Origin of the sequence: Pararhodonellum marinum, assembly GCF_015354735.1 — a bacterium.
In the GTDB taxonomy this organism is placed as follows: domain Bacteria; phylum Bacteroidota; class Bacteroidia; order Cytophagales; family Cyclobacteriaceae; genus Pararhodonellum; species Pararhodonellum marinum.
Window position 1 is genome coordinate 57,672 of record NZ_JACEFJ010000016.1, and the last position, 45,912, is coordinate 103,583.

Genomic DNA, 45,912 nt, shown 5'->3' on the forward strand with positions numbered 1-45,912 from the left:
ATAGGTCCGAACGGTAACCTTCTGGATTTCCACATTTTGGAGATCTTGTTTTATACTCAGATCAATAGCGGCTTCAATGGCTGGATGGCAATACCTACAAGCAGCATAGGGTTTGATATAAATATCATGTATGGCATAATTACCATGTGAAGGTATTAATTTTTCAAGATCGTAACTGCCAGCTTTCATTTCAAAAAATCCTCTGGATCCACCCAAGGCATTGTCCGGACCTTCGATGCCTGCTTCTGCGATCAAAAATGCAGTTAGACCTGCTCTTGCAGCGTTCCCAACGTTATATGGTTTCAACTGGGAAGCATCTTCAATTGCTTTTAAGGAGCCGCCTGCACTGATAATAGAAGCAGAAATGGAATTTTTGAGTATTTCTTTCGATGAACCAGTCATGACCGCAAGTCCCACCGCAGCCCCAACTGCACCAATTGTCCCAGTTGCATGATACCCTTTTTTCTTATGAAAGGGCTGGACAGAGTTTGCCAAGCAAATCGTTGCTTCATATCCCGCAATGATTCCTTTCAATACATGCTCTCCCGAGATGTTTCTACTTTTTGCGATTGCCAACAAAGAGGATATAACAGGTGTTCCAGGATGTACAATGCCAGAGTTGATGCCGTCATCAAGTTCTGCAACATGCGAAACAAACCCATTTAGGAAAGCCGCTGAATCTGGGCTTTTGTTCATGCCAAAACCGATGATCGGTGATCCTGAATCGACATTTGGAAACTGAGAAATTAATTTGATCGCTTTATTTCCTAGTAACCCTTTTCCGGCATAAACCACACTCAAATAATCCAATAAACATCTTTTTGCTTGATGCGCTGTTTTTAGATCAGGAATAGCATAGCTTTTTTCATAAAGATAGTCAACAAATTGATCTGTGATATTCTCCATTAAATTGAGGTTACTTGGAATTATGGTAATAAAAATACTCAGGGCTTTCTAACATTGCGTTTTCCCATGCTAGGTTGAAAGCCTCCACTATATTTTCTGGTAAATCATCTGATTTTGCGGCCTCTAAATTGAATTTAAACTGTTCCATTGAGGATGCACCTATCAATATGGCATCATCAAATTCCTCATTCAAAAATGAATGGTGAACTAACCATCGATAAGCAGCTTCTGCAGGCTTAATACCTGATTCGTTGCATTCCTTGCTGATATGCATAATGGCATCAAAATAAGATTTTTTCCAATATCGCTTTCTATAGCTTTCCAGCCTCGAAAACCTTCCTTTTTCAGGATCGGCATCATAATTAAGTTGCTTGCCTGTCAACAATCCACCCGCCAAAGGATTGAAAGCATAGAATTTAATTTTGAATTCATGAAGACAAGAAAATAATTCATTTTCTACTTTGCGGCTGATTCCATTATAAAGCCCTTGGTAGACTATGGGTTTTGGCCAACCGTTTTCATCACAAACATGCCAACAATGTGCAACAAGCCATGCGGGGAAATTACTTAAACCCACCGATCCAATGCTATTTTCTTCGTGAAGTAATGCACAGGCTTCAAGACTTTCTTCAATGGGTGTATTGGCATCCGGCATATGAAGGTATAGAATATCCACTTTATCAAGCTTCATTCGTTCAAGTGATTCATGGCACTGCATCCGAATTGCTGCTTTGTCAAGTCTTCCTGTGATCCTTGGGTTGGCTTTGGTCGCGATAGAAAAAGTGTTTCGGTTTAAATTGGGAAGTATTTTACCCAACATGCTCTCTGTGTCCCCATGATTATACACATATGCTGTATCAATTTCAGCATTGCCTTGATCCAAAAAGTATCGAACCATATCTGTGGCTTCAAATAAATCAACCTGTGGTCCAAAATTCATTGTGCCTAATACAACTTTCATACATCAATCATTTAATTCTGAAAATTTATTTTATGGAACCTTTTGGCGATGATGTAGCCTCAGCGTAATAAGTATCAATCATTCTCTTTACCAAACTGACCTGTTTGGCCCTTTGTCTAGCATCAGCTTCGGTGGTTTCCCAACTGTGATTTTTAGCCACTGATCCACCTGTCTTTAAATATATTGGGGAGGCCACTCTTATCATTTCAGGTACCTCATAATGCCTGATAAAACCACCGGTAGAAGCAGGATTTTCTGTATGAATATCAATGGGTAAATCAATGGCCTGACGTAGAGATGCTAACATCGGTAACTGTATATCGCGAACAGGATTGATTGAATTTGCCCCTATTTGCTCTAAAAGTTTGCCTGAGCAGGGATTACCATGCCCTGTGTGTGCTGAAACTTTGAATTTACATTCTGACGGTATCTCACCAGCTTTTCGCATTTCATTGAACACCCATAAACTACCCTCATCATAAACTAAAAAGGAAAAGCATCCCAATTGAACCGCTCTTCTAATTTCCTCCATAGCACGGACAATCTGCTCCTGCCCACGCAGTCTATATCCCATACGCTGGCCTTCAGGGGTATTTACCGAAGCGCTGGTATCAGTCGTGGCTCTTGGTCCCACTGCCAATACCAATTCAACCTGATGGTCCTTTGCCAATTGTACCATTTTTGAGATTTCTGCATCAGTCAACATCATGATACCCTTTGTTTGGGTAACTCGGTGGATCACCAAGTCAAGTTTGTTCACCTCTTCCAGAAGCGCCTTCATGGCTACTGGGCCCTGAATTCCTGGAACTTCAAACCTATATTGCGCTCCGTCAGGAAACCGCTTATCAGACGATGGTAGGTTGAAAGCATCCCCATCTGGCATACCTATTTTTCGTAAAAATGCTCTACTCTCTTTCATTTTTAGGTTAATGTGTTAAATTGAAATGGTTGTATTAAAAAACTATGATTCTGAATTGAAATTGAAAAATTTAGTAAGGCTATTTTCTTTCTCTAACTTTTGGAATAGATTTAGTCCTGCTCATTTTTTAAACCAGCAGTTTTATAAAGGATTTTTCATCTTCAATTACCCCATAAACTTTTGCCCGGTTGAGGACTTTATTTGCCCAATTTTTATGAGGGTTGATTTCATTCATCTTATTGGACTTTGCACTCTTAATGACTCCTCCCTCGGTATTTACAATTTGTTCAGCATCTTCAAACTCTTCCCTTGTTACCGCTTGCAAAGCATTGACAAATTTGATGTGCGAAGGGTGAATAATGGTTTTACCCACAAAACCGTTGGCTTTATCAATTAATACTTCTCTTAAGAGTCCATCTACAGCTTCGTTAATTATTGGAGTTCTGCTAAGTATGGAATGATTTAAATCTTTTTCAATCAATTTTTCTATGTTATCTTGTTTGTAAGCAAGAAAGTATTCCCAAACTGGAGCTGAAACCGTATAATCACCGGTATCCCTGTTAAAAAAGTTTAAAATATCTGATAGACAATCCCTTACTGTCAAAATATCATAAATAGAGGAGTTCATGCTTCTTCTCACTCCAAAAATGGAAGAAAAGTCTGTCCCCCCTACCCGAATATTAAGCAAATGTTTTTTTGAAGGTTCTACTATTTCGTGAAGTTGTTGAAGCTCGGCCGTTCGGCTTTCCTTATATGCAATCGCTCTGCCTTCCAAAATGGGCATACCATAAAGGTTGACACCTAACTCAGCATTGATTTGCTCCAATTGATTCAAATAAGCGAAAGCGTTGTAACTGTAAAATTTTGGGAAAACAAACCCAGTGAGCACTTCTGCTTGGTGTTTTTTGATTTTTTTTGCGAAAGAAGTAAATTGATGGGTATCCCTTACTCTCAAGAAAATCAATGGTAAATCGTCTGTTACAATTTGGTTTCGTTGTAAGGCATCATCAATTTTGTCCAGGTGATCTAAAACATTCAGTTCGGCATGGTGAAGCGCTGATGCCTCTATGGCGTCTTCAAAATCCATAACCAATGAGGTTGGCAAGTTGTGGCTTTTGCTCAAAATTTTGCCCAATATATTTTTGGTGCCAGGCATGTACAAAGTTGCACCTAAACAAAATTGGAGAATAGACTTGTCAGTATACTTGTTAAATGAAATCGGCTCTTTTAAAAAGACAAATTTATTGTTGTAAGAATTATGTTTCAATGTGAATAAATTAAAATGTTAATGCTCTAGGCTGTCATTGGTATTTTAAAGCTCTCAAAATTCTCCTTACAATCATGTGTTGTTCCACCTCAGACAGCTCAAAAAACATGGGCAAACACAAGATGCGGGAGGCAATGTCATCGGAAATAGGAGTAGCTATTTGACCCACATAATTTAAACTACTAAGGCTTGGAAAAAAGTACCTTCTAGGGAACACTTCTATTTTTTCCAGGTTTTTTTTGATATTTAAAGCCATTGCCTCATTTTCTAATACAATAGGAAAATAAGCATGGTTATAAACTGACCCCTCTTGTATTTTTTGCATCTTAATTTCTGGCTTGGAAAGGTATTGCTGGTAATAGGCAGCCTGATTTTTTCTGGATTGCAAAATATCATCTATGTATTTGAGGTTACAAAGTCCCATGGCAGCATGGAATTCAGAATTTTTACCATTTATCCCCAGGCCTTGAAAAGTCTCCGGACCGGCATGGCCGAAGTTACGCATATAGGCCATTTTCCTCAAGGTCTCCGGATTTTCTGTAAACACCGCTCCCCCTTCTATAGTATGAAACAATTTGGTCGCATGCAGTGAAGTGGTGCTGATATCCCCATAATGAAAGATGCTTTTTCCCTCGAAATTGGTTCCAAAACAATGTGCTGCGTCATAAATGACTTTAAGGTCATGCCGCTGGGCAATTTCAGCAATGGCTTTGATGTCACAAGGATTTCCAAAACAATGGGTAGCTAGGATCCCTGTGGTTTTGTCCGTAATGGATGCTTCAATTTTTTTGGGATCAATGTTAAATGTTTCGGGATCGATGTCTACAAAAACCGGTCTCATCCCTTCCCAAACGATGCTGCTTGTCGTGGCCACATAAGAAAATGGGGTGGTAATGATTTCTCCTTCAAGTTCCAAGGCCTTAAGGGCAATCTGTATGGCAATGGTCCCATTTCCCAGATAAAGCAGGTGCTTGATTTTCAGGTACTGTTTTAACTGCAATTCCAATTCATTGACCAAAGGGCCATTGTTGGTGTACCAGTTTCGCTGCCAGATGCCTTTGAGGTATTCCTGGTATTCTGCAATGGGTGGGGAAAAAGGTCTGGTAACGGGTATCATTGGGTTATCAATTTTTTAGTTCTTGGATATTCATTTTGTTATCCGCTATTAATATTATTTTACAGGTTCTCACTTTGAGAAATCATTGATCAATCAAACTTTTGCTAAAAAGGTTTCTTTAAATTTTAAGTACATTTTGTCATTTTGGACACTTTCCCACCATTTTTCTATATTTAATTCTGATAAATGAAGTGCCAAAGATTGTGGGGTTTTGTGAAGAATTCCAATTTCTAAAAAATGATCATAAAAAGGCTGAATGATATCAGATGGTTCAGCATTTTTCAACATGCCAACTGTAGGGTGATTCACATAAAGACATTCCAGAAAATTCGTTGAAGGAACTCGAGATTGAATTGTTAATTTTGATTTTTTTAAATCTTGGACTATCGGATTTTTCCCAGTTCCAATAACCACATTGGGTTGATTGATGAAATCAAATTGTTTTGAATGATCAAATATTTTGTTGAATGGCCTTGGTCTGCACAAAAATTTTAAATTTTCAACTCCATTCATGTTTTCAAACAAATATTCTATTACTTGTTTATCTACAACTTTATAACCAGTTCCAATAATTAAATAATCAAATTCTATATTACTCTCAAATTGATAATAATCGAAGGCAAATTTTTCACACCGATAAGCTTTCCAAGGTACATCATTTTCATAAATTTTCCAGCCCCAAGTTCTGAATTCATCTACAATACTCCCATGAGTGAGGTGTCCTCCATGGTATTTCAATTCGCCGTAAAAGGCTCCATGCTGGTACCAGATTAGTTTTGCACCTGCATCAACATATTTTGCAACAGCTATTTTAGATTGAATAGAATGCAAATTGTGGATATGGATTTTCTTTTGCTCAGGATTTGAAACACTGATTTTCCGGTACATTTTACCAAAATATTCAACATAAATTTTCGGAAGGTTTCCCAAAATATTTTTTATGTAAATAGAGTTTGATTTTGATATCAATTCCTGTATTTTTTTTCTTTTCCTATTATCTCCAGGTGTGTAAAAAAAAGGATAGAACTCATTGACTTCAACACCAAAATCAAGTAAAGTAGGGTCTATTTTAGGAAAAGAAAAGAGGACCTCATCATGTGAATTAAGGTTGCTGGCAAAGTTTTTTTGATTTGGAATGGTTTTTACATACTTTGCAAAATACATCAAACGCAAACGAAATTTTTGAATATTGGTCATGGGCTTAAAACTGTTTCTGGGATAAATTTCTGGTTTAAATTTTAATAATTTTTGATCGATGTATTTCTTTAAAGTGATAGATGCACTGATATAATCGTGTACAATCAATTTCCAAAATCTCCTTGAATGATTGGTTCCATGGATTTCATTTAATACCGGAATTAAATTATCCAAAATCTCTTCAGATAATTGATACCTTAAAAACGAATTTGCTGATTTTAACTGGTCATAATCTTCTGTATTCAAAACTTCCATATTTTATTATTTTTAAAAATAAGTAATCACTTTCACTTTTTAATCCCTGTTATTTCACCAATGACTTTGGAGAAGTCTGCTTCTTTGTCAAGGATCCATTCCACAAATTCCCTGAAGGCCCCTTCACCTCCCTTTTTTTCGGTTATATACTGTACCAATTCCTTGACATAGGAGGAGGCATTGGCAGGAGCGGCTGACCAACCTACCGCCTGCAAGAGTGCCATATCCCCCAAATCGTCTCCGATATAGGCCACCTCTTTAAGCCCTATGCCTTTGTCCTTGCAAAGGGAAGCAACCAATTCCAATTTGTTGGCCACCCCCTGTTTCACCAGTTCAATTTTTAGCTTTTTGGCCCTTCTTGCCACAATTGCTGTGTCTTCCCCGGTAATGATCCCTACTTCTATGTCCAAATGCCTGCAAAATATCACCCCGGCACTGTCGGAAGTATTGAATTTCTTCCACTCATTGCCGGTCTGGTCATAATACATGCCGGCATCTGTCCATACTCCGTCTATATCCGTCAGGACCAATTTTGGTAAAGCCATAATTTAGGATAACATGGATGGATAGATGACTTCATTTTCAGTAATGTCCTGGTTCAGGGACTTTCCTACCACCAGGTGTTTTTCTATCCACTTGAAACCATCTCCCGGACTTAGCAAATGAATGTCTTCTTCATGAACAACCTCTCCTTTTTTCAATTCACGCAAAGTAGCAATCGATCGCTCCAGTTTAACCCTGGCAGTTTCCACTGCTTGGCTCACTTCCATTTTCTCTTCCCCAAAAGAATCCTCCAGGTTCCTAATATCCCTTACCATTCTCCACATCCCATTGGGAGCCAAAGAGCCTGCTTGGTCTGTCCCTTTCATGGTTCGGTCCAAAGTGATGTGTTTCTCGATGATGGATGCACCCATGGCCACTGCAGCCAAGGGAATGGCAATTCCAATCGAATGGTCAGAATAGCCTATTTCGAACTGGGGATATTTTTTCTTTAAAAAATGGATGGTATTCAGGTTAAGGTTTTCGTACTCTGAGGGGTATTGGGACAAACAATGCAAAATGCTGATGTTTTCATGGTGTTTTGTGATGGTTTCCAAAGCATGGTCCAATTCCTTTTCCCCTCCCATCCCTGTGGATAGAATCATCGGGATTTTGGTTTCTGCCATGGCTTCCAACAAAGGCAAATTGGTCAGATCCCTGCTGGCCACCTTCAATTTATCAGGTTGGAACAACCTAAGCATGGACAAACAACCCACTGCGCAAAGGGTTTCAACAAAGTCCAGCCCCTGCGCTTTGGCATACTGATACAGTTCAAAATGCTGTTCATCATTGAGTTCCAATGCTTCCCTGTGTTCTCCATAGGTTTTGCCGAAGGCATGGGGACTGTCGTAGGGCTTTATCATGGCAGAATGTGTCAATTCTTCATTTAAGTCCCTCTTGGTCAGCTTGACGGCATCCCAGGCTTTTAAAGTTTTTCCAAACAAAGGGTCATACACACTTTGGGAGGCCTTATCAATCAAAAGTTTGGCAATATCGACAGATCCATTGTGGTTTTGTCCGATCTCACCAATTAAATAGGTACTTTTTTTCATTTTGTGTATTTATTAATATTATCAATCATGGTTTGTTGTATCAAGGAATTTTTATCCACTTCTGAGATCAACCGATCTAGGGAAAAGCTGTTTCCAACTAACTTAAGAAGGGCTTGGGCATTGTCAAAATCCGATGGGTTGTCCACTGTAAACCGGAGGTCGTCCCTGGCAAGGATTTGCTCCGGAGCCTGGATCAGTTTCACTGAAAATTCCTGGGGATGACCGTAAATAAAATTGGTGACATGTTCCAAATAAAAAGGATCTTCTGTTTTTGAATGGGCCAATCTCAGGGATTTTTTACTGACAATTTCGCCAAAAAGGCCCCAATGTTTTTTGATGGCGGGGATTCCCTTTTGATCACAGAAACTGAGGTAATCCAACCCGGGATTTTGAAAGAGTTGATGGATTAGAACATGCAGAGAATCCACCAAAAAAAAGGGATTGTCCGCGCAAATCCTGATGAAATGACTGGTATCCAATTGTTCTCCTGCACACAAAAATCGATGCAATACGTTCCATTCCTCTCCTCGATAGCAACATAAGCCATGATCTGAGGCAAATTGTTCAATTTGATCGTCTTCTTCCTTTATGGTGGTCGCAACAATCAGGGGCATATCCATGCTTTCCAGCTGCTGACAAAGTCTTCCCAAAATGGTAGTCCCATCTTCAAAGGGCTTCAGTACCTTGCCTGGAAGTCTGCTGGAACTCATCCTGGCTTGAATGACTATCCCTAAATCAACTGATCTGTTTGGTTCCATTGAAAAATTTTCAAACTTCCTGTAAGGAGACCATTCTTTTGAAGCTTGGGACATTTTCCAACATCTCTTCAAAACTCCCCGATCCAAGGATTTTTCCCTTGCTCATCAACACAATGATGTCCGCATTCTTGATGGTGGACAGCCTGTGGGCTACCATCAGAATGGTACAGGTCCCATTCAAGGCATCCATGTTTTGTTGAATGCTCAATTCGGTTTCTGAGTCCAAAGCAGAGGTAGCCTCGTCCAAAATCAATATATCTATGTTTTTAAACAACTCCCTGGCAATGGAAATTCTTTGTCTTTGGCCTCCACTGAGATTGACCCCATTGTTTCCCAATAGGGTTTCTTCTTTCGAAGGCAAATCCTTCAGGAAATCCGTGATGGATGCCTCTTTGATGACTTGCCAGAATTTCTGCACATTTTCTTCTGTCTTTTCTTTCCAAAGGGTCACGTTGTTAAAAATCGTGTCATTGAAAATGACTGGTTCCTGGGTGATGTAGCCTATTTTCTTTTGATATCCTTTGTTGTTTAAAGACACATTCATTTGCTGATCCATGTGAATGCTGCCAGCACTTGGAGGAATCAACCCTGCCAACATATTGACCAAGGTCGTTTTTCCGCTGCCACTCTCTCCTACAAAGGCAATGGTTTTGTTTTTAGGGAGTTGTAGGTTGATGTTGTTTAATATTTGGGTTTCTCCGTAGTTTAAAGAGATATCCCTCAATTGAATCTTTTCCTTAAACACCAGGCTTTCTTTGGACCTTTTTATTTCCTTATTGCTTTTTAAGGATTTGGTGAAACTGGTGAGGTTATCCAAAGATCCTGAATTCCCCAGAAAATAATTCCAAGCGGTCTGACCCCCCATCACTGCAACCAATGCCCTGTAGAAAAAGAGCAAACTGATCATGATAGGGCCTAAGGGAGAGCCTAGAATACTTGTTTGGATCAAGATCACAGATGAAACCACCAAAATCAAAAGGGGTTCTCTCATCCCTTTCAAAAACGAGGTCAAAATTCCAATTTTTTTTCCTTGGGCTTGGATTTCATCAATTTTTTGGATCAGGCGGTCTCCATACGTATCCAAGAAAGCCGTGGCCTTTAAGTATTTGAAATTGCTCACATGTTGAATGATCAACCCCTGAAATTTATTGCTTTCTTTGGTCAAAGCAGTCGATGCCTGCTTTGTTTTTTTGTAAACCGATCGGAAAACAAAATTTGTCAATACACCCCCCAAGCAAACCAAAACAGCAAATTGGGCATCAATCATAAAGGCAAATACCATGTACACTACTACCAAAATAGCTTGTTGAAAAGCCAAAAAATAGGAGGCAAAAGCTTTTGAAACCCGGTCCACTTCTCCAGTAAGGGTATTTTGAATCCTACCCACATCCGCTTGGATAAAATATCGGTAACTCAAAGCATTCAGTCCTTTGATATTTTCCACCCTGATTTTCCTGGTAAAATATTGTTGGACGATGACCTGATAGACCCCCTGAAAGAACACCGCTGCTCCTTTAAGGATAAAAAACAAAGTCATAAACAACAAGACCGAAAACAAGGTCAGATTAATCCCTAAGCCTTGAAGAAACTCAACCACAAAGGCCAAATTTCCCAGTGCATCCGGATCCACCTGTTTTGAGTCCCCAACCAATTGAAGCAAGGGCAAAAACATCGTAAGGCCCAAACCATCCAAAAAACCTACCGCTATGCTGAAAATTACGACAAAAAACACCCTGTACCTTAGGTGGCCATAGAAGAAAGCGAAATTCTCAAAATATTTCTTGATGAAAAGTTTTAGCTGGTCCATTTTATTTTGATTTGATCAATAGGTTCTCCAGAAAACAAGTAAAACCTATAATCTTGCATCTACCGTTTGTTTATCCAATACCCCTTTGACATCAAAGACCACACAATCGCTGGATTTTTCGATTTTCATTCCCTTAAACTGATCATGGGCTACGGCTAAAATGATTCCTGAATACTGACTCAAATCCAAAGTATGGTCACCATTTAATATTTCAAGGCCATATTCGTGCTTTACCTCTTGGGGTGCTGCCCAAGGATCATAAATGTCCACTTCCATATCAAAGGATTTCAATTCCTGGTAAATGTCAATGACCCGGGTATTGCGGATATCGGGGCAGTTTTCTTTAAAGGTAAAGCCCAGGATCAGTACTTTGGAATCGATGACCTTGAGGTCTTTGCGCATCATGTGTTTGATCACTTCCGTGGCCACATGCCGGCCCATGGAATCATTGAGTCTGCGGCCTGCCAAAATGATTTCCGGATGATAGCCCACTTCCTGTGCTTTTTGGGCGAGGTAATAAGGATCCACGCCGATGCAGTGTCCGCCTACCAGTCCAGGTTTGAAGGGAAGAAAATTCCATTTGGTACCTGCTGCTTCCAGTACTTCTTGGGTATCGATGCCCAGAAGGTTGAAGATCTTGGCCAGTTCATTGACAAAGGCAATGTTGATGTCCCTTTGGGAATTTTCTATGACCTTGGCTGCCTCTGCCACTTTGATGCTTGATGCCTTGAAGGTCCCTGCCGTGATCACAGACCGATAGAGCTCATCCACATAGTCCGCCACCTCTGGGGTGCTTCCTGCGGTCACTTTTTTGATTTTGGTGACCGTATGTTCCTTATCTCCCGGATTGATCCGCTCGGGCGAGTATCCGGCATAAAAATCTACATTGAATTTCAACCCGGAAATTTTCTCCAAAACCGGTACACATTCCTCTTCCGTCACCCCGGGGTACACCGTGGATTCATAAATGACCACATCCCCGCCTTTGAGCACATGGGCAATGGTTTCGCTCGCCTTCAGCATGGGCGTCAGGTCCGGTTTGTGGTGCTTGTCCGTAGGGGTCGGAACAGTCACGATAAAGATGTTACAGGAAGAAATGGCCGTAATGGCCGTGGTATTTAATAAGCCTTTCTTCTTCTCTCCAAGCTCTACTGGATTTTGGACCAATACCGCTTTAAGTGCCGCATCTTCCACTTCCAAGGTACTGTCTATTCCCTTTTGCAATTCATCTACCCTAGGCGCATTGATGTCATAGCCTACCACAGGATACTTTTCCGCCAATGCCACCGCCAATGGCAGTCCCACATAGCCCAAGCCGATGATGGCGATTTTACTTTCGGTTAATGGAGTTAGGTTTGTGCTCATATTTTCTTTTCAAAAAAAGGTTTGATTTACAAGTTAAATAGGATATCAGATAAACAGTTGATCAGAGAACAGTTAAACAGAGGATCAGATAAACGGAGAACTGGGTATCAGTTAATCAGAGGATCAGAGATTAGTTAAACAGAATATCAGTTGATCAGAGATAGTTAATCGGAGAACAGTTAAACGGGTTATCAGATAAACGGAGAACTGGGTATCAGTTAATCAGAGGATCAGAGAACAGTTAAATTGGATATCAAAGGATCAGTTTTCAGTTCTTCAGTTTATCCGTTTTTCAGATTATCTGTTTATCTATTTATCTATTTTTCTGTTTATGTATTCTGACTTTCGTTTTTGGTTCGGAGGAAACGGATGAAGCCGTTGATTAATTTGATACATTCAGTAGTTCTTTTTCGGATTTCTTTTACTGCATCTTGATCGATGTAATTGCATTGATGGGCTTCCAAGGCATGGTCCAAAATTTCAGCCACAGATCCTCGGGCATTGAGGAGGAATTTAATGTTTTCCTTGTAATGATATCTTCCCCAACCCTCTGCAATGTTTGCTGTGGCCGATCTTGATGCCCTCAAAACCTGCATGTACAAATCATATTTTTCGAATCCAGGAAATTTTGGCAATACCTCTTTTCTTAAATACTCCTTCAATTCATTGCACGACTGCCAACATTTAAGCTCCTCGAAAGTTTTAAAGCTATCCATTTCCCTTTCTCCGGTTTTCAATTTTCAGTTTTCCACTTTTCTGTTCTCGGTTTATCAACTCCCTGTTCTCTGTTATCCTATTTATCCGTTCTCCGCTTATCCGTTCTCCGTTTATCAAACCCACAGCTCCGCCCCGTCAGCCACATTTCGTGCTTATCCAGGAGCAAAATAAGAAGATGGCCTTTCTACAAAAAAACCAGAATAAGGGCTCTAAACTTTATGGTATAAAATCAACCCCTGTTCCAGGGAACAATCAGGATTGATGTCAAATTTTACTTTACGGTCGATCAGGGCTTCCGCCCTTTTGGTCAATTTGGACAGGTATTGGAGATCCAGGTCATTCCCCAACAACACCACCTCTATGGTCCCGGAATCCAGACCCCGAGCATAGTCGCCTATCAAAACCACCGAATCCAAGTCCCCTACTTTTTGGATGACATGATCCATCAGGGCATCCAAGCCGAGATGCTTTTTGATGATGGCCTGCAATTGGGAAAAGAGGGGATGCTGGGTATTGGCCTGGTAGTTGACCTTGTTTTTGCTGTCGGATTTGATCAGGAAGCCTGCTTCGGTGAGGCTGTTGAGTTCCTTGCGGATGCCATTGGTGGATTCGCCAAACTCCTCAGCCAGTCCACGCAAGTGGGATTGGTTGTTGGTATTGAGGAAAAATTTAACCAAGAGTTTAAGTCTGGTTTTGGACGTAATCAAGGAATCCAGCATGCGGCAATAAAAACCCTTTCAAATGAGCAACAAAGGTACTCGATTGAATCAGTTTCCCCAAACATTTATTGTCATTATTTTAAGAATTAATTGATCTATAGAAGACCTCGTATTTCACATCCAAAAAAATGTCCTTCGGAAAAAAATAAGAGTTGTAGCCACCAAAAATCTATCCTCTTTTAAACCCCTTCAGGGTTTTATTTACATCTTATATCCCTTTCAACCCGGGTTGCCACCCGGGGCTATTAACCTTTCGGTATTAAATTACTCCGGAATTTCTAACTAGTTGGCAAACATTCCTTTGCGATTTTGAAATAACGGATTCTTCCATAATTGACACAAAGCTGCTACCCTAGGCTATTAACCTGTCGATATTAAATTCCTCCGGAATTTCTAACCAGCTGGCAAACATTCCTCTGGGATTATATACCAATGTCTTGTGTTTTCCCTATCTCTAACCTATAACCTCTTACCACTTACAATTTTTACCGTTTAAAGAATCTCCGATATCCCATTTTTCCGTTTAACTGTTTTCTGGTTTATCCACTTTCAGCTTCCAGCTTTGAGCTTTGAGCTTTTACCTCTTACCTTCCACCTTTAACCTCTCACCGCCCCCCCCTACTTTCAGCTTTCAGCTTCGAGCTTTGACCTCTCACCTTCAACCTCTCACCCTGGGATAGTGACTTCAGACCCAATATCCATAAATATCCAATATCAACAAATTTCAAAATTCTACCCTGAATTTATATTTGTGATCATTATAATTAGGGTTAAACGGTAGCATTAAATTTATCGATTTAAAACTTTCCTCCACCACGGTTTCTTAACCTCATCATCACTATAATATCCATACCCATAGCTATACCCATACGCATAGCCATAATTCATTTCCTTTTCATCTACGCTGTTGAAGATGACGAAGGCATTTTTTATCAGTTGATTGTTCTTTAAATGATTGATGTGGTCAATGGCAGGCCTGGTGGTGTAATTGTAGCGGACTACAAAGAAAGTCACATCTGCCATGGCAATCAATTCCAAGGTTTCACTGACAAGACCCACGGGAGGCGTATCCAATACAATCACATCATAATATCCCCTTAACTCCGTCAACAAAAGCTCCATTCTTTCATTGGACAGCAATTCAGCAGGATTGGGGGGAATAGGTCCAGCCAACAATACATCCAAATTTTCAAAGGTGGTTGGCTTGATTAATTTTTGAAAATCTTCTTCTTGTCCACTGAGGTAATTGGAGAGCCCCATGTCGTTTTTCATTTCAAAATCCTGGTAGATTTTGGGCCTTCTTAAATCTGTTCCGACTAAAAGGGTTTTCTTACCTGACAGAGAATAAACAGATGCCAAGTTGATCGAGCAAAAGGTTTTCCCTTCCCCAGAGGAATTTGAAGTAATCAAAATGACAGAAGTTTTATCTTTGGGTAAGACAAAATTCATATTCGACCGCAAAGACCGAAAAGCCTCTGCAACACCGGATTGTTTTTCTAAAAAAACCGCAAGGTTACTGTTAATTTTTTTAAAGGCAATGCTCGCCATGATCGGGATCAAAAGCCTTTTCTCTAAATCCTTGACATCTTTTATTTTATCACTTAGGTAAACCTTGCTCAGGACAAAGAGCAAAGGCAATAGCATCCCTAAGGATAATGCAATAGAGTAGTTGAAATTGGGTTTGGGAGAAATAGGTCCTCCACTGGATCTGGCATATTCAATGATCTTGTTGGAGGGGCTGTTGGAAGCCTTCATGATGGCCGATTCCGCTCTTTTTTGAAGCAAAAAGGTATAAATGTTTTCACTGAAAGCATAATCCCTTTGAATTCTTAGTAAATTTTGTTCTTTGGCAGGCAGTCGGCTAAACTCCAAATCAATTTGTCCAATGCGCATTTCAAGATCCCGAATCAAAAAGGCGGCATTTTCATCTACGTTAACCAAAAGCTCTCGGATGGAATTGTTCAAATCCTGCAATTCCCGGTTGACTTCCCTAACAGCCGGGGATGCCTCTTTTTGCGTAACCATCAAACTTGATTTTTTATTTTGCAATTCAAGCAAGTTTTGGATTAGTCCATTCAATATTGGATCATCAATGCCCAATCCGGAAGGAATAATGATTTCATTGTAGTCCTCTTTTACCAAATAATTACTGAGGTTCCGGTAATACTCTCTTTTCAATTCTTCCTGTGCCAATTCCCGATCCAGTCCAGAAAGTCTTTGAAAAACTTCGGAACCCTCTGAACTGATGTCGTATATTCGGTTTGTACTTCGAAAAGCTTCCAGGCGGTTTTCAATAAAATTCAAGGTATCTGACAAGCCCTCCAACTGATCATCAATAAACTTTACTGTGTTGGTAGCAGTTTGGTTTTTTTGTTCCAGTTCATTTTCTATATAAGCCTGCATCAGGGCATTCAAATAATCCCTTCCTTTGGAAGCCAAGTTGGTATTGATGCCAAGTTCTAAAATGGTGGACATTTTATCGACGGGTCTTACCTGTAAGGATGAGGCATATTGAGAAATCAAGCTGGATTTATCCCTTAATTTCACCAAAATTTTACCAGAAACATCACTGGAGGTATGGTTGACTTTGATTCTCATAAAAGGCAGGGAAACCCATTGCCCAAAAGAAAAAACATTTTGATCCAAAATGGGCTTTTCTATGTTTCTTGCCCCTTCATCCCCCAGTTGGGTCATTCTATACCTTTCTTCGGGAAAGGCTAAGGAAAATTGGCTTTTATTGTCCCATTTGATTTCAAACTCCCCTGAAACCAATTGGGGATGTTCCCAATCCACCTGCACCAAAATTGGAGCAGTGGGATATCTTTCTATTTTGGTAAAAATACCTTCGATGTGGTATTCCACCTCAAAATTCAACTTGTTGATGGCCAATTCTGCCACCGGTCGGGATTTTAAAATGATGATTTGGTTGGTCAGTTCCATTTCGGAATTGGAAAACCAGCGCTGATCAAACAAATTCATGCCGGATTCATATTCCTTGATAAAAAACTGGGAATAAGAGCGATAGACAGGTTGAGTGTACCGGGTAATCAAATAGGCCCCAGTCATAAAAAGGAATATGGAAAGCAAAATCCAAGGCCAATTCCTCAGGTATTTGATGACAATTTCTTTGACCCAGTAAAGTTCGTCTTCTCCAACTCTCCCTGATGTTTGTGTTTGTATAGGTTGTTTTTGATCCATGTCAATTGATCGCATTGAGTACTAAGAGTACCGCGGATAAAGTAGTAACAGCCAACTGGAAGGTTTGTACAAAATTCACACCAGTTCCCAATTCCCTGATTTTCATGGGCTCAGCATACAACATGTCGTTGGGTTGAATAAAGTAGAATTCTGAAGTAAGTAGTTTTTGGTTGTTCAGATTGATTCGGAACATGCGGGAACCTTCAGGATATTGCCTTACCAAGACTAATTCATCCCTTTTGGCTACAACGGTCAAATCTCCCGCATTTGCTATGGCCTCAAAGATGGTCACCCTGTTCTGTAGGATGCTGTGCTTACCTGCTGCATTAAATTCCCCCAAAGCCGAATAGCGAATCCCACCAAGTCTTACCCTGACAAACAAATCCTCTTCATTGACAAATTCAACCATTCTTGATTCGATCAGCAATTTGGCCTCTTTCGCGGTGAGACCGGCGAATTTAAGTTCACCTATCAAAGGCAACTCCACCATCCCATTTTCGTCGATGCTGTATCCGTTCATAAAAAAAATATCTCCACCTCCTCTTGCCCCTTGCATCATCATTCCTCCACCACGTGAATCCTCCTGAAATATCTCAATCAATTCATTCAACTCTTTGCTGCTTGTTTTGATATTGATGTCCACAATATCATTTGCCTGTAATTTGTAATCCTCTATTACATAAGGTTTCATTTCACCGGAAAAAACCAAGGGACTTTCCTCCCCTTGATCCTGCATGTAAATGATTCTTTTATTGGAAACGCAGGAGGCACTCAGACCGATGAGCAGCACATACACCATCCATCTCCCGCTCAGTAACGCAAATTTTTTCTTCATTGATATAAAAATATACAATCGGATGCAAAGATATTTAAATAATGGGAAGGAAAAAAGATTTGGGGATTTACGAGTTATGATTTACGAGTGTCGAGTTACGATTTACGATTTGGGAGTTGATAATTATGAATTTAAAATAATGAATGAAAAATTGGGAATTAGGGAATAAAATCCTTTTGGGACATGACCATCATCTTTACCGTCACCCTGCCTGCCTACCTGTGGTAGGAGCCTGCCGAAGGGTCTTCGAGCTTTCGGAGCGGAAGACTTAAAGGTTGTCAGAGTTGTCAAGTTATCGAGATTCCAGATGCCCAGGGCAGTGGCGAGCATAATCCTTTTGGGACATGATCCTCACTGCGAAGAGTCTTCGGACTTTCGGAGACAGCTTATTACCTTACCGTCACCCTGCCGGCCTACCTGAGGTAGGAGCGGAGCGAAGAGTCTTCGGACTTTCGGAGACAGCTTATTACCTTACCGTCACCCTGAGCCTGCCGAAGGGTCTACGAAATTTCGGAGCTAAAATCTTGATTGCCGTCGAGCTTGCCTGCCAGAGGCAGGGTTGTCAAAGTTGTCAGGTTATCGGGATTCCAGATGCCCAGGGCAGTGGGGTGCCTTCTCCGGAGGTCCTCCCCCCGCCCCCCCCATTTGGGGGGGTGATATAAAAAGATGGTTCAAGACTTGGTCTTGGACCTATCAATTTGCAGTCTTCAGACTGCTGTGAAGGTAAATGATTGAAGGTGAAAGTCAAAGTGCCAGAGGCACGGCCGATATAATAACCACCGGTTTCAACCGGTGGTACAGGAACACCCCCCATTTCCAAAAGTCCCGTAGGGACGACCGATCTCGACGGAAGATCGGCCGTCCCTACGGGACTTTTCTAACATAAGTTGGTCACAGGTCCATGGGTTGAAACCCATGGTTACTAGATCGGTCGCTCCTACGGAGCTGCTACTAAGAACTATACTAACTGTGGTCCAAACCGCCCATCAGACCGCGCGGTGGGTCGCAGGAAAACCGAAGAATAAAAGCTGGAAGCTCCAAGCTCAAAGCTGAAAGTAGTGAGAACAGAAAACAGATAAACAGATAAACAGAATATCAGAGGATGAGAAGAAAAGCTGAAAGCTTGAAGTGAAAAAACTGAAATCACAAAGTGATTATCAAACCGCCCATCAGACCGCGCGGTGGGTCGCCGGAAAACCGAAGAATAAAAGCTCTAAGCTCAAAGCTGAAAGTAGGGAGAACAGAAAACAGATAAACAGAATATCAGAGGATCAGAAGAAAAGCTGAAAACTGGAAGTGAAAAAACGGATATTCCCCGAAGTGTCAATAAAGAATTAATTGGTACAAACTCCCGGCCTTAAAGCGGCTGGTTTTTGGTAGGGGATGGGGAGCGTAAAGAAAATGAGTTAGCTTCTGAGGTTCCGAAGGAGATCAACTCATTTTTAGCTTTCCATTCCCGGACAAAAATTAAATTGGACACGTCATTTGAACTTAGTTGAGCACGAAACCAATTTAAAAGCCGATTTACAGCCTTGATTTTTTCCAGCCAGCTGAGCGGCCGACAGGCCTGCCTGCTGCAGGCAGGGGTTCTTTTTTATCAAGAAAAAAGAACGGAGGAAATAAGGCATCAAAACCCAATTTATGCAAGCAAAAAGGATAACCAAAAAACGGCTAAAAACCAAAAAACCTTCCTAAATGGAAGGTTTTTTGATTAGTTACCGATACCATAATGGGTATACCCCATCTCGGCAAGGTACTTTTTATCATAAATATTTCTCCCATCAAAAACCACCTTATCAGTCAACAACTTTGCGATGGCTTTCCAGCTCGGGAGCCGAAACTCAGACCACTCGGTCAAGAGCAGCAAGGCATCTGCATCCACGCAGGCGTCATAGGCATCATTGGCGTAAGCAATCTTATCTCCCAAATGATGGGACTTGGCTTCCTCCATGGCAATGGGATCATAGGCCTTTACCTTGGCTCCGGCTGCCAGCAATTCCTCAATGATCACCAAAGCAGGGGCTTCCCGCATGTCATCGGTATTGGGCTTGAAACTTAGGCCCCAAATCGCAAAAGTCTTGCCTTTCAGGTCCCCGTTGTAATGGGCTTTTACTTTTTCGAACAGGACATGCTTCTGAGCGTCGTTTACATCCTCCACGGCCTGAAGTACTTTCAATTCATAGCCGTATTGACGGGCGGTTCGGATGATGGCTTTTACGTCTTTGGGGAAACAGGATCCACCATAGCCTATGCCCGGATAGATGAATTTATTGCCTATCCTGGGATCGGTACCGATTCCTTTGCGAACCATATTGGCATTTGCCCCTACCTTTTCACAGAGGTTGGCAATGTCGTTCATAAAGCTGATTTTGGTAGCCAACATGGCGTTGGCGGCATACTTGGTCATCTCTGCGGAAGGGATGTCCATAAAGATGATGCGCTCTCCGCTCAATTGGAAAGGCTTGTACAGCCTGCGCATGATTTTTTCTGCCCGCTCATCCTCTACGCCGATGATGATTCTATCAGGTTTGAGAAAATCTTCGACGGCAGCACCTTCTTTCAGAAACTCCGGGTTGGAAGCTACAGCAAAAGGCAGGTCCTCCCCTCTTTTGTCCAAAGCAGCTTTTATGGCCGCTTCCACTTTTTTACCGGTGGTTACTGGAACAGTGCTCTTGGTGGCGACCACGAGGTAATCGCTCATGTGCTGTCCGATTTCGTCAGCTACTGCCAGAACATATTTCAAATCAGCAGAACCGTCTTCACCCGGAGGGGTACCCACGGCGATAAACACCACCTCAGACTCCTGAATGGCTTCCCCAAGGTTGGTGGAAAACTGCAGCCTGCCGCTTTTGTAATTTCTGATGACAATTTCTTCCAAACCCGGTTCATAGATGGGCATGATGCCCTCTTTGAGTTTGTCTATTTTCTTCTGGTCTATGTCCACACAGACCACTTCGATCCCCACGTCGGCAAAACATGCCCCTGATACCAAACCGACATAACCGGTTCCTACTACTGTAATTTTCATGTATTGAGGATTTTAATCAAATAAAAATAACTTAAAATTCTGGATGGCTCCAATAAGGTTGATTCCGGTGGCAAATTTAATGCCTTTTGTTGATAAATCATGGGATTTTGAATTACGATTTACGATTTAAAGTTGGGAATTGGGATTTACGAGTTACGAGTTGGATTTACGAGTTACGATTTACGAGTTGGGAGTTGATAATTATGAATTTAAAATGATGAATGATGAATTGGGGAATAGAGACTGAGGGAATGGGGTACTTAGGGTTTCGGGATTTACGAGTGACGAGTTACGAATGGGGATTTGGGAATTGGGAGGTTTAATCCTTTTGGGACAAGATCCTCATCTTTGCCGTCACCCTACTTGCCTGCCTGAACTAGGATCATTCGGAGCGAAAGCTATAAACCTTGTCGTCACCCTGCCTGCCTACCTGAGGTAGGAGCCTGCCGAAGGGTCTACGAAATTTCGGAGCGAAAACCTTGATTGTTGTGGAGCTTGCCTACCAGAGGCCGGGTTGTCTGAAGTTGTCGGGTTTTCGGGTTAAGGATGCCCAGGGCAGTGGGGAGTCATCTTCAAAAATACCCCCCCTTCCCCCCCATTTGGGGGGGGTGAAAAAAAAAATGGTTCAAGACTTAGTCTTGGACCTATCAATTTGCAGTCTTCAGACTGCTATGGGAAGTTCAATGGAATATCAGGAAATCAGAAGCACGGGATATCAGAAGAACGGAAACAGCTAAAAGCTCGAAGCCAAAAGCTTATAAGTGCCAGAGGCACAGCCGATATAATAACCACCGGTTTCAACCGGTGGTGGCTACATGTAACTCTTTCTTTAAAGTCCCGTAGGGAGGACAATGCGTTAAGAAAAGGTCCGGTGGACCTTTTTAGCATTGGGCCAGGATGCAGGGAGGGCCAAGGAGGGGGAAGAAAACGAGAAAAAGAGTCAAAACCTAAAGCTTGAAGTTGGATCGGCCGTCCCTACGGGACTTCTTTAAAACAAGTTGATCTCAGTTCCATGGGTTGAAACCCATGGTTATTAGATCTGTCGCTCCTACGGAGCTGCTACTAAGGACTAAACTAAATGTGGTCCAACCGCCCATCAGACCGCGCGGTGGGTCACCGGAAAACCGAAGAAAAAAAGCTGGAAGTTCGAAGCTCAAAGCTGAAAGTAGGGAGAACAGAAAACAGATAAACAGATAAACAGAATATCAGAGGATCAGAAGAAAGCTGAAAGCTGGAAGTGAAGAAACTGAAATCACAAAGTGAGTATCAAACCGCCCATCAGACCGCGCGGTGGGTCGCCGGAAAACCGAAGAAAAAAAGCTGGAAGCTCGAAGCTGAAAGCTGAAAGTAGGGAGAACAGAAAACAGATAAACAGAAAATCAGAAAGAAAGCTGAAAGCTGGAAGTCAAAAAACCGAAATCGCAAAGTGATTATCAAACCGCCCATCAGACCGGGCGTTGGGTCGCCGGAAAACCGAAGAATAAAAGCTGGTAGCTCGAAGCTGAAAGCTGAAAGTAGGGAGAACAGAAAACAGATAAACAGAAAATCAGAGGATCAGAAGAAAAGCTGAAAGCTGGAAGTGAAAAAACCGGAATCACAAAGTGATAATCAAACCGCCCATCAGACCGCGCGGTGGGTCGCCGGAAAACCGAAGAAAAAAAGCTGGAAGCTCGAAGCTGAAAGCTGAAAGTAGGGAGAACAGAAAACAGATAAACAGAATATCAGAAAGAAAGCTGAAAGCTGGAAGTCAAAAAACTGAAATCACAAAGTGTGGGTAAGTCGATCAATGAACAGAGCGCTGGGTTGCCGGAAACCGAAGAAAAAAAGCTGGAAGTTCGAAGCTCAAAGCTGAAAGTAGGGAGAACAGAAAACAGATAAACAGATAAACAGAATATCAGAAAGAAAGCCGAAAGCTGGAAGTAAAAAAACCGGAATCAAAAAGTGATATCAAACCGCCCATCAGACCGCGCGGTGGGTCGTCGGAAAACCGAAGAAAAAAAGCTGGAAGTTCGAAGCTCAAAGCTGAAAGTAGGGAGAACAGAAAACAGATAAACAGATAAACAGAATATCAGAGGATCAGAGGATCAGAAGAAAGCTGAAAGCTGGAAGTGAAAAAACTGAAATCACAAAGTGATAATCAAACCGCCCATCAGACCGCGCGGTGGGTCGCCGGAAAACCGAAGAAAAAAAGCTGGAAGTTCGAAGCTCAAAGCTGAAAGTAGGGAAAACAGAAAAGATAAACAGAATATCAGAGGATCAGAAGAAAAGCTGAAAGCTGGAAGTGAAAAAACCGGAATCACAAAGTGATAATCAAATCGCCCATCAGACCGGGCGTTGGGTCGCCGGAAAACCGAAGAAAAAAAGCTGGAAGATCGAAGCTGAAAGCTGAAAGTTGGGAGAACAGAAAACAGATAAACAGAATATCAGAGGTTTAGAGTGTCTGAAAAGCTCAAAGTTCTAGTGTGAAAGCTGAAAGGAAAAAGAAAGAAGAAATTTAAATCTGAGACTCAAAGGTGAATGAGAGCCAATGGTTATTCCAATGGAATGTCATAAAGGAATTTAAGGTACAAATCTCTGGCCTTAAAGCGGCTGGTTTTTGGTAGGGGATGGGGAGCGTAAAGAAAATGAGTTAGCTCCTGAGGTTCTGAAGGAGATCAACTCATTTTTAGCTTACCATTCCCGGACAAAAATTAAATTGGGCAAGTCATTTGAACTTAGTTGATCACGAAACCAATTTAAAAGCCGATTTACAGCCTTGATTTTTTGGTTACTTTTTCATCAAGGAAAAAGTAACAGCGGAAATAAGACATCAAAAAACAATTTAAGAAATCCAAAAAGAATGAGATTAATTGAACCAAATAGAAATAAAGCCATTACAAATGGCCTATTGGAGTCAACGTCTCTAAGAATAGTTTGACAGATAGCATGGTGTAGGTGCAAACTACACCCAGTGGAGGGAAAACAGAGGAGAATCGTTTAAAAACTGAAGTATTGAAACAAAAGCATGACGCCTTAATGTGAGGTCAAAAAAAACAGGGACAAAAGCCTAAACAGCCCTTGTCCCCAAATTCTTAATTCATAATTCAAAAACCCTACTCTTCCTGAAGCAAAACCTTATGCCCGGCTTTCATCAGGTGAATGTCTCTTTTGAAGAGGGCCACATCGGATTCCATCATGTCTGTTACCAAAGCTGGCAGGTCATACTTGGGTTTCCAGCCGAGTTTGGTCTGCGACTTGGTGGGGTCCCCGATCAACAGATCCACTTCTGTAGGCCTGAAATACATGGGGTCTATTTCGAGCAACACATCTCCTTCTTTAACTTCCAGGTTATCCATATCCAACACATGCTTGGCTACTTCCATATCGATGGAATCCAGGATGCCTTTTTCCTCAACGCCTTCTCCTTCAAATCTCAAAGTGAAGCCGATGTAGGCAAAAGCCATTCTGATGAAGTCCCTCACGGTAGTGGTCACTCCGGTCGCGATGACAAAATCCTCGGGCTTTTCCTGTTGCAGAATCAACCACATGGCTTCTACGTAATCTTTGGCATGACCCCAGTCTCTTCTGGCGTCGATGTTACCCATATACAGCTTGCGTTGCAATCCCAATCCGATTTTGGCTACTGCACGGGTGATTTTCCTGGTCACGAAGGTTTCCCCTCTCAAGGGTGACTCATGGTTGAAAAGGATGCCGTTGCAGGCAAACATGCCATAAGCCTCACGATAATTGACTGTGATCCAATAGGCGTACATCTTGGCTACCGCATATGGGGATCGGGGATAAAAAGGAGTGGTCTCAGACTGGGGAACAGCCTGCACCAAGCCATACAGCTCAGAGGTGGAAGCCTGATAGACCTTGGTTTTTTTCTCCAAGCCCAACAACCTGACCGCTTCCAGAATCCTTAATGTACCTATACCATCCGCATTGGCGGTGTATTCCGGGGTGTCAAAACTTACTTTGACGTGACTCATCGCCGCCAAGTTGTAAATCTCATCCGGTTGGGTTTCCTGAATGATCCTAGTGAGGTTCATGGAATCCGTCAAATCACCGTAATGCAATACGAGTTGGGGATCCTTTTCATGGGGATCCTGGTAAAGATGATCGATTCGGCCTGTATTGAAAAGTGAGGCCCTGCGTTTGATGCCGTGCACTTTGTATCCTTTGCTTAAAAGTAACTCTGCTAAATACGCTCCGTCCTGTCCTGTTATGCCTGTGACTAAGGCAACTTTTTGATTTTCTTTCATAATTGATCTTGATTTAAACTTAAAAAGTTTGGTGTAATGTCTGATAATGAATGGTTTATAATTTTACTTCCTTGATATTTTCTATATTGTGGAGGAACCAGTCATAGGTGCTTGCTATGCCTTCCTCCAAGCTAATGCTGGCTTTCCAACCGGCCTCCTTCATTTTGGTGACGTCCATCAATTTGCGTGGGGTACCGTCGGGTTTACTGCTGTCCCAAAGGATCTCACCTTGATGGCCTACTTTGCTTTGAATCAGCAAGGCCAATGCCTTGATGGATAAATCCTCTCCTGTCCCTACATTATAAAGGTGTTCGGGTAATCTGTTTTCCACTGCGAACACAACCGCTTCTGCCAGGTCCTCCACATGCAAAAATTCCCGCATGGGCGTTCCGGACCCCCAAAGGGTCACTGGCGAATGGTCATTTACTTTCGCTTCATGAAACTTACGGATCATGGCTGGTAAAACATGGGAGGTATTGAGGTCAAAATTGTCATGGCTTCCATACAAGTTGGTCGGCATCAAACTGACAAAGTCCTTGCCAAACTGCTTTCGAATGGCTTGGCAGGCTTTTACTCCCGTGATTTTGGCGATAGCGTACCATTCATTGGTGGGCTCCAAAGGTCCTGTAAGCAAGGAATCCTCCTGGAGAGGCTGAGGTGCCATTTTGGGGTAAATGCAAGAACTACCCAAAAAGATGAATTTCTCGGTTCCATGTCGATGGGCTCCATCAATGAGGTTGTTTTGGATCAACAGATTCTCCATCAAAAACTGGTAGGGATAATCATTGTTGGCCAAAATGCCTCCTACCCTCGCGGCGGCATCAATCACCATGTCAGGCTTCTCAGCCTCGAAAAATGCTTCAACCGCCCCTTGATCTCTAAGGTCCAGTTCGCGGCTGTTGAATCCGATTAGATTGACATATCCTTGGTCCGCCAAAGCCCTCCAGATGGCAGAACCTACCATTCCTTTGTGTCCTGCAATGTATATTTTGTTGGTTTTTGTGATCATGTGTGCTTACTGTTTACGCTACCAATTTGACTGAAAAAGCACCGGTTAATCCAGGTACTTTGGATCTTCTTTTTCGAGTTTTTCGTATATTTTTTTTACCTCTTGGGCATGTCCTTTGTCCAAAATAAGGATGGCATCGGCTGTTTCTACAAAGATAATATTTTCCACGCCCAAAAAGACCACTTTTTTATCCGAATTCAAGGCCAGGTTTGAACCGGATTTCTCAAGTGAATTTTCTGGAATGTGGTCGTAGAGTGCTTCGAAGGAACCCATATCCGACCATGAGAAGGCTGAAGGAACAACTTTGATCTTATTGGATTTCTCCATCACAGCATAATCAATGCTGATGGACGGTATCTCCATGGAGGCCTCCATGGGCAGATAAATGTCCTTCCGCTGTTCGTATGCTGATTTCGCTGTGGCATACACCTCCGGTGCGTGTTGCTTTAAGGCCTCTAGGTAAACTTTGGCCTGGAAACAAAACATCCCACTGTTCCAGAGAAAATTTCCGGAGGCCAAAAAGGCTTCTGCCTGCTCCTTATTCGGCTTTTCCCGAAAAGAAATGACGTCATTGCCTTGGCTTTCGATGTAACCAAAACCGGTTTCAGCTCGGGTAGGCAATAATCCAAAAGTCACCAAATTGCCTTTCTTCGCCAAGTCAACCGCCTCCTGAACAGATTTTTGGTACAGATCAGGATCTCCAATCAGTTGGTCAGAAGGACAAATCAACATCAAATCATCCTCCTTGATGTCAAAAGCGGCAAAGGCAATCGCTGCAGCGGTGTTTCGCGGAGTGGCCTCCACCAATTCCTGAAAATCGGAAACGCCCGCTTTCTCCATGCATGCTCTGGACAGCAGGTAGTTGTCTTTGTTCCCCACCACCAAGAAGAGATCGCTGAGGGCCTTGTTTCGAGACACCGTCAACTCAAAGAGTGATTTTCCTTCAAAGATCTCCAAATACTGTTTAGGGCATGACTTTCTCGAAAGGGGCCAAAGCCTGCTTCCTATTCCACCCGAGAGGATGACATTGACTATTCTAGACATATCTGTTGTTGCAAATTAATACAGAATCAAAACATAAAACAATATATACAATGTGTTCTGTTTGGGTTTCCATGTATCAAACAATCCAGCCTTTAAACTGGTCAAAAACAATATAAAATGATTCAATGAATTAGCAGAATCAAAAAATCATTTGCATTGGATTGCAATATTATGAAATAGTAGGTTAAAATTCAGACTTTTAGCCATTTTTTTCTTTTGACGGATCAATAAAAATTATTGTTTTTTACTAGAAATGTTACTTTCTTCTTCAAACCATTTGGCATACATGGGGTAATTGCGCGCGGTCCTTTGGATGGTTTCCAGCATTTCAGGCCCGGTGGTTTTCACTTTTCGCGCAGGCATACCCGCATAAATGCTGTTGGCTTCCACTACTGTTCCTGACAATACTACCGCCCCTGCCGCGATCACCGCGCCGGAATGCACCACCGCCCCATCCATCACTATGGCCCCCATCCCGATCAGCACATCATCATGTATGGTGCAGCCATGAACAATGGCGTTATGGGCAATCGATACCCGGCTACCGATGTAGGTACCAAATTTTTGATAGGTACAATGGATGACTGCACCGTCTTGGATGTTGGTTTGGTCTCCGATCCTGATCTCATGCACATCTCCCCTGACCACGGCATTGAACCATACCGTGCAGGCTTCTCCCATAACCACATCCCCTACCAAGGTGGCATTCTCGGCAATCCAAGCGTCCTTGCCCATTTGGGGCGTTTTTCCGTGAAGGGTGATGATGGTAGGCATAAATTACATTTTGAAAATGAAAGTAAAGAAGAATTGACAACAAGACAACAAGATGTGGTAAAATGTAAGAGGGAAAAGCTGGGGGAGTTTGGGACTGAGGGAAATGGGGACTGAGGGATGGAGAATTATGAATTGAGAATAGATAAACAGAGGAAAGGATGAATCAGCTCAAAGCCAGAAGGTGAAAGCTGAAAGTAGGGGGGATTGGTGAGAGGTTAAAGGTGGAAGGTAAGAGGTGGGGTCAAAGCCCAAAGGTTATAGCTAAAAGTGGAGAAAACAGAAAAACGGGATATCAGAGAATAGATAATTAGCTAGAAGCTCAAAGGTGAAAGCTGAAAGTAGAGAAAACCGGAGAACAGATAATCAGGATATCTGAAGAAGATTAGCAAGGAGCTTAAAACGGAAAGCTGAAAAAAATGAGAACAGAAAAACGGAGCCTGGAATACGAGTTGCGATTTACGATTTACGGATTTTGGAATTTTGAATGTTGAATGTCGAATAATGAATTGCGAATTACTAGATCTGGAAAAGCATTAAAGTTTCCGATTTCAAAACGTTCCAATAACAGGCCTGAAAGTAATCAGCTCAAAGTATGAAAATGAAAGAATAAAGTACAGAAAAACAGTACATCAGAGAACAGAACAAAAAATGGGATAGCCAAAAGCCCAAAGGTGAAAGCTGAAAGAATTGAAAACAGAAAAAAAGGACAACAGAATTAAAGATGTTTAAATCGTAGCTGAAAGTCCCCCAAATGGGAGGACGGTGCGTTAAGAAAAGGTCCAGCGGACCTTTTTAGCATAGGGCCAGCATGAAGGGCAGGCCAGTAGGGGGAAGATAGGCGTAAATCAAATGACATACTTAAATCTGAAAACTGAAAGGATTGAGAACAGAAAAACGGAGCCCCAATTAAGAGTTGCGATTTACGATTTACGGATTTTGGAATTTAGAATGTCGAATGTCGAACGCCGAACGTCGAATAATGAATTGCGAATGACACGATCTGGAAAAGCATTAAAAGTTCCGATACCAAACCGCTCCAATAACAGCCCTGAAAGTGATCAAGCACAAGGTAAGGAAGAAGGAAAAACTTGATAACATAAAAACAGGATAAACCTAATTCCTTGATTTCAAGTGATTTTGACCTGAGAAACCAAATTATAAGTAATGAAAAGAAAAATTTATTGCCAAACTTGAACCTTTTTGTCCAAATAGGGTTTTCGTGTATATACATTTAAATTCCGTTACTAAATCGACATTAATTATGAATTTCTTAAAACCAACAGGATTAGCAGTTGCAGTAGGGCTGATGCTGGCTTCATGCGGCAATCAAGGCAATACTGTAGAAACCACTGAAGCGCAAGATGTGGCAGAAGCCACAGGCCAAACGCTGACCATCGACACCAATACCAGTAAAGTAAACTGGATGGGCTACAAGCCCGCTGGCAAACATTTCGGATATATTCCTCTTACCAACGGGGAATTGTCTGTAGAAGGCAATGCCATAAAAGCCGGTAAATTCGTATTTGACCTTACTCAATTGAAAATTGAGGATATGGAGGAAAGCAACGAAAACTACGGCAAATTATTCGGCCACTTACAATCAGACGACTTTTTTGATACCGAAAACCACCCCTTGGCGGTTTTTGAGGTTACCAATGTAGAGCCATATGCCAGTGATGATCAGGTAGAAGACAAAGAAGAGTTTGAAACCGATTACACGCCAAATACCATGGAAGAACAAATGGTAGACAACCCTACCCATTGGATCAGCGGTAACCTAACCATCAGAGGCAACACCAAAAACATCAAATTTCCAGCAGCAGTCACTTTGGGTGATGGTAGTGTAAGTGCCAAAGCAGGCTTTAACATTGACCGAACTGAATGGGGCGTATCTTACAATGATGAGAGCAATGCCGTGGACAAATTGAAAGACAATTTTATTTACAATACCGTAAATATCGAATTTGACATCCAAGCCAACTAATTTTATTCCAACTCACTTTTAACTCCTAGAGGGATCCAATTTTGGATTCCTCTTTTTTTTTCTAAATACCAAAAGCCCTTACATTTACCTTATGGCTCCGACTCCGCATGCTGTCTTCCCTGCTGATTCCCTATGGAAAAAGAAATTATTGGCCTATGGGCAAAAGCATTTTCCCTTCCTGGCCTATTTCAATGATTGGGAAATCCCCTACCCTTATGGAGGTTTCAAGGAACAGTTTTTAGCCGCTTCCAACGCGTTTTCATTTGATGAAATTGACACTTTTCCGGGGGAGAAAGCAGGGATTCTTTCCTATGATCTCAAAAACCGCTTTGAAAAACTGAAAAGTGAAAATCACCCCTGTCTGGAAAATCCGGAAGCTGTCTTTTTTAAGCCTGAAATCAAAGTGACCTTTCCATCAGGAAGCATTCGCATTGAATCGGATGAACCGGAGGCATTTTTCAGAGCGGTAAAGGATTTTGATCTCGAGCCTGTCACTTTGAAAACCAGTGCACCCCTTTGCCTTACTGATCGCGAAACCTACAAGCAAAAAGTCAGAGCCATCCAGCAAAACATTGAAGAAGGGGATATATATGAATTGAACTATTGCATAGGCTTTGAGGCTGAGGTGATGCAGTTGGACCCAGCAGCGCTCTATTGGGCGCTGGGCGGGATTTCACCCATGCCTTTTAGCTGCTTTTTCAAAGCCGGCCAACAATTCCTGATCGGAGCCAGCCCTGAGCGTTTTCTCAAGAAAAAAAAGGACCTACTCATTGCCCAGCCCATCAAGGGGACCATCAAAAGAGGGCTGTCTGAGGCCGAGGACCTTGCCCTACAACAGACATTGATGCATTCGGAAAAGGAGCGGGCAGAAAATCTGATGATCGTGGATCTGATGCGCAATGACCTGTCCAAGGTCTCTCAGGTTGGGTCAGTCAAGGTGAAAGAGCTGTTTGGGGTGTATCCCTTTAAAAAAGTTTCCCAGATGATCTCCACAGTTACATCAATCCTTAAACCGGAGGCAACATTCGAAAATATCATTGCCCATACTTTTCCCATGGGCAGCATGACCGGTGCTCCAAAAATCAAATGCATGGAGCTCATTGAACACTACGAGCAATTCAAAAGAGGTTGGTTTTCCGGATCGGTGGGCCATGTGGATGAAAACGGGGATTTTGACTTTAATGTGGTGATCAGGAGCCTAGTGTACGATGCCGAAAAGCAAAAACTCTTCTTTGCAGTGGGCAGTGCCATCACCCATGACGCCGATCCGGATTACGAATATGAGGAATGTCTTTTGAAGGCGGCACCGATCCTGGAATTGTTGGGAAGGGGTTGGGAATGATGAATGATAAATTATGAATTAAATTATAGCAGGTGGCTGAAATATTGTCATTACGGACGAAATATGGGCTGAAGCCTGATATATTGCCTACGGCTGATATATGCCCTACCTACCGGTAGACAGGTTCGGCGAAATATGGCCTTTCGGCCGAAATAGGGACTCGAGGCTCGTCCTTTACCGTCACCCTGTACGGAAAACGATAATTATTTCGTCACCGTCTGCCTACCTGAGGTAGGATCATTCGGAGCGAAAGCTATAAATTTTACCGTCACCCTGCCTGCCTACCTGTGGTAGGAGACTGCCGAAGGGTCTACGAAATTTCGGAGCGGAAGTTGTTTGGAATCGGAATTCGAAGGATTGAGGGAAGTGCCGTAGGTACGAACGATTTAATAGCCCGGTAATTTATTACCGGGACAAAGGATGCCAAAAAGTAATGTTAAGTGCCGTAGGTACGACAGATTTTCGCTCAATAACCAATTTCAGCAAACCATTAAATTAAACCTAAATTCACCATCAAGAAAAGGACTTATGAACCTGATTCACACCAAATATGATTTACAAATTTTGAGTTACGATTTACGGATTGGGAATGATGAATTTCGAATTTTGAATGATGAATGATGAATGAAAAATACCCTAGCTGCATAAAAATTACCGATGAAAACAAGCACCCACGAAATCCGAAAAATCATCCATGTGGATATGGATGCCTTTTATGCTTCAGTGGAGCAACTGGATCAACCTGCCCTCATGGGGAAACCGGTGGCGGTTGGGGGAAACAAGGAAAGAGGGGTGGTGGCGGCCGCCAGCTATGAAGCCAGAAAATATGGAGTCAGGTCTGCCATGTCTTCCAGACTCGCCGCCCAAAAATGTCCAAATCTGATTTTCGTTCCGCCCCGGTTTGAAAGGTATCGGGAAATTTCCCACCAAATCAGAGAGATTTTTTATTCTTATACTGATTTGGTAGAACCCTTGTCATTGGATGAGGCCTTTCTGGATGTGACCGAAAATAAAAAGCAAATGGCATCGGCCATCTTGATAGCCCGGCAAATCAGGGCTGCCATCAAGGAATCTACAGGCCTCAATGCTTCAGCGGGCATCTCCTACAATAAATTCCTGGCAAAAATCGCCTCCGACCTCAACAAACCAAATGGACAGGCAGTCATCCTACCCCAAGAAGCCGAAGCTTTCCTCGAGAAACTTCCCATCGAAAAATTCTTTGGCATCGGTAAGGTGACGGCTGAAAAGATGAAAAGCTTTGGCATCTACAATGGCTTTGACCTCAAACAGTTTTCTTTGCCCTTTCTGACCCAAAAATTCGGAAAATCAGGTTTGCATTACTACGAAATCGTCCGCGGAATTCACCTCAGTCCCGTACAGCCCGACAGAGAACGTAAATCCCTCAGTGCCGAAAACACCTTTTCCAAGGATATCTTTGAATTGGTTGCTGTCAAAGAAGCCTTGAGCGATATCCATGAAGAGTTGCTGAGAAGGATTCAAAAATCAGAGGTTCAAGGTAGGACCCTCACACTCAAAATCAAATACACCGACTTCAGTATCCAAACCCGCAGCAGAAGTCTGGAGCATTACATAGATTTGGAGGCCATATGGGAAATGGCTTTGGAACTTTTGGAAAAAGAGCCCCTTAAAATGCCTGTCCGTCTGCTGGGCCTAGGGCTGTCCAACCTCAACCTCAAAGAAGAAAACCAGAGTGGTTTTGGAGAACAGCTTTGGATTGATGAGGATTGGATTTAGGTTTTTAGCTCAAAGCTGGAAACTCAAAGCTGAAAGTTGGGAGAATAGAAAACAGGGGAACAGGATATCGGAGAAAAAGCCTGAAGCTCAAAGCTGAAAGGTGAAAGCATAATGAGCTCAAAGCCTGAAGCTGAAAGGTGAAAGTAGGGAAAACTAAGTGAGAGGTGGGAGGTAAAAGGTGGTAGGTTGGATGATCAGATAAACAGGTTAACAGAGATGAGAATAACAGAAAAAGCTGAAAGGGGGGAGTTGGGGACTTAGGGATTTGGAGACTGAGGGACTTAGGGAATGGGGGACTTAGGGATGGAGAATTGTGAATTGAGAATTGTTGTCAGGGTTGTCACTGAGGTTGTCAGGTTGTCTTATTTCTTGGATTTTAGCTGTTTCTGGTTGTCGAAAGCCTCGTAAATCGTCATTCGTAACTCCCAAATCATGATTCATGATTCAAAATTCTAAATTCATCATTCTTTTTCAGGGTAATCGATGGAAATTTAGAAAGCAGGAAGCTCGAAGCTGAAAGCTGAAAGGGGGAGATCAGATAAACAGATAAACGGAGGAACGGGGTATCGGAGGAAAAACCATGTTATTTTTCATCACCCTGAGCAGAGCGAAAAGTCTTTGTCCATTCGGAGCGGCAGCTATAAACTTTACCGTCACCCTGAGCGAAGAGAAGGGTCTTCGTCCCTTCGGAGCGAATGGTCTTCGAAATATTGGAGACATGCCAGCCCGGCCGTAAGGTGGGCCTGCTAGAAAGAACAGGCGGGCCTGCCCGTGAAATCTGTAATCACCTATTGAGGACCAAATCGCACCACAGACCGCGCGAAGGGTCTCGGGAAAACCGAGGTAAAAAAGCTGGAAGCCTGAAGCTGAAAGCCGAAAGGTGAAAGCATAATGAGCTCAAAGCCTGAAGCTGAAAGGTGAAAGTAGGGAAAACTAAGTGAGAGATGGGAGGTAAAAGGTGGTAGGTTGGATAATCAGATAAACAGGTTAACAAAGATGAGAGTAACAGAAAAAGCTGAAAGGGGGGAGTTGGGGACTTAGGGATTTGGAGACTGAGAGACTTAGGGACTTAGGGATGGGGAATTATGGATTATGAATTGTGAATTGTTGTCAGGGTTGTCACAGAGGTTGTCAGGTTGTCTTATTTCTTGGATTTTAGCTGTTTCTGGTTGTCGAAAGCCTCGTAAATCGTCATTCGTAACTCCCAAATCATGATTCATTATTCAAAATTCTAAAATCATCATTCTTTTTCAGGGTAATCGATGGAAATTTAGAAAGCAGGAAGCTCGAAGCTGAAAGCTGAAAGTGGGGAGATCAGTTAAACAGATAAACGGAGGAACGGGGTATCGGAGGAAAAACCATATTATTTTTCTTCACCCTGAACAGAGCGAAAAGTCTTTGTCCCTTCGGAGCGACAGCTATAAACTTTACCGTCACCCTGAGCGAAGAGAAGGGTCTTCGTCCCTTCGGAGCGAATGGTCTTCGAAATACCGGAGAAATGCCTACCCGGCCGTAAGGTGGGCCTGGCCGAAAGAACAGGCGTGCCCGTCCGTGAAATCTGTAATCACCTATTGAGGACCAAATCGTTCTCAAGACCGCGCGGTGGGTCGCGGGAATACCGAGGAAAAAAGCTGGAAGCTCAAAGCTGAAAGTAGGGAAAAACAAATCAGTCATTGAAAAATAGTTCCGTAGGAACGAACGATTTAATAGCCCGGTAATTTATTGCCGGGATAAAAGAGGACCGAAAGTAATATGAAGTGCCGTAGGTACGACATATTTTCTCCTTCGGATAAAAGGTTACAGCTAAAAGAAATGAGAACAGAAAAACGGGATATCAGAGAACAGAACAAAAAATGGGATAGCCAAAGGCTCAAAGGTGAAAGCTGAAAGAATTGAAAACAGAAAAATAGGACAATAGAATTAAAGATGTTTAAATCGTAGCTGAAAGTCCCCCAAATGGGAGGACGGTGCGTTAAGAAAAGGTCCAGCGGACCTTTTTAGCATAGGGCCAGCATGAAGGGCAGGCCAGTAGGGGGAAGAAAGGCGTAAATCAGATGACATACTTAAATCTTAAAACTGAAAGGATTGAGAACAGAAAAACGGAGCATGAATTACGAGTTGCGATTTACGATTTACGGATTTTGGAATTTTGAATTTCTAATGTCGAATGATGAATTACGATTTGGGATTTGGGAATTACGAGAACTGGAGGCTGAGCAAAATCGACAACAACGATAACTAGACAACAAGACAGCAGCTGAAAGCTGCCTGTCTGGACAACTAGAAAACAAGACAACATTCACAAACCCAAACTCTTTAAGAAATCGGCCGCAAGCAAGTTCAGTTTCTGAGATTTTTCATATATTTGTTGTACTAATTATTGGCATGACACAGGAACAATTCAGCAAATACTCTTTCCTTCTGGACAGGACGGCCCGCAAAGTCAAACAATATGCCCAACAGCAGTTTAAGATGGGTGAATTTGACATTACGGTGGATCAGTGGCTGGTGATGAAAAACTTGTCGGAAAACGAGGTCTTGAGCCAGACAGCCCTGGCCAATTTGGTTTTCAAAGACCATCCCACCCTTACCCGCATCATAGACCTGCTCTGTAAAAAAGGCTATGTGGAAAGAATACCCCATCCCCAAGACAGGAGGAGTTTTCATTTGAACCTGACCCAGAGCGGCTTACAAAAAGTGAGTGAACTGAAACCTCAGGTCTCTCAGATCAGGGAAAAAGCCTGGGAAAACCTCAATTCTAAGGACTTCGAAGAATTTAAGCGGATCCTGAACACCATTTACGCCAATTTGGAACAGAATAATTGATGAAATTTAGCGGATATAGTTGTTATACTAACTATATTTGTACGAACAAAATTGATTGACAGCGGGTTTCTCCATAAAATAGATTTCAAAAATCATGATCAACACTGACATTTGCATTATCGGAGCCGGTCCAGTGGGCCTTTTTGCAGTATTTGAAGCGGGTTTGTTGAAAATGCGCTGCCACTTGGTGGATGCATTGCCTCAGGTCGGTGGACAGCTTTCAGAAATCTATCCCCAAAAGCCGATTTATGACATTCCTGGATATCCAGAAGTGAAAGCACAGGAATTGGTGGACAACCTGATGAAGCAAATAGCGCCGTTTAAACCCACATTTTCCCTTGGAGAACGCATTGATTTTCTGGAGAAACAAAAAGACGGTTCCTTTGTACTCACCACCAATGACAAGACACAGATTCATGCCAAGGTGGTGGTCATTGCAGGAGGATTGGGTTGTTTTGAGCCCCGAAAGCCAGTGTTGGAAAATCTAGAGCACTTTGAAGGCAAAGGCATCACCTACATGGTGAAAGATCCGGAAACCTTCAGAGACAAGAAAGTGATTCTGGCTGGAGGAGGAGACTCAGCCTTGGATTGGACCATCTATTTGTCCAACTTGGCCCAAAGGGTAACTTTGGTCCATAGAAATGAAACTTTCCGTGGAGCACCGGACAGTGCTGCCAAGGTTTTTGACCTAGCCAATCAAGGTAAGATTGACCTTATCCTCAGTGCCAACCTGAAAAAGCTGGGAGGAAATGGCAGGTTGAACAGTGTCATCCTCGAAAACAAAACCAAAGAAGAAATCATCATTGATGCGGATTATCTGATCCCCTTGTTTGGCTTAAGTCCTAAATTGGGCCCCATCGCCAACTGGGGATTGAACATAGATAAAAATGCCATTGAAGTGGATACCACAGATTATTCCACGAATGTAAAGGGGATTTATGCCATTGGGGATATCAATACCTATGAAAATAAATTAAAACTGATCCTTTGTGGGTTCCATGAAGCCGCTTTGATGGCCCATAGCGCATTCAAATACGTCTATCCTGATCAGAAACTTAGTTTTAAATACACCACAGTCAATGGGGTGAATGCATTTTAATTTTAGATTTGCACCATGGTAACTTTTACAGTAGAAGATTTGGACGGCAAACGTCAGGATATTGAAGCTCCGGATGACATGGGGCTAAGTTTGATGGAAATTCTAAAGGCCTCTGAATACCCCGTTTTGGCCACTTGCGGCGGGATGGCACTATGTGCCACCTGTCATGTAGAAATATTGGAAGGAAAAGATGGTTTGGGAGAGGCCACCGATGTGGAATTGGATCAGTTGGAAACCCTTCCCGAACTCTTTCCCACAAGCCGATTGGCCTGTCAGATCCGCATCAGTGAATTGCTCGATGGTGCCGTGATCAAATTGAGAGGAGAAGACAATTAAAGCCACACCAAGGTACGAATCATAAAATCTCAGGGAAACCGCTGAAATTGCGAATTCTTTGAGATTAATTTTTAATGGTTATCGGCTTTTTTGCCACTAACCCAATATTCATCTTCAAAAGGGTTGGAAGTCGGAAGTCCCCCGCCTGTCACCTGCATTTCAGTTTGGTGGCGAGAATTATATTGAATTACCATTTTACTGGCATCATTGCCTACATTTATGTTATTTTTTTTAAAATCTTTTATGGTAAAAATTGAAATTGGATATCCATTCCTTTACCAGAAATAGCTGCATCGAAATGACCCCTCTACTCGAAAATCCGGCTCATCCCCAAAGGAGTCTCATTTTGTTGAGCGAGAAGGAGACGGTTTACAAACCTTATTTTCTCCTAAACAACTTACTCACCGTCTTTCCAAAATCATCTATCATGCCCACACTGTTCAGCAAAGGATTAAACAGTGAAGTACCACCAATAGCAGTATACCCTTTTTGGTCAAAATCAGATTGCATGGGGTAAATCAAAATGTAATTGTTGTTCTGGAAATATTTGTTGAGGTACTTGGGCAATTTATCCATCACCGGGTCAAATGATCCACCGTTTTTTCTGCTCATCACGACCACCAAGGCGTCGTTTTTTGACAAATCTCTGGACAGGATCAAAAAATCTTCCCAGTCTGGGAAATCAAAAAAACTGGCTTCTATTTGAAATTTTTCCTGGACCTGTCTGATATAGTCCAAAGTTTCACTTTGAACATAAAATTGAATGGCTGCCCCGGTATTCCGGCCAATGTTCCAGATTCGCAAAAGCCAAAAAAGAAATCCTATCTCCTTTTCGGCATTTTTAGGTACCACAACCAAATACCTTCCTATGGTATTGATGGGCTGTTGGTTGTGATAAATCATGGTAGTGGCATTGCATCTGCTGAGGATACCTTCTGTCAAATTTCCCAAAAAGGAATCAGAGATTCCAGCATGCCTGTGCAATCCCATGATAATGTCTGTCACCTTGTTTTCCTTGACCACGTTGGTAATCCCATTGACCACATTGGAATCATATCGGATCAGCTCAGTGAGAATATTGTCTGTGGCAGAAGCTGATTTGCTGGCTGTTTCCAAGAGTTTTTTGGCATTCTTTTCCTTGGAAATGTCCTCCGAATCCGAGGGTATGATATTAAGGGCCAAAAGGGTGTTTTTTGAAGATTGCGTTTTGATGGTGACCCCAAGGTTGATCAATTCCTCGATGTTTTCGGGATAATTGACCGGAATAAGAATTTTTTCCCCTGAATCCGAATCATCCTCTGCTTCGTTGCCCTCGGCTTCTTCCAAGGCCAATTGCATGGCTCCCTTCTGAGCGACAAAGGAGGCAATGGTACAAGTAACCAAGATCATCAGAATGGTACCATTGAGGATGCTGTCTCCGAGAAGTCGAACAGGTTCACCAGCAGCCGTCTCCGCTATGATGATGTTATAGCCTACCAATACTGCCGCCAAAGTAGCAGCAGCCTGTGCATTGCTTAAACCAAAAATAACATTCCTTTGAGCAATTGAAAAGTTAAAGGTTTTTTGGGTAAACCAAGCAGCGAGAAACTTCGAGACCGTGGCTACTACCGTCATCACTACCGCTACAACGATGGTTTCCAAATCATTGAAAAACACCCGATAATCAATCAACATGCCCACACCTATCAGGAAAAAGGGAATAAACAACGCATTGCCTACGAAATCAATCCGGTTCATCAAAGGTGAAGTATGAGGAATCAGCCGGTTCAATGCCAAACCAGCCAAAAAGGCCCCGATAATGGCTTCAATTCCAGCGGCTTCTGCCAAAAATGCGCCTAAAAAAACCAATCCCAAAACAAATATATACTGGGAAATACTGTCATTGTTTCTTTTGAAAAACCACCTGCCCACCAAAGGAAAAAGCAAGGAAACCACCAAGGCAAAAATGGTCACCGAAACTCCTAATCTGATCCAAAAGTCATTGGTCAATTCTCCTTTATACATACCGGCAATGACGGCCAAAACCAATAGGGCCAACGTATCGGTAATCATTGTACCTCCCACGGTGATGTTCACGGCCTTGTTTTTGATCACTCCCATTTTGCTGATGATGGGGTAAGCTATCAGGGTATGGGAAGCAAACATACTGGCCAACAAAACTGACGTGGGTACCCCGAATCCCAGTACATAAATCCCAACTGCAGTGCCCAGTATCATAGGGATCAAAAAGGTGTATAAACCGAAAACCACACTTTTTCCACTGTTTTTCTTAAAGTCAGCCATGTCTATCTCCAGGCCTGCCAGAAACATGATGTAGAGAAGACCGACTGTTCCGAACAATATCACTGAACTGTCCCTCTCCAAAATATGAAAGCCATTGGGCCCTAAAATGGCTCCGGCGATGATCAAGCCAATCAACTGCGGAATCTTGATTTTATTGAGTAGAATAGGTGCAAAAAGAATGATGAAAAGTATGACAGAAAAGATCAATACAGGATTCTCCAGAGGCAATGAAAAACTTAAATCGGCTAATAGGACCATATTTGTAAAATCTAAATCTGGTCAAAAATACCAAAAATCAGATTCCAATAAACCTGTCCATAAAAATAAACTGAAATGTAAATATTGTTGAGATGAAATTTGTAAAAGAATCCGTCTCTATTCAGTAGAGTTTAATTCCTGCCCTGAGTTCCAATTCAAGGGCCTCTCCCACCAATTCTTCCAGTTCATCCTTGACCTGTCTCAACTCAGGTTCACCAAGCGGTCTTTCTGAGATCACCGTAACCGACATGCGGAGCGGACTCAAACTTCGCACATTTACATCCCTGAGTATGCCGTGCTCAGTTTCGTAGCCACTTAATCTTTGGATGATTTTGTTTTCTTTTACCATCTTGGTAAACCCAAAAGCAAGTGGTGTACTGATTCCAATGACAAAAATCAGGGAGATTAACAAGCCTTTTCTGGCCAACTTAAACGGGCTGAATCCCAAAAGCAAAAAGGTAAGTGCTGCGGCAAGCACCATCCCGCCCAGGTTGGTGACCAGCAATAAAAAAGATCCAATAAATACCGGCCAATCCGCCCAGCCCAATCCAATTCCCGAAACGGCCAAAGGTGGTACTAGGGCCACAGCAATGGCTACACCTGCCAGTGTTTTGGCAATTTCCTTTTTTGCATGGGCATAGGCACCCGCTACCCCTGAACCTACGGCTACCCCTAGGTCCAGTAAATTAGGCCGGATTCTAGCGGTGATCTCACTGTTCAGGGTGTTCAAAGGAGTCATCCATGTAATCAACACTGCGCACACATATCCCACCAACAAACCAAGTCCAATGGCTTTTAAGCTGTCTTTAACCAAGGATTGGTCTTGCCTCAGTACGCCCATAGATAAGGAAATGATGGGATTCATCAGGGGGGCCAGGATCATCGCGCCAATGATTACAGGAGAGGAATTCCCGAAAAGCCCAAAAGTAGCGATCAGGGTAGAAAGGAACATGAGGACCAAAAAACTGGAAGTAGTCTTTGAATTGTCTCTCAATATGGTAAACAACCAAGTAAATTCTTCCGTGGTGGCATGGTTGATAAATGGCAAAGGACGACCCAATAACTCTTTTCTCAACTCCCCACGAGGTAAAGCCTGGGTTTTAAAAACCTCTTTGTGTTTTTTGACATCATTGGTTTCCAAAAGTCTTCCTGGCACAATATCCAATACCCCCGGCACCACTTCCAGCTCGATTTCTTTGGCAGACATTAGCGTACTGTCCAAGGAAAACTCCACCGCAATGTCGCTTTTGATGGTCATTTTTTGGGTTTTGATATGGGCAGCAAAATCAGGTAGGCTGTTGTTCCCTTTGGATCTGAAAATACTGGTAAACCCAAATTTCATCAAGCCAGATACACTGTGGGGGGCAATGATCAAATTATGCATCATCCCGTCATTGATAAATGAATCAGCAATGATTCTTCTGGATAAAAGAGAGCTTTTCCCATGCTGTACGACCACCATGCCCACTGCGGCAGTTTTGATCACCTCGGGCTCCTTACCCTCCTTCTCCAGCACGATGTCAAATGCCTGTACTTCCACTCTCCTAAATAATTTGAAAAAATTAAGTATGTTTTTCCACTTCCTTTTGAAATAATTGGTTTCGGTATTGCCATACATCACATTCATGGTTTCCCCGATCACCAGGTTATTGAACACCGGTCTGCCATTGGCCATGAGCAAATCCACTTTCATGGTTTTTTCTGTTTCCAGAATATTTTGAAGTGCTGTCTGGAGCTTTGAAGAAATGCCAAAGCCCTGTCTGATGTGGTTCATTTCTGGATGCGGCAGATACCCCAGCTTCCAGTTTTTTTCTATGGCCACAGGCAAAAATTCGCGCAATTGATCGTCAGAAAGGTAGGTGACAATGAAGTCATCCATCCCCAATTCTAATGTAAGATCAGCTTTAAATGCGACCGCAATTTTGAGGTGTTGTTCAAACAAAGGCACAAGGTCCGCTAAGACCTCATCCTTAAGTTTTTGATCATACAAAAGGGTGATTCCTTTCATTTCTGATAAAAATTGGTGTGTTGCAAATGATTGAAACTATCTTCTAAGCTATAGGTTTAACCCACTTTTTCCTCACAGGTTTGAAATGGTCATGTCCTGATCGGACTTTTGTCATTGTTGGCAAAGGTCTTTTATGTAATTCGGCTCAAGGCAACCTAAAGGTACTCAATATCCTCCAATGGCTGGGAATAAAAGTAAAAACCCTGAAAACGGGAAGTTGAACAATTCCGGTTTTCAGGGTAAATAAATTCGTTTTTAAGAAAGAATCTAGAACCAGCGCTGATTTCTCATCCTGATGTTTTTAGGCGCAATGTAATAGCCAATGGAGATTTCATGAGAATTGTTTCTCAGGTTATTCAAGGCATTGGTATTGTGGTCATAGGCATAGCCAATCCTCAAATCATTCATCACAAAGAGTTCAAAGATCATGGCAATGGCATTTCGGCTGCTGAGGTCACTTTGCAGGTTATCCTTCCACCATTTTACATTTGACCTGTAAGATGCCCCTATCCAGAATGTTTCCATAAACAAGAACATGCCATTAAGGTCATAACTGGTAGGCCCACCTTTGACTTCCTTGAATAAGAAAGAGGGTTTGAACTGAATGTTTTCCGAAATCGGTAAAAAAGCTCCGGCCGTTAGGAAATAATGGAAGTCATGGTAAGCCAAGGCGATTTCCTCCCGCTCCAGACTTTGCTTTCCTATCAGATTGTATACACTGAATCCTGCATAAAAACGCTGGGTATTGAAAAAGATACCTGCATTCATATTGGGTGTAAACATGTTGATTCTTCCTTCGGGAATGTTGGGATCGTTGAAATCATTGGGATTCAACATAGACCCGTCTATGACATATTCAGAGACGCCACCACTGACTCCCAAACCAAGAAAGGACTCATACCCCACCTGTATCCGATAGGCATAAGTCAATAATGCAGAGGAGGTCTGTGCAGGGCCTAACCGGTCCGAAAGGATAGATGCACCGAAACCCATCAATCCCTCATTGGCGCTTAAGTCAGCCGTAACCGTAAAGGTTTTGGGAGCACCAGGGAAATTAACCCACTGACTCCTGTAAGTGGATTGAACATAAGGTTCTCCTTTGTACCCTGCATATCCCGGATTGACATGCAAACCATTGAAGATGTACTGGCTAAACTGCGGGAGCTGTTGGGCAAAAGACCCCCCGGTAGCCCAGAGGGCTACCAGTAGGGTAATTGTCATTAATTTAAAAGTGCCTTTCATCTGTTTTTCATTTGATTTTTAACGGTCAGATGGAATCTCGCTTGGTAAATAACCATTCCACTTTGTGACATACTTAATTAGACTCGATTTCATCATTTTACTTTTAATCTTTTTTAATCACTTGAATCCATCCTCTGAATATGTGTTCTCTTCCTTCTACATCCGTGGACCTCATCACAAAGAAGTAGGTACCTTGAAGCAGTCCATCCGCTGACCAGTTGTTTTGATAGTCATCAGACTCAAACACGTGGTCTCCCCATCGGTCAAAGATGACAATCTGGTTTCTTACAAATTTGCCCAGCCCTTTGATCTCGAAGGCATCATTCAATCCATCTGCGTTAGGAGTGATCACGTTCGGAATAAACATTTCCAGAATTCTGTTTTCATCTCTATCGGTGTTGTCTGAAGGATTTGCATCCTCTTCTTCACCTTGAACTTCCACCTCATTGATGATGATCCCCAGGCCAACTGCTTTGACCCTCAATTGAATGGTCAGGGTGGCTCCTGTTGGGAAGAACGGTACGTTCCAAGTCACTAGGTTGCCGACCACGTTGCTGCTTACGGTGATGTCCGGAGTAGATGCCGTGAAGCTGGTAGACACAAACTGTAATCCAGCTGGCAACTGATCCGTGATGACCACCTCTGTAGCATCATCAAGTCCGGTGTTGGTCACTACAATTTCGTAGTTAAACTCATCCCCTTCGTATATCTCCCTTTCAAAGGAAGTTTTACTGATAGACATATCTATGGATTTCGGTCTTACCGAGATCGGATCGGACGTCGTACTGTCCTCAAAAGGTCCATCATTGACGACCATGGTGTTGACCAGTTCTCCCGGTGCTACTGCCATGACCACCACTTCGATGCTCACGCTTTCTCCAGAGGCCAGGGCTCCGATGTTCCAGAAATATTCACCATCAATCGGTAAGCTGGAAGAGATGAACTCAAATTCCTCTGGCAACTCGTCGGTGATGACCACATCTTCCAGGTCAAACTCACTGTTGTTGGTCAAGGTCAAGGTGTAAGTGATCAGATCACCCACCACACCTTCGGTGACATCAGCTGTTTTCTCCAGGCTAACCAAGATCGGTCTCACCGTGATGGTTACCTCAGCGGTACCACAGATCACATCCGGCGTACTCGTGTCACAGACTTGATAGGTAAAGGTGTCTGTTCCACTGAAGTTTTCATTCGGCGTGTAGGTGACAGTTCCATCCTCATTCACCACTACGGTTCCGTTTTCCGGATCTTCCACGATGGTCACAGAACTTGGATCCAATGGCAGGATAGTACCAGAATCATTGGCCAGGATATCAATGTCCACAGCGGTGTTTTGGTTCGTAACCGCTTCATCATCTACTATGGTCAATCTGTTGGACAATTCGATGGTGACGGTATCGCTTTCACTGAGGTCATCTACACTTGCAGTGGCGATATTCGTCACGGTTCCGTTTTCGATATCAGCCTGGGTGATTACATATTCCTCTTCAAATTCCACAGTAGTATTCGGCGCCAGACTTTCTATGACCACATCCAATCCAGTCAAAGGATCCGTTACGATCACATCAGTAAGCGTTACCGTACCGTTGTTTCTGACAGAAATGGTGTACGTGATGACATCTCCTACCGCACCATAAGTCTCCACATCTGCCGCTTTACTCACTTCAAGAGAAGCACCAATTACAATACCTTCTAAGGTAATGGTCACACTGTCCTCGTCACTAACTGCTTCGCCTAGAGGATCTTCTCCGCTAGCTGTCGCAATGTTGGTAACAAATCCGGATGTGATGTCTTCTGCTGTGATCACATAAGTCTCTGTGAAAGTCACTGAAGTGTTGGGCAACAAGAGATCAACTGTTTGATCAAGTCCTGTCAATGGATCAGATACCACCACATTGGTCAATGGAAGGGTGCCATTGTTTCTAACCACTATGGTATAAGTCACCTCATCCCCTTCTTCAGTGTAATTGGTCACATCTGCTGACTTGGTCACTTCAATGCTGGCTCCCGCAACCAAACCATCCAAAATAATGGTTACTGTATCGGAATCTGCGACTTCTTCTCCATTTGGATCCTCAGCGATGGCTTCTGCCACATTGGTTACCAAGAGATTGGTGATGTCAAGGTCAGTAATGAGGTAGACTTCGGTAAACACCCTCACCTCATTCGGTCCTAGATTATCAATCGTAGTGCTCAATCCAGTCAATGGGTCAGTCACGACCACATTGGTCAACACCTCAGTACCATTGTTTCTTACTGTTATGGTATAAGTAATTTCCTCACCCACTTCAGTGTAGACATCCACATCCACTACTTTGGTTACTTCTATGGAAGCTCCAATTACCAGTCCTTCCAAGGTTACGATCGCACTGTCGGTGCCTTCTACGGTGTCTCCGTTCGGATCAACACCTTCCGCTCTGGCGGTATTGGTGATGCTGCCGTTGGTGATGTCAGCTGCGGTGACAATATAGGTCTCTGTAAAGACCTGCTCGCTGTTTGCAGGAAGGGTGGCGATGGTCACATCCAGTCCGGTCAATGGATCGGTCACCGTCACATCGGTCAGATCCACCGTGCCGTTGTTTCTCACCGTGATCGTGTAAACGATCTCGTCTCCCTCTTCGGCGTAATTGCTTACATTCGCGGTCTTGGTCACCTCGATGCTGCCGCCTTCCACGATGCCCTCAAGGGTAACCGTGATGCTGTCTGTCCCTTCGACGGTGTCTCCGTTCGGATCAGTTCCCTCGGCACTTGCCGTGTTGGTGATGCTGCCGTTGGTAATGTCAGCTGCGGTGACAATATAGGTCTCTGTAAAGACCTGCTCGCTGTTCGCTGCCAGGGTTGGAATTGTAGTGTCAAGACCTGTCAAAGGATCGGTTACCGTCACATTGGTCAGATCAACTGTTCCGTTGTTTCTTACCGTGATGGTGTAGACGATCTCGTCTCCCTCCTCAGCGTAGTTGGACACATCCGCGGTCTTGGTCACCTCGATGCTGCCGCCTTCCACGATGCCCTCAAGGGTAACCGTGATGCTGTCTGTTCCTTCGACGGTATCCCCGTTCGGATCGGT

General features: G+C 42.7%; 31 protein-coding genes (1 of these 31 cut by a window edge). 7 read left to right on the forward strand and 24 right to left on the reverse strand.

Annotated features, from left to right (window positions below; all coding sequences use genetic code 11):
• From H1A14_RS20645 to H1A14_RS20715, 15 genes are all read right to left on the reverse strand, one after another.
• Positions 1-906, reverse strand: the 5' portion of a protein-coding gene (locus H1A14_RS20645; RefSeq protein ID WP_194778202.1) for an MmgE/PrpD family protein. Its footprint begins 444 nt before the window's first position; only the first 906 of its 1,350 coding nucleotides appear in the window; the start codon lies at positions 904-906; the stop codon falls past the left edge of the window.
• A gap of 10 nt (positions 907-916) precedes the next feature.
• A complete protein-coding gene (locus H1A14_RS20650; RefSeq protein WP_194778203.1) occupies positions 917-1,867 on the reverse strand; it encodes an aldo/keto reductase family protein in 951 nt (316 codons plus the stop codon).
• 25 nt (positions 1,868-1,892) lie between these two features.
• Positions 1,893-2,786 (reverse strand): peptidase, encoded by an 894-nt coding sequence (locus tag H1A14_RS20655; protein ID WP_194778204.1) that lies wholly within the window; start codon positions 2,784-2,786, stop codon positions 1,893-1,895.
• 127 nt (positions 2,787-2,913) lie between these two features.
• Positions 2,914-4,053 (reverse strand): HpcH/HpaI aldolase/citrate lyase family protein, encoded by a 1,140-nt coding sequence (locus H1A14_RS20660; RefSeq protein ID WP_194778205.1) that lies wholly within the window; start codon positions 4,051-4,053, stop codon positions 2,914-2,916.
• A gap of 34 nt (positions 4,054-4,087) precedes the next feature.
• Positions 4,088-5,170, reverse strand: coding sequence for a DegT/DnrJ/EryC1/StrS family aminotransferase (locus tag H1A14_RS20665; protein WP_194778206.1), 1,083 nt, complete (start codon positions 5,168-5,170; stop codon positions 4,088-4,090).
• Between the two features lie 93 nt (positions 5,171-5,263).
• A complete protein-coding gene (locus H1A14_RS20670; RefSeq protein ID WP_194778207.1) occupies positions 5,264-6,622 on the reverse strand; it encodes a hypothetical protein in 1,359 nt (452 codons plus the stop codon).
• Between the two features lie 32 nt (positions 6,623-6,654).
• Complete coding sequence (locus H1A14_RS20675) at positions 6,655-7,167, reverse strand: KdsC family phosphatase (RefSeq protein ID WP_194778208.1); 513 nt, start codon at positions 7,165-7,167, stop codon at positions 6,655-6,657.
• Between the two features lie 3 nt (positions 7,168-7,170).
• Positions 7,171-8,214, reverse strand: coding sequence for an N-acetylneuraminate synthase family protein (locus H1A14_RS20680; RefSeq protein ID WP_194778209.1), 1,044 nt, complete (start codon positions 8,212-8,214; stop codon positions 7,171-7,173).
• Positions 8,211-8,972 carry a cytidylyltransferase domain-containing protein gene (locus tag H1A14_RS20685; protein ID WP_194778210.1) on the reverse strand — a complete coding sequence of 254 codons (762 nt, stop codon included), beginning with the start codon at positions 8,970-8,972 and terminating at the stop codon, positions 8,211-8,213. Before H1A14_RS20685 ends, H1A14_RS20680 begins: the two co-directional genes overlap by 4 nt.
• 10 nt (positions 8,973-8,982) lie before the next feature.
• Positions 8,983-10,779: an ABC transporter ATP-binding protein gene (locus H1A14_RS20690; protein WP_194778211.1), complete on the reverse strand. Its 1,797-nt coding sequence runs from the start codon at positions 10,777-10,779 to the stop codon at positions 8,983-8,985.
• A 45-nt stretch (positions 10,780-10,824) separates the two neighbouring features.
• Positions 10,825-12,144: a nucleotide sugar dehydrogenase gene (locus H1A14_RS20695; RefSeq protein ID WP_194778212.1), complete on the reverse strand. Its 1,320-nt coding sequence runs from the start codon at positions 12,142-12,144 to the stop codon at positions 10,825-10,827.
• Positions 12,145-12,473: 329 nt separating this feature from the next.
• Complete coding sequence (locus tag H1A14_RS20700; protein WP_194778213.1) at positions 12,474-12,860, reverse strand: four helix bundle protein; 387 nt, start codon at positions 12,858-12,860, stop codon at positions 12,474-12,476.
• A 210-nt stretch (positions 12,861-13,070) separates the two neighbouring features.
• Positions 13,071-13,538, reverse strand: a complete 468-nt coding sequence (locus tag H1A14_RS20705; RefSeq protein WP_317174916.1) for an ArsR family transcriptional regulator — start codon at positions 13,536-13,538, stop codon at positions 13,071-13,073.
• Between the two features lie 831 nt (positions 13,539-14,369).
• Complete coding sequence (locus H1A14_RS20710; protein WP_194778215.1) at positions 14,370-16,778, reverse strand: GumC family protein; 2,409 nt, start codon at positions 16,776-16,778, stop codon at positions 14,370-14,372.
• A 1-nt stretch (position 16,779) separates the two neighbouring features.
• Entirely contained in the window at positions 16,780-17,514 is a 735-nt protein-coding gene (locus H1A14_RS20715; RefSeq protein ID WP_194778235.1) for a polysaccharide biosynthesis/export family protein, read from the reverse strand.
• Between the two features lie 443 nt (positions 17,515-17,957).
• Here H1A14_RS20715 and H1A14_RS20720 point away from each other — a divergent pair, with 443 nt between their 5' ends.
• A complete protein-coding gene (locus tag H1A14_RS20720) occupies positions 17,958-18,275 on the forward strand; it encodes a hypothetical protein (protein ID WP_194778216.1) in 318 nt (105 codons plus the stop codon).
• A gap of 1,049 nt (positions 18,276-19,324) precedes the next feature.
• Here H1A14_RS20720 and H1A14_RS20725 read toward each other — a convergent pair.
• The 5 genes from H1A14_RS20725 to H1A14_RS20745 form a co-directional block, all read right to left on the reverse strand.
• Positions 19,325-20,641: a UDP-glucose dehydrogenase family protein gene (locus H1A14_RS20725; RefSeq protein WP_194778217.1), complete on the reverse strand. Its 1,317-nt coding sequence runs from the start codon at positions 20,639-20,641 to the stop codon at positions 19,325-19,327.
• A gap of 3,092 nt (positions 20,642-23,733) precedes the next feature.
• On the reverse strand, positions 23,734-24,885 hold the full coding sequence (gene gmd / locus H1A14_RS20730; RefSeq protein WP_194778218.1) for a GDP-mannose 4,6-dehydratase: 1,152 nt from the start codon (positions 24,883-24,885) through the stop codon (positions 23,734-23,736).
• A gap of 55 nt (positions 24,886-24,940) precedes the next feature.
• Entirely contained in the window at positions 24,941-25,894 is a 954-nt protein-coding gene (locus H1A14_RS20735; protein ID WP_194778219.1) for a GDP-L-fucose synthase family protein, read from the reverse strand.
• Positions 25,895-25,939: 45 nt separating this feature from the next.
• Entirely contained in the window at positions 25,940-26,938 is a 999-nt protein-coding gene (locus tag H1A14_RS20740) for a mannose-1-phosphate guanylyltransferase (RefSeq protein ID WP_194778220.1), read from the reverse strand.
• A gap of 234 nt (positions 26,939-27,172) precedes the next feature.
• Entirely contained in the window at positions 27,173-27,712 is a 540-nt protein-coding gene (locus tag H1A14_RS20745) for a gamma carbonic anhydrase family protein (protein WP_194778221.1), read from the reverse strand.
• A gap of 1,261 nt (positions 27,713-28,973) precedes the next feature.
• Here H1A14_RS20745 and H1A14_RS20750 point away from each other — a divergent pair.
• The 6 genes from H1A14_RS20750 (at position 28,974) to H1A14_RS20775 (ending at position 37,054) form a co-directional block, all read left to right on the forward strand.
• The gene (locus H1A14_RS20750) at positions 28,974-29,696 is read left to right on the forward strand and encodes a YceI family protein (protein WP_194778222.1); all 723 of its coding nucleotides are present in this window, start codon (positions 28,974-28,976) and stop codon (positions 29,694-29,696) included.
• Between the two features lie 91 nt (positions 29,697-29,787).
• Entirely contained in the window at positions 29,788-31,038 is a 1,251-nt protein-coding gene (locus H1A14_RS20755) for an anthranilate synthase component I family protein (protein WP_194778223.1), read from the forward strand.
• A gap of 657 nt (positions 31,039-31,695) precedes the next feature.
• On the forward strand, positions 31,696-32,793 hold the full coding sequence (gene dinB, locus H1A14_RS20760; protein WP_194778224.1) for a DNA polymerase IV: 1,098 nt from the start codon (positions 31,696-31,698) through the stop codon (positions 32,791-32,793).
• 2,385 nt (positions 32,794-35,178) lie between these two features.
• Entirely contained in the window at positions 35,179-35,619 is a 441-nt protein-coding gene (locus H1A14_RS20765) for a MarR family winged helix-turn-helix transcriptional regulator (RefSeq protein WP_194778225.1), read from the forward strand.
• Positions 35,620-35,713: 94 nt separating this feature from the next.
• Complete coding sequence (locus tag H1A14_RS20770; RefSeq protein ID WP_194778226.1) at positions 35,714-36,718, forward strand: NAD(P)/FAD-dependent oxidoreductase; 1,005 nt, start codon at positions 35,714-35,716, stop codon at positions 36,716-36,718.
• Between the two features lie 15 nt (positions 36,719-36,733).
• The gene (locus H1A14_RS20775) at positions 36,734-37,054 is read left to right on the forward strand and encodes a 2Fe-2S iron-sulfur cluster-binding protein (protein WP_194778227.1); all 321 of its coding nucleotides are present in this window, start codon (positions 36,734-36,736) and stop codon (positions 37,052-37,054) included.
• 378 nt (positions 37,055-37,432) lie between these two features.
• Here H1A14_RS20775 and H1A14_RS20780 read toward each other — a convergent pair whose 3' ends face one another.
• The 4 genes from H1A14_RS20780 to H1A14_RS20795 all read right to left on the reverse strand — a co-directional run.
• Positions 37,433-39,595 carry a cation:proton antiporter gene (locus H1A14_RS20780; RefSeq protein ID WP_194778228.1) on the reverse strand — a complete coding sequence of 721 codons (2,163 nt, stop codon included), beginning with the start codon at positions 39,593-39,595 and terminating at the stop codon, positions 37,433-37,435.
• Positions 39,596-39,716: 121 nt separating this feature from the next.
• A complete protein-coding gene (locus H1A14_RS20785) occupies positions 39,717-41,603 on the reverse strand; it encodes a DUF389 domain-containing protein (RefSeq protein WP_194778229.1) in 1,887 nt (628 codons plus the stop codon).
• A gap of 267 nt (positions 41,604-41,870) precedes the next feature.
• Positions 41,871-42,845 carry a PorP/SprF family type IX secretion system membrane protein gene (locus tag H1A14_RS20790; protein ID WP_194778230.1) on the reverse strand — a complete coding sequence of 325 codons (975 nt, stop codon included), beginning with the start codon at positions 42,843-42,845 and terminating at the stop codon, positions 41,871-41,873.
• A gap of 103 nt (positions 42,846-42,948) precedes the next feature.
• A partial coding sequence (locus tag H1A14_RS20795; protein ID WP_194778231.1) for a DUF7507 domain-containing protein occupies positions 42,949-45,912 on the reverse strand: 2,964 nt, incomplete at its 5' end.

Coding starts and splice junctions, on each gene's coding strand:
- H1A14_RS20750 (WP_194778222.1), top strand. CDS start 28,974: ATGAATTTCTTAAAACCAACAGGATTAGCAGTTGCAGTAGGGCTGATG.
- H1A14_RS20775 (WP_194778227.1), top strand. CDS start 36,734: ATGGTAACTTTTACAGTAGAAGATTTGGACGGCAAACGTCAGGATATT.
- H1A14_RS20755 (WP_194778223.1), top strand. CDS start 29,788: ATGGCTCCGACTCCGCATGCTGTCTTCCCTGCTGATTCCCTATGGAAA.
- gmd (WP_194778218.1), bottom strand. CDS start 24,885: ATGAAAGAAAATCAAAAAGTTGCCTTAGTCACAGGCATAACAGGACAG.
- H1A14_RS20700 (WP_194778213.1), bottom strand. CDS start 12,860: ATGGATAGCTTTAAAACTTTCGAGGAGCTTAAATGTTGGCAGTCGTGC.
- H1A14_RS20725 (WP_194778217.1), bottom strand. CDS start 20,641: ATGAAAATTACAGTAGTAGGAACCGGTTATGTCGGTTTGGTATCAGGG.
- H1A14_RS20710 (WP_194778215.1), bottom strand. CDS start 16,778: ATGGATCAAAAACAACCTATACAAACACAAACATCAGGGAGAGTTGGA.
- H1A14_RS20780 (WP_194778228.1), bottom strand. CDS start 39,595: ATGGTCCTATTAGCCGATTTAAGTTTTTCATTGCCTCTGGAGAATCCT.
- H1A14_RS20735 (WP_194778219.1), bottom strand. CDS start 25,894: ATGATCACAAAAACCAACAAAATATACATTGCAGGACACAAAGGAATG.
- H1A14_RS20670 (WP_194778207.1), bottom strand. CDS start 6,622: ATGGAAGTTTTGAATACAGAAGATTATGACCAGTTAAAATCAGCAAAT.
- H1A14_RS20680 (WP_194778209.1), bottom strand. CDS start 8,214: ATGAAAAAAAGTACCTATTTAATTGGTGAGATCGGACAAAACCACAAT.
- H1A14_RS20675 (WP_194778208.1), bottom strand. CDS start 7,167: ATGGCTTTACCAAAATTGGTCCTGACGGATATAGACGGAGTATGGACA.
- H1A14_RS20685 (WP_194778210.1), bottom strand. CDS start 8,972: ATGGAACCAAACAGATCAGTTGATTTAGGGATAGTCATTCAAGCCAGG.
- H1A14_RS20655 (WP_194778204.1), bottom strand. CDS start 2,786: ATGAAAGAGAGTAGAGCATTTTTACGAAAAATAGGTATGCCAGATGGG.
- H1A14_RS20695 (WP_194778212.1), bottom strand. CDS start 12,144: ATGAGCACAAACCTAACTCCATTAACCGAAAGTAAAATCGCCATCATC.
- H1A14_RS20785 (WP_194778229.1), bottom strand. CDS start 41,603: ATGAAAGGAATCACCCTTTTGTATGATCAAAAACTTAAGGATGAGGTC.
- H1A14_RS20765 (WP_194778225.1), top strand. CDS start 35,179: ATGACACAGGAACAATTCAGCAAATACTCTTTCCTTCTGGACAGGACG.
- H1A14_RS20650 (WP_194778203.1), bottom strand. CDS start 1,867: ATGAAAGTTGTATTAGGCACAATGAATTTTGGACCACAGGTTGATTTA.
- H1A14_RS20790 (WP_194778230.1), bottom strand. CDS start 42,845: ATGAAAGGCACTTTTAAATTAATGACAATTACCCTACTGGTAGCCCTC.
- H1A14_RS20770 (WP_194778226.1), top strand. CDS start 35,714: ATGATCAACACTGACATTTGCATTATCGGAGCCGGTCCAGTGGGCCTT.
- H1A14_RS20745 (WP_194778221.1), bottom strand. CDS start 27,712: ATGCCTACCATCATCACCCTTCACGGAAAAACGCCCCAAATGGGCAAG.
- H1A14_RS20740 (WP_194778220.1), bottom strand. CDS start 26,938: ATGTCTAGAATAGTCAATGTCATCCTCTCGGGTGGAATAGGAAGCAGG.
- dinB (WP_194778224.1), top strand. CDS start 31,696: ATGAAAACAAGCACCCACGAAATCCGAAAAATCATCCATGTGGATATG.
- H1A14_RS20720 (WP_194778216.1), top strand. CDS start 17,958: ATGATCCTCACTGCGAAGAGTCTTCGGACTTTCGGAGACAGCTTATTA.
- H1A14_RS20665 (WP_194778206.1), bottom strand. CDS start 5,170: ATGATACCCGTTACCAGACCTTTTTCCCCACCCATTGCAGAATACCAG.
- H1A14_RS20715 (WP_194778235.1), bottom strand. CDS start 17,514: ATGCAGGATCAAGGGGAGGAAAGTCCCTTGGTTTTTTCCGGTGAAATG.
- H1A14_RS20690 (WP_194778211.1), bottom strand. CDS start 10,779: ATGGACCAGCTAAAACTTTTCATCAAGAAATATTTTGAGAATTTCGCT.